The 56,949-nt window shown below is 62.0% G+C and carries 52 protein-coding genes and 1 tRNA gene (1 of these 53 only partly in view); 39 read left to right on the top strand and 14 right to left on the bottom strand.

Annotation, left to right across the window (positions count from 1 at the left end; all coding sequences use genetic code 11):
- Together M6D32_RS06420 and gltB are read right to left on the bottom strand one after the other, a co-directional pair.
- Positions 1-137, bottom strand: partial view of a glutamate synthase subunit beta gene (locus M6D32_RS06420; protein ID WP_298254502.1) — the 5' portion only. Its footprint begins 1,312 nt before the window's first position; 137 of the gene's 1,449 nt are visible here — the first part of the coding sequence; its start codon is at positions 135-137; its stop codon lies beyond the left edge, outside the window.
- 133 nt (positions 138-270) lie between these two features.
- A complete protein-coding gene (gene gltB / locus M6D32_RS06415) occupies positions 271-5,010 on the bottom strand; it encodes a glutamate synthase large subunit (RefSeq protein WP_298254500.1) in 4,740 nt (1,579 codons plus the stop codon).
- Positions 5,011-5,656: 646 nt separating this feature from the next.
- Here gltB and M6D32_RS06410 point away from each other — a divergent pair.
- Positions 5,657-6,415: a hypothetical protein gene (locus tag M6D32_RS06410; RefSeq protein ID WP_298254498.1), complete on the top strand. Its 759-nt coding sequence runs from the start codon at positions 5,657-5,659 to the stop codon at positions 6,413-6,415.
- A gap of 67 nt (positions 6,416-6,482) precedes the next feature.
- On the opposite strand, the gene M6D32_RS06405 is transcribed toward M6D32_RS06410, so the two are convergent.
- Positions 6,483-6,956, bottom strand: a complete 474-nt coding sequence (locus tag M6D32_RS06405) for an Hsp20 family protein (protein ID WP_298254496.1) — start codon at positions 6,954-6,956, stop codon at positions 6,483-6,485.
- 230 nt (positions 6,957-7,186) lie between these two features.
- Between M6D32_RS06405 and M6D32_RS06400 the strand changes: the two genes are divergently transcribed.
- A complete protein-coding gene (locus M6D32_RS06400; protein WP_298254494.1) occupies positions 7,187-8,134 on the top strand; it encodes an alpha/beta hydrolase in 948 nt (315 codons plus the stop codon).
- Between the two features lie 114 nt (positions 8,135-8,248).
- The gene (locus M6D32_RS06395; RefSeq protein WP_298254492.1) at positions 8,249-8,938 is read left to right on the top strand and encodes a LysE family translocator; all 690 of its coding nucleotides are present in this window, start codon (positions 8,249-8,251) and stop codon (positions 8,936-8,938) included.
- A 6-nt stretch (positions 8,939-8,944) separates the two neighbouring features.
- Here M6D32_RS06395 and M6D32_RS06390 read toward each other — a convergent pair whose 3' ends face one another.
- Entirely contained in the window at positions 8,945-9,700 is a 756-nt protein-coding gene (locus M6D32_RS06390; protein WP_298254490.1) for a sulfite exporter TauE/SafE family protein, read from the bottom strand.
- A 556-nt stretch (positions 9,701-10,256) separates the two neighbouring features.
- Between M6D32_RS06390 and M6D32_RS06385 the strand changes: the two genes are divergently transcribed.
- Complete coding sequence (locus M6D32_RS06385) at positions 10,257-11,147, top strand: LysR substrate-binding domain-containing protein (RefSeq protein ID WP_298254488.1); 891 nt, start codon at positions 10,257-10,259, stop codon at positions 11,145-11,147.
- 6 nt (positions 11,148-11,153) lie between these two features.
- On the opposite strand, the gene M6D32_RS06380 is transcribed toward M6D32_RS06385, so the two are convergent.
- The 3 genes from M6D32_RS06380 to M6D32_RS06370 all read right to left on the bottom strand — a co-directional run bounded on the left by M6D32_RS06380 (position 11,154) and on the right by M6D32_RS06370 (position 14,486).
- Positions 11,154-12,122, bottom strand: coding sequence for a tripartite tricarboxylate transporter substrate binding protein (locus M6D32_RS06380; protein WP_298254486.1), 969 nt, complete (start codon positions 12,120-12,122; stop codon positions 11,154-11,156).
- 174 nt (positions 12,123-12,296) lie between these two features.
- Positions 12,297-13,076 (bottom strand): histidinol-phosphatase, encoded by a 780-nt coding sequence (gene hisN, locus M6D32_RS06375; protein WP_298254483.1) that lies wholly within the window; start codon positions 13,074-13,076, stop codon positions 12,297-12,299.
- 522 nt (positions 13,077-13,598) lie between these two features.
- Positions 13,599-14,486: an N-formylglutamate amidohydrolase gene (locus M6D32_RS06370; protein ID WP_298254481.1), complete on the bottom strand. Its 888-nt coding sequence runs from the start codon at positions 14,484-14,486 to the stop codon at positions 13,599-13,601.
- Between the two features lie 462 nt (positions 14,487-14,948).
- On the opposite strand from M6D32_RS06370, the gene cpdR reads away from it, so the two are divergent.
- From cpdR to M6D32_RS06330, 8 genes are all read left to right on the top strand, one after another.
- Complete coding sequence (cpdR, locus tag M6D32_RS06365) at positions 14,949-15,308, top strand: cell cycle two-component system response regulator CpdR (RefSeq protein WP_072826226.1); 360 nt, start codon at positions 14,949-14,951, stop codon at positions 15,306-15,308.
- A 96-nt stretch (positions 15,309-15,404) separates the two neighbouring features.
- Positions 15,405-15,479: transfer RNA gene (locus M6D32_RS06360), tRNA-Val, on the top strand.
- Between the two features lie 908 nt (positions 15,480-16,387).
- On the top strand, positions 16,388-17,716 hold the full coding sequence (locus M6D32_RS06355) for a cytosine permease (protein WP_298254479.1): 1,329 nt from the start codon (positions 16,388-16,390) through the stop codon (positions 17,714-17,716).
- 324 nt (positions 17,717-18,040) lie between these two features.
- Positions 18,041-19,102, top strand: coding sequence for an amidohydrolase family protein (locus M6D32_RS06350; protein ID WP_298254477.1), 1,062 nt, complete (start codon positions 18,041-18,043; stop codon positions 19,100-19,102).
- Positions 19,103-19,200: 98 nt separating this feature from the next.
- The gene (locus tag M6D32_RS06345) at positions 19,201-20,313 is read left to right on the top strand and encodes an amidohydrolase family protein (protein WP_298254475.1); all 1,113 of its coding nucleotides are present in this window, start codon (positions 19,201-19,203) and stop codon (positions 20,311-20,313) included.
- A 22-nt stretch (positions 20,314-20,335) separates the two neighbouring features.
- Complete coding sequence (locus tag M6D32_RS06340; protein WP_298254473.1) at positions 20,336-20,749, top strand: Rieske (2Fe-2S) protein; 414 nt, start codon at positions 20,336-20,338, stop codon at positions 20,747-20,749.
- A gap of 67 nt (positions 20,750-20,816) precedes the next feature.
- Complete coding sequence (locus M6D32_RS06335) at positions 20,817-21,023, top strand: hypothetical protein (protein ID WP_298254471.1); 207 nt, start codon at positions 20,817-20,819, stop codon at positions 21,021-21,023.
- 204 nt (positions 21,024-21,227) lie between these two features.
- On the top strand, positions 21,228-21,710 hold the full coding sequence (locus M6D32_RS06330) for a GFA family protein (protein WP_298254469.1): 483 nt from the start codon (positions 21,228-21,230) through the stop codon (positions 21,708-21,710).
- On the opposite strand, the gene M6D32_RS06325 is transcribed toward M6D32_RS06330, so the two are convergent.
- Positions 21,707-22,135, bottom strand: coding sequence for a TfoX/Sxy family protein (locus M6D32_RS06325; protein ID WP_298254467.1), 429 nt, complete (start codon positions 22,133-22,135; stop codon positions 21,707-21,709). The two genes, M6D32_RS06330 and M6D32_RS06325, sit on opposite strands and share 4 nt — an antisense overlap.
- A gap of 151 nt (positions 22,136-22,286) precedes the next feature.
- Between M6D32_RS06325 and M6D32_RS06320 the strand changes: the two genes are divergently transcribed.
- Positions 22,287-23,948: a thiamine pyrophosphate-binding protein gene (locus M6D32_RS06320; RefSeq protein WP_298254465.1), complete on the top strand. Its 1,662-nt coding sequence runs from the start codon at positions 22,287-22,289 to the stop codon at positions 23,946-23,948.
- A 132-nt stretch (positions 23,949-24,080) separates the two neighbouring features.
- Here the strand turns inward: M6D32_RS06320 and M6D32_RS06315 are convergent, their stop codons facing one another.
- Positions 24,081-25,451 carry an LLM class flavin-dependent oxidoreductase gene (locus M6D32_RS06315; protein ID WP_298254463.1) on the bottom strand — a complete coding sequence of 457 codons (1,371 nt, stop codon included), beginning with the start codon at positions 25,449-25,451 and terminating at the stop codon, positions 24,081-24,083.
- Between the two features lie 198 nt (positions 25,452-25,649).
- Between M6D32_RS06315 and M6D32_RS06310 the strand changes: the two genes are divergently transcribed.
- The 12 genes from M6D32_RS06310 to M6D32_RS06255 all read left to right on the top strand — a co-directional run bounded on the left by M6D32_RS06310 (position 25,650) and on the right by M6D32_RS06255 (position 36,342).
- A complete protein-coding gene (locus M6D32_RS06310) occupies positions 25,650-27,032 on the top strand; it encodes a M20 family metallopeptidase (protein ID WP_298254461.1) in 1,383 nt (460 codons plus the stop codon).
- Positions 27,033-27,170: 138 nt separating this feature from the next.
- Entirely contained in the window at positions 27,171-27,587 is a 417-nt protein-coding gene (locus M6D32_RS06305) for a hypothetical protein (RefSeq protein WP_298254459.1), read from the top strand.
- On the top strand, positions 27,584-28,459 hold the full coding sequence (locus tag M6D32_RS06300; RefSeq protein ID WP_298254457.1) for an alpha/beta hydrolase: 876 nt from the start codon (positions 27,584-27,586) through the stop codon (positions 28,457-28,459). Before M6D32_RS06305 ends, M6D32_RS06300 begins: the two co-directional genes overlap by 4 nt.
- A 75-nt stretch (positions 28,460-28,534) precedes the next feature.
- Positions 28,535-29,392, top strand: a complete 858-nt coding sequence (locus M6D32_RS06295; RefSeq protein ID WP_298254514.1) for an amino acid ABC transporter substrate-binding protein — start codon at positions 28,535-28,537, stop codon at positions 29,390-29,392.
- 41 nt (positions 29,393-29,433) lie between these two features.
- On the top strand, positions 29,434-30,354 hold the full coding sequence (locus M6D32_RS06290) for an amino acid ABC transporter substrate-binding protein (RefSeq protein ID WP_298254512.1): 921 nt from the start codon (positions 29,434-29,436) through the stop codon (positions 30,352-30,354).
- A gap of 16 nt (positions 30,355-30,370) precedes the next feature.
- Positions 30,371-31,102 carry an amino acid ABC transporter permease gene (locus M6D32_RS06285; RefSeq protein ID WP_298254455.1) on the top strand — a complete coding sequence of 244 codons (732 nt, stop codon included), beginning with the start codon at positions 30,371-30,373 and terminating at the stop codon, positions 31,100-31,102.
- Positions 31,103-31,105: 3 nt separating this feature from the next.
- Entirely contained in the window at positions 31,106-31,798 is a 693-nt protein-coding gene (locus M6D32_RS06280) for an ABC transporter permease subunit (RefSeq protein ID WP_298254453.1), read from the top strand.
- A 66-nt stretch (positions 31,799-31,864) separates the two neighbouring features.
- On the top strand, positions 31,865-32,596 hold the full coding sequence (locus M6D32_RS06275) for an amino acid ABC transporter ATP-binding protein (protein WP_298254451.1): 732 nt from the start codon (positions 31,865-31,867) through the stop codon (positions 32,594-32,596).
- A 218-nt stretch (positions 32,597-32,814) separates the two neighbouring features.
- On the top strand, positions 32,815-33,675 hold the full coding sequence (locus tag M6D32_RS06270) for a D-amino-acid transaminase (protein ID WP_298254449.1): 861 nt from the start codon (positions 32,815-32,817) through the stop codon (positions 33,673-33,675).
- A gap of 154 nt (positions 33,676-33,829) precedes the next feature.
- The gene (locus tag M6D32_RS06265; RefSeq protein ID WP_298254447.1) at positions 33,830-34,819 is read left to right on the top strand and encodes a tripartite tricarboxylate transporter substrate binding protein; all 990 of its coding nucleotides are present in this window, start codon (positions 33,830-33,832) and stop codon (positions 34,817-34,819) included.
- A gap of 318 nt (positions 34,820-35,137) precedes the next feature.
- Positions 35,138-35,752, top strand: coding sequence for a hypothetical protein (locus M6D32_RS06260; protein ID WP_298254445.1), 615 nt, complete (start codon positions 35,138-35,140; stop codon positions 35,750-35,752).
- Between the two features lie 62 nt (positions 35,753-35,814).
- On the top strand, positions 35,815-36,342 hold the full coding sequence (locus tag M6D32_RS06255) for a heme-binding protein (RefSeq protein WP_298254443.1): 528 nt from the start codon (positions 35,815-35,817) through the stop codon (positions 36,340-36,342).
- A gap of 318 nt (positions 36,343-36,660) precedes the next feature.
- Here M6D32_RS06255 and M6D32_RS06250 read toward each other — a convergent pair whose 3' ends face one another.
- Positions 36,661-37,443, bottom strand: a complete 783-nt coding sequence (locus M6D32_RS06250; RefSeq protein ID WP_298254441.1) for a fumarylacetoacetate hydrolase family protein — start codon at positions 37,441-37,443, stop codon at positions 36,661-36,663.
- Between the two features lie 17 nt (positions 37,444-37,460).
- The gene (locus M6D32_RS06245) at positions 37,461-37,925 is read right to left on the bottom strand and encodes a cupin domain-containing protein (RefSeq protein ID WP_298254439.1); all 465 of its coding nucleotides are present in this window, start codon (positions 37,923-37,925) and stop codon (positions 37,461-37,463) included.
- A gap of 359 nt (positions 37,926-38,284) precedes the next feature.
- Here M6D32_RS06245 and M6D32_RS06240 point away from each other — a divergent pair, with 359 nt between their 5' ends.
- The 6 genes from M6D32_RS06240 to M6D32_RS06215 all read left to right on the top strand — a co-directional run bounded on the left by M6D32_RS06240 (position 38,285) and on the right by M6D32_RS06215 (position 44,086).
- Entirely contained in the window at positions 38,285-38,518 is a 234-nt protein-coding gene (locus M6D32_RS06240; RefSeq protein WP_298254437.1) for a hypothetical protein, read from the top strand.
- Between the two features lie 96 nt (positions 38,519-38,614).
- The gene (locus M6D32_RS06235) at positions 38,615-39,490 is read left to right on the top strand and encodes a dihydrodipicolinate synthase family protein (RefSeq protein WP_298254435.1); all 876 of its coding nucleotides are present in this window, start codon (positions 38,615-38,617) and stop codon (positions 39,488-39,490) included.
- A gap of 74 nt (positions 39,491-39,564) precedes the next feature.
- A complete protein-coding gene (locus M6D32_RS06230; RefSeq protein WP_298254433.1) occupies positions 39,565-41,892 on the top strand; it encodes a xanthine dehydrogenase family protein molybdopterin-binding subunit in 2,328 nt (775 codons plus the stop codon).
- Positions 41,893-42,054: 162 nt separating this feature from the next.
- Positions 42,055-42,657 carry a LemA family protein gene (locus M6D32_RS06225; RefSeq protein ID WP_298254431.1) on the top strand — a complete coding sequence of 201 codons (603 nt, stop codon included), beginning with the start codon at positions 42,055-42,057 and terminating at the stop codon, positions 42,655-42,657.
- A gap of 25 nt (positions 42,658-42,682) precedes the next feature.
- A complete protein-coding gene (locus M6D32_RS06220; protein WP_298254429.1) occupies positions 42,683-43,579 on the top strand; it encodes a YgcG family protein in 897 nt (298 codons plus the stop codon).
- 9 nt (positions 43,580-43,588) lie between these two features.
- Positions 43,589-44,086 carry a TPM domain-containing protein gene (locus M6D32_RS06215; RefSeq protein WP_298254427.1) on the top strand — a complete coding sequence of 166 codons (498 nt, stop codon included), beginning with the start codon at positions 43,589-43,591 and terminating at the stop codon, positions 44,084-44,086.
- A gap of 176 nt (positions 44,087-44,262) precedes the next feature.
- Here M6D32_RS06215 and M6D32_RS06210 read toward each other — a convergent pair whose 3' ends face one another.
- The 3 genes from M6D32_RS06210 to M6D32_RS06200 all read right to left on the bottom strand — a co-directional run bounded on the left by M6D32_RS06210 (position 44,263) and on the right by M6D32_RS06200 (position 46,182).
- Positions 44,263-44,913 carry a glutathione S-transferase family protein gene (locus M6D32_RS06210; protein ID WP_298254425.1) on the bottom strand — a complete coding sequence of 217 codons (651 nt, stop codon included), beginning with the start codon at positions 44,911-44,913 and terminating at the stop codon, positions 44,263-44,265.
- 85 nt (positions 44,914-44,998) lie between these two features.
- Positions 44,999-45,814: an MBL fold metallo-hydrolase gene (locus tag M6D32_RS06205; RefSeq protein WP_298254423.1), complete on the bottom strand. Its 816-nt coding sequence runs from the start codon at positions 45,812-45,814 to the stop codon at positions 44,999-45,001.
- Entirely contained in the window at positions 45,811-46,182 is a 372-nt protein-coding gene (locus tag M6D32_RS06200) for a cyclic nucleotide-binding domain-containing protein (protein WP_298254421.1), read from the bottom strand. Before M6D32_RS06200 ends, M6D32_RS06205 begins: the two co-directional genes overlap by 4 nt.
- A gap of 399 nt (positions 46,183-46,581) precedes the next feature.
- Here M6D32_RS06200 and M6D32_RS06195 point away from each other — a divergent pair, with 399 nt between their 5' ends.
- The 8 genes from M6D32_RS06195 (at position 46,582) to M6D32_RS06160 (ending at position 55,947) form a co-directional block, all read left to right on the top strand.
- A complete protein-coding gene (locus M6D32_RS06195; RefSeq protein ID WP_298254419.1) occupies positions 46,582-47,637 on the top strand; it encodes a hypothetical protein in 1,056 nt (351 codons plus the stop codon).
- A gap of 177 nt (positions 47,638-47,814) precedes the next feature.
- Positions 47,815-49,374 (top strand): hypothetical protein, encoded by a 1,560-nt coding sequence (locus M6D32_RS06190; RefSeq protein WP_298254417.1) that lies wholly within the window; start codon positions 47,815-47,817, stop codon positions 49,372-49,374.
- 276 nt (positions 49,375-49,650) lie between these two features.
- Positions 49,651-50,868, top strand: coding sequence for a flavin-dependent oxidoreductase (locus M6D32_RS06185; protein WP_298254415.1), 1,218 nt, complete (start codon positions 49,651-49,653; stop codon positions 50,866-50,868).
- Positions 50,869-50,985: 117 nt separating this feature from the next.
- On the top strand, positions 50,986-52,377 hold the full coding sequence (locus M6D32_RS06180) for an MFS transporter (protein WP_298254413.1): 1,392 nt from the start codon (positions 50,986-50,988) through the stop codon (positions 52,375-52,377).
- Positions 52,378-52,525: 148 nt separating this feature from the next.
- Positions 52,526-53,911, top strand: coding sequence for a M17 family metallopeptidase (locus tag M6D32_RS06175; RefSeq protein ID WP_298254411.1), 1,386 nt, complete (start codon positions 52,526-52,528; stop codon positions 53,909-53,911).
- A complete protein-coding gene (locus tag M6D32_RS06170; protein ID WP_298254409.1) occupies positions 53,904-54,752 on the top strand; it encodes an NlpC/P60 family protein in 849 nt (282 codons plus the stop codon). The genes M6D32_RS06175 and M6D32_RS06170 overlap by 8 nt, the downstream gene beginning before the upstream one ends.
- Positions 54,753-54,764: 12 nt before the next feature.
- Positions 54,765-55,094, top strand: coding sequence for an NAD(P)H-dependent oxidoreductase (locus tag M6D32_RS06165; protein ID WP_298254407.1), 330 nt, complete (start codon positions 54,765-54,767; stop codon positions 55,092-55,094).
- A 388-nt stretch (positions 55,095-55,482) separates the two neighbouring features.
- Positions 55,483-55,947, top strand: a complete 465-nt coding sequence (locus tag M6D32_RS06160) for a cupin domain-containing protein (RefSeq protein WP_298254405.1) — start codon at positions 55,483-55,485, stop codon at positions 55,945-55,947.
- The last annotated feature ends 1,002 nt before the right edge of the window (positions 55,948-56,949 follow it).

The following is a 56,949-nucleotide window of genomic DNA, read 5'->3' as shown; positions in this document are numbered from 1 at the left end:
CAGCGCGCGGCCTGGTCGCGCGTTTCTTTCTCCGACAGCGGGATGACGAATTCCTGAAAATTCTTCAGCCGTTCGGCCACGGGCGCATACTTGCGATCGTACCGTTCGATTTCGAGAAAACCCGTTACCTTGCCCATTAAACCCGAAGTCCCTGCATTTTCCTCGTCATTCCGGGATGCGGCGTAGCCGCAGACCCGGAATCTCGAAATTGTTTTTGCGAGATTCCGGGTTCGCAGCTGACGCTGCGCCCCGGAATGACGCCGTTGGTTTCTACGCCCCGATCGCGATTTTCGGTTCGGCGTCGGCGTTCGCCTTCAATTCCTTCAGCGCGCGGCGGTACTCCACCGGGATTACCTTGCGGAATTTCGGCAGCCACGCCTTCCAATTGCCGAGAATTTCGGCCGCGCGCTTCGAACCCGTCAACTTGGCGTGGCGGGTGATCAACACGTGCAGCCGTTCGACGTCGGAGTCGAGCAGGTTCTGGAACACGTCGACGCGGCCATGCGCCTCGAGATCACCTGACTGATGATAGGTGTTCTCGTTGATCATCTCTTCCGAGAGCACCGGCTCGAGATCGATCATCGCCATGTTGCAAAGCTTCTGGAAGTCGCCGGCCTCGTCCAGCACATAGGCGATGCCACCGGACATGCCGGCCGCGAAGTTGCGGCCGGTCTTGCCGAGCACTACGACGATGCCGCCGGTCATGTATTCGCAGCAGTGATCCCCCGCGCCTTCGACCACGGCGATAGCGCCGGAGTTGCGGACAGCGAAGCGCTCGCCGGCGATGCCGCGGAAGTAGCATTCGCCTTCGATCGCGCCATACATCACGGTGTTGCCGACGATGATCGACTCTTCCGGTACGATGCCGGAGTCGCGCGGCGGCTTGACGATGATGCGGCCGCCGGACAGCCCCTTGCCGACATAGTCGTTGGCGACGCCCTCGAGATCGAAAGTGACGCCGTTAGCCAGCCACGCGCCGAACGCCTGACCGGCCGTGCCCTTGAAGTTCACGGTAATCGTGTCGAGCGGCAGGCCGGTGTGGCCATAGATCCTGGCGAGGCTGCCCGACAGCATCGCGCCGGCCGAGCGGTCCGTATTGTTGATCTCGCTCGCGATCTTCACCGGCGCGCCACGGTCCAGCGACGCCTGTGCCTTTTCGATCAGCCGGCGGTCGAGCACGGCCTCCAGATGATGGTTCTGCGGCTCGGCGTGATAGATCTTCTGGCCCTTTTCTTCCTTTTGCCGCACGAACAGCTTCGAGAAGTCCAGTCCCTTGGCCTTCCAGTGCGCGACCAGCCGGGACTGATCGAGCATCTGGGTCTGGCCGACCATCTCGTTGAAGGAGCGATAGCCGAGGTTCGCCATGATCTCGCGCACTTCCTCGGCAACGAAGAAGAAGTAGTTGATGACGTGCTCGGGCTGCCCGGTGAAGCGCTTGCGCAGCACCGGGTCCTGCGTCGCGACGCCGACCGGGCAGGTGTTGAGATGGCACTTGCGCATCATGATGCAGCCCGCCGCAATCAGCGGCGCGGTGGCAAAACCGAATTCGTCGGCCCCTAGCAGCGCGCCGATCACGACGTCACGTCCGGTGCGGAAGCCGCCGTCGACCTGCACCGAGATGCGGCTGCGCAGCCGCTCGCGCACCAGCGTCTGGTGCGTTTCGGCAAGGCCGATTTCCCACGGCGAGCCAGCGTGCTTGATCGAGGTGAGGGGAGAAGCACCCGTGCCGCCTTCGAAGCCGGCGATGGTGACATGGTCGGCGCGCGCTTTCGCGACGCCGGCAGCCACCGTGCCGACACCGACCTCGGAGACGAGCTTCACCGAGACCTGACCCTCGGGATTGACGTTCTTCAGGTCATAGATCAACTGCGCCAAATCCTCGATCGAATAGATGTCGTGATGCGGCGGCGGCGAGATCAGGCCAACGCCGGGCGTCGAGTGCCGCACCTTGGCAATCGTCGCGTCCACCTTGTGGCCGGGCAGTTGTCCGCCTTCGCCGGGCTTGGCGCCCTGCGCCATCTTGATCTGCATCATGTCGGAATTGACGAGATATTCCGTCGTGACCCCGAAGCGGCCGGAGGCGACCTGCTTGATCGCCGAGCGCATGGAATCGCCGTTCGGCATCGGCTTGAAGCGATCGGCTTCCTCGCCGCCTTCGCCGGTGTTGGATTTGCCGCCGATCCGGTTCATCGCGATCGCCAGCGTCGTATGCGCCTCGCGCGAGATCGAGCCGAACGACATCGCGCCGGTGGAGAAACGCTTGACGATTTCCTTGGCCGGCTCGACCTGGTCGAGGGCGATGGGCTTGCGCTTCTCGTCCTCGGCAGCCTTGATCTTGAACAGGCCGCGCAGCGTCAACAGCCGCTCGGACTGCTCGTTGAGGATTTTCGCAAAGCCGCGGTAGCGCTCCAGCGAATTGCCGCGCACCGCGTGCTGCAGGTTGGAGACCGATTCGGCCGTCCAGGCGTGATCCTCGCCGCGGGTGCGGTAGGCATATTCGCCGCCGACATCGAGCGCGCTTTGATAGATCGGAGAGTCGCCGAATGCGTCGGCGTGGCGGCGCGCGGTTTCTTCGGCGATTTCGCCAAGGCCCACGCCCTCGATGCGGGTGTGGGTGCCCGCGAAATATTTCGCGACGAAATCGGCCTTCAGCCCGACGGCATCAAAGATCTGCGCGCCGCAATAGGACTGATAGGTCGAGATGCCCATCTTCGACATCACCTTCAGAAGGCCCTTGCCGATCGACTTGATGTAGCGCTTGACGATCTCATAGTCGTCGAGCGAACCGGGCAGCCGATCCTTCATCGCGATAATGGTCTCGAACGCCAGATACGGGTTGATCGCTTCCGCGCCGTAGCCGGCCAGGCACGCGAAGTGGTGCACCTCGCGCGGCTCGCCGGATTCGACGACGAGACCGACCGACGTCCGCAAGCCCGTGCGGATCAGGTGATGGTGGACGGCGGCGCAGGCGAGCAGCGAGGGAATCGGAATCCGGTCGGTGCCGGCCATGCGGTCGGACAGGATGACGATGTTGATGCCCTCGCGGACAGCAGCCTCCGCGCGTGCGCAAAGCTCGTCGAGCACCTGGTCGAGACCAGATGCGCCGAGGCCGGCGTGGAAAGTGGTATCGAGCGTGCGCGACTTGAAATGCGTATCCGCAATCTCGGAGATCGAGCGGATCTTCTCGAGGTCGGCGTCGGTCAGTATGGGCTGACGCACTTCGAGGCGCTTGCTGGCGGCAGCGCCTTCAAGGTCGAACAGGTTCGGCCGCGGCCCGATGATCGAGACGAGGCTCATCACGAGTTCTTCGCGGATCGGGTCGATCGGCGGGTTGGTGACCTGCGCAAAATTCTGCTTGAAGTAGGTGAACAGCGGCTTGGGCTTGTCCGATAGCGCCGAGATCGGCGTGTCGTTGCCCATCGAGCCATTCGCCTCTTCGCCGGTCGAGGCCATCGGCGCCATCAGGATGCTGATGTCTTCCTGGCTGTAACCGAACGCCTGTTGCCGATCCAAGAGCGGCAGGTTCGAGCGCATGCCCTTGGTCGGCGCTTGCGGCAATTCCTCCAGCACGATCTGCGAGCCGTCGAGCCACTCCTGATAGGGATGGCTCCGCGCCAACTCGGCCTTGATCTCGTCGTCCGGGATCAGCCGGCCCTGCGCGAGGTCGACCAGCAGCATCTTGCCGGGCTGCAGGCGCCACTTGGTGATGATCTGGTCTTCCGGAATCTTGAGCACGCCCATCTCGGAGGCCATGACGATGCGGTCGTCCCTGGTGACGAGATAGCGCGCCGGCCGCAGTCCGTTGCGGTCGAGTGTGGCGCCGATCTGGCGGCCGTCGGTGAACGCGATCGCGGCGGGGCCGTCCCACGGCTCCATCATCGCCGCGTGATATTCATAGAAAGCGCGGCGCTTGGCATCCATCAGCGGATTGCCGGCCCAGGCTTCCGGAATCATCATCATCACGGCGTGCGGCAGCGAGTAGCCGCCCTGCACCAGGAATTCGAGTGCGTTGTCGAAGCAGGCGGTGTCGCTTTGGCCTTCATAGGAGATTGGCCACAGCCGTGTGATTTCCTTGCCGTAGAGCTCCGAATGCACCGAAGCTTGCCGCGCCGCCATCCAGTTGGTGTTGCCGCGCAGCGTGTTGATCTCGCCGTTGTGAGCGATCATCCGGTAGGGATGCGCCAGCGACCAGGTCGGGAAGGTATTGGTCGAGAAGCGCTGGTGGACGAGCGCCAGCGCGCTTTCGAAATCGCCTTCGTGCAGATCCGGATAGTACTTGCCGAGCTGGTCGGCGAGGAACATGCCTTTGTAGATCACGGTCCGGCACGACATCGAGCAGGGATAATAGCCCGCCATGCCGCGGTCGCGGCGCTGATAGATCGCCTGCGAAATCGACTTGCGCAGAATGTAGAGGCGTCGCTCGAACTCGACCTCGTCCTTGATATTCGCGCCGCGGCCGATGAAGACCTGCATGTTGGCAGGCTCGGTCGGCTTCACGGTTTCACCAAGCGAGGAATTGTCGGTCGGCACCTCGCGCCAGCCGAGCAGGGTCAGCCCCTCCGCCTTGATCTGGTCGGCGATGATGCTCTGGATCACCTTGCGCCAGGCCTTCTCCCTCGGCATGAACAACGCGCCGACGGCATACGTGCCGGGCTCCGGCAGCTTGAAGCCCAACTCCTTGGCTTTGCGGGAAAAGAAAGCGTGCGGAATCTGCACCAGGATGCCGGCGCCGTCGCCGGCGCGCGGGTCGGCGCCGACCGCGCCGCGATGCTCGAGATTGCAGAGGATCTGAAGCGCATCAACAACGATCTGGTGCGACTTGTTGCCCTTGATGTTGGCGATGAAGCCGACGCCGCAGGAATCCTTCTCCAGCGCAGGATCGTACAGGCCTTCGGCCGGGGGACGGAACGTGTGTTTTTCGATTGTCTGCGAATGATCGGCCGGTTTCGAAGCTGCGACCGACAGCCCAGGGGCCACGATGTTTTCGCGCTCGAATTCGGACCGGCTCATTCTCTCACGTCCTCTCAACCAATCGACAAGGCTCGCGCCTCACCATCCGCGGCGCACCTTGGGCGTTTGCGGAACCCGCGAACCGGGCCACCGCTCGTCCTCCGCGAGCCGCAATGTCTAGATTCAGGCCTCGGCGATTCAGCGTTCCCCGACGAACGGCCTTGCCCTTAATCTTTAATCTTTTGGGCGTCTTGACGCCCCACTAGTGTGGTGGATTTGACATTCGCTTCAGTGTCGCAGCGAGTCCTCAGATGCGAATGTCAAATCCAAAACCACACTAGAAGCTTGTATTAGCTAGTGTCCCTTCGGTTCTGACGTTCGTAAACGAACCTTACGCGAAAGGATACGAATGTAATAACCGGGACACTAGCGCAGCAAGCCAATGCCGGGCTTGCGGCCGAAATTAAGACAGTACTCCTGTCCTAACTAGGACCATGCCAAATTTTTATCTATCACACAAGCATGTGAAAGTCGCCCGCCAAGCTGTTCTGCACAGGCCGCGAAGGACGGGGGCGGCGTGCGGTCCGGATTTTGCGGCAACCACGCCGCGATGTCGCCCAAGGTCCGCCGGAATCCGCGATGAAATTCGGCCTCCGGGATGAGGGCGGACCGGGCTCTCCAGGCGAGAGCATCACAGGAGCGGAAAATGAAGGCGTTGAGAGGGTGGACCATCTCGGTCGGGCTGTTGCTGGCCGCCACGGCCGCAAACGCACAAGGGGCACCGCAGAACGCGGGCAGCACCGGCTACACCGCTGCCTCCGATCTCAGCGGGCCTTACGCCGATGCGCCGCGACCCCCGCCACGCGCCATCTATGGCGCGCCGGACTATGGAAACGGCTACGGCTACGGATATGGCGGACCTGGCCCTTCGCTGCTGCCGCCACGCGAAGTTTATGCGGTTCTGCGCGAGAACGGCTTCTCCCCGCTCGGTGCGCCGCGCCTGCGTGGCTTTCTGTATTCGATCTCGGCGATCGACCGGCGCGGCGACGATGGCCATCTCGTCATCGACGCACGCGACGGGCGGATCGTGCGCTTCGTACCGGCCGATAGATTTAGCGGCTACGGCGGCGATCGTGACGGCTACTACGGAGCCCCGCCGCCCCGGCCTGCGTATGGGCCGCTGGAACCGATGACCCGTCTCGATGCCCGTCCGCCGGCCACGCCGAAGATGGCAAGCCGTACGCCGTCGTCGGTACCCATGCCGAAGGCTGCGCCATCGAGGCCCGCGGCCGAGCCGCCTGTGGCCGCGAAACCCACGCCACCGGCGCCTCCGCAACAGTCGGCCGCCGTGCAGATGAAGCCTGCGGAAACGCCGCCGGCTGCAGCGGCGCCGATAGCGGCCAAGCCGGCCGCGCCAGTCATTCAGGCGACCCAGCCGATGCCGAAGGTGCAGGATCTGGAGTGACCTCCTGAAGCAAAAAACGCCCCGGTTTCCCGGGGCGCTTTCATGTTGATCCGTCTTTCTGGTGGGCTTAGGCAGCCGCCTTGTTAGCCGAACCCTCGATCACCGGCGTACTCACGGCACCCGCGGCAATCGGAATGTTGCGGGGCTTCTTGGCCTCGGGAATCTCGCGGACGAGATCGACATGCAGCAGGCCGTTCTCGAGTGAAGCGTTCTTCACGATCACGAAATCGGCGAGCTGGAACACGCGCTCGAAAGCCCGTGCAGCGATGCCGCGATAGAGCACTTCGGATTTTTCCTTGACGTTTTCATTGGCGACTTTCTCGCCCTTGATCGTCAGGGTGTTTTCCTTCGCCACGATCGATAGCTCGGCCAGGGAGAAGCCGGAAACGGCTACGCTGATGCGATAGGCGTTGTCGCCGGTGCGCTCGATGTTGTAGGGCGGATAGCCGGGGCTGCCGTCGCTTGCCTGATCAAGCAGGGAAAAGAGGCGGTCAAAGCCGACGGTCGAACGGTAAAAGGGGGCAAGATCAAAGGTACGCATGAGTAGTCCTCCATTGAGCGACTGTTGAAGTGAACCCGCCCGCCATGGGGCCGGGCTTGTTGACGTGCAGCCTTCAGCGGCTTTTCCCGGGTTCTGACGGAAAATGCCTGATGCGGCCTGCACAAAACGAGATATGGGAGATGGATCGAACGCCTTCAAGTCGCCTGCGGCGAACGTTTTGACGCAGCGAAGCCTTGATTTTCAGCGCCTTTCGCCTATCGGTTCCTTCCATGACGCTTGTGTCGATTCCCGCCAATCCGGTGCCTGAGGACGTCGTTTCAGGCACGATCAAGACGCCGGACGGCGCTGAGCTGCGGTTCGCTCGCTGGGCGCCGCCGGCTGGCCGCAAAGGTACAGTCTGCGTTTTCACCGGTCGCAGCGAATACATCGAAAAGTACTTCGAGACCGTGCGGGACTTGCGCGACCGCGGCTTTGCGGTCGCCATGATCGACTGGCGCGGGCAGGGGCATTCGTCGCGGCGGCTGCGCGATCCGCGCCGGGGCTACGTTCGCGATTTCGCCGACTACGACATCGATGTCGAGACGTTCGTGCAGCAGGTGGTGCTGCCCGATTGCCCACCGCCGTTCTTCGCGCTTGCCCATTCGATGGGTGGCGCGGTGATGCTGCGCCTCGCGCATGCGGGAAAGCGCTGGTTCGACCGCATGGTGCTGACCGGGCCGATGATCGACCTGCCGGGCCGCCTGACCTCGTTTCCGGCGCGCGCGCTGTTGCGCACCATGCGCTTTGCCGGGCTGGGCGGCCGCTACGCTCCCGGCGGAAGCGATGCTCTCACCGGCACCGGATCGTTTATCAACAATCCACTCACCAGCGATCCCGTCCGCTATGCCCGCAACGCCGCGATCCTCGCCGAGGATCCGACGCTCGGCCTCGGTTCGCCGACGGTCGCCTGGGCCGATACGGCGTTCCGCGCGATGCACGGCTTTCGCGCCATGAACTACCCGTCGGACATTCGCCAGCCGATCCTCATGCTGGCGGCGAGCAACGATACCGTTGTGTCGACGCCCGCGATCGAGGAATTCGCCTATCATTTGCGGGCCGGCTCGCACCTCGTCATTGCCGGCTCCAAGCACGAAATCCTGCAAGAGCAGGATCGCTACCGCTCGCAATTCTGGGCAGCGTTCGATGCGTTCGTGCCGGGCACGCCGCTGTTCGGGTGAAGCGCGATGCTAGTGGTCCGATTCTAACATTCGCATCCCCTCCCAGCGGGCACTTCGCGAATGTTAGAATCAAAGGACCACTAGAAAATATATGTTTCTAGTGGAGTTTCGGATTTGACATTCGCTTTCGAGCTTGCGGCCGGGTGGGTAGCGAATGCCAAATCCACTCCACTAGGCATTCACGATTTCTGGCTCTTCATCATCTCCGGGCTGCTGCTCAACATCGCGCCCGGTCCCGATACCGCCTATATCGTCGGCCGCAGCATGCAGATGGGATGGCGTGGTGGGGTCGCGGCCACGCTCGGCATCAGCACAGGTTGTCTCTCCCACGTTTTTGCTGCGGCGCTTGGGCTGTCGGCCCTGCTGGTCGCCTCGGCGACAGCGTTTACCGCGGTGAAATGGGTTGGCGCCGCCTATCTCTGCTATGTCGGACTGACGATGCTGCTGTCGCGTCCGAAGAATCCGGACGCAAGCTATCAACGCCACCGTATGTCCGTTTCGCTCTCGCGTGTGTTCTGGCAGGGCGCGCTGACCAACGTGCTCAATCCGAAGGTCGCGATGTTCTTCCTTGCCTTCCTGCCGCAATTTGTCGAGGCCGATGCGCCGCACAAGGCGCTGGCATTTCTGACGCTCGGCCTGATCTTCATTTTCAACGGCACGCTGTGGTGCCTTGCCGTGGCCATTGCCGCCGCGCGGGCCGCGGGCCGCCTGCAAGGATCCAACCGCGCTATCGCCTGGGTCAATCGCGGTATTGGCGCGCTGTTCATCTATCTCGGCGGACGTATTGCGCTTGCCCAGCGATAGTGTCCATCAGGCGAAATGGATTTCGTAGCTCGCTACCACGGCCAGATAGATTCCGAGCAGGATCATCGCAATCAGAAACCAGTGGCGAAACGCCTCCGGCTCGAGCCGCGTGCGAATCGCCTGGCCGGTCGCCATGCCGGTGAATGAGGCCGCCAGCGCGATGACGCCCGGCACCGCGACCGATTCGTCGAGGATGCCCGCCGCCGAGAGGTTCAAGGCTTGCGCCAGCGTCGCCGCCGTGAAGAACACGCCGAGCGCCTGGATGAGTTCGTCCTTCTTCATGCCGAGTGCCTGCATGAAGGGCATCGATGGAACGACCTGTACACCGGTCGCAGCCGAGATCACCCCGGTCACAAGGCCAATGATGCCGCCGATCCACTTCTCGTCGCGCGGGCGGACGGTGATGGAAACCCGCCGCAGGCCGATGATCGCATAGATCACGAGCAGGACCCCGATCAGCACCGTGCCGTAGCGGGCATAGGGGCCGGTCATCATGTCGGCGTTCAGCCAGATGCCCACCACCAGTCCGAGCAACAGCGGCCACAGCCGTTTGACGATGGCAAGGAAATACGGGCCGGCGAAGGTCTGCCAGATATTGGTGAGAATGGCGGGTACGATGACGATCGCGAGCGCATGCGCCGGCGCCATCGCCACCGCGAGCAATCCCATCGATACCGTCGGCAGGCCAAGCCCGATCACGCCCTTGACGAAGCCAGCCAGAAGGAAAACCGCGGCAATGAAAATCAGGAGCAAGTGGGGCATGGTTAGTGGTCCGATTCTAACATTCGCATCCCTTCTCAGCGGCCACTTTTGCGAATGTGAGAATCAAAGGACCACTAGCAGATATTGGTTCTAGTGGAGTTCAGGATTTGGCATTCGCTTTCCTGGCTCGCGGCTGGGTGGGGAGCGAATGTCAAATCCACTCCACTAGTGTCCCGATTCCGAAGTTCGTCGCATTTTGCGGAGCCACGTTTCGAACTTCGGAATCGAAAGGACACTAGCCGACCTATTGTTCTAGTGTGGCACTGGTTCAGAAGTCCGCACCACGAACCCGCGGCACAAATGGATGCGGACTTCTGAACCGCCACACTTGCACATTGACCGATCCGCAACGGCGGCACAATCTGGAGCTTATTGAATAAGCCTTCGGCCGCGACGAAGGCAAAATGCTACACCGAACCCTCATCCTCAGGAGCGGCCGTTAGGCCGCGTCTCGAAGGATGCGCCGTCGGCCTCATGGTTCTCCCGGCGATACGAAGTATCGTCCGGAGACGCGCGAAGACGCGCTCCTCACCATGAGGAATTAGGAAATCCGCCAATGCGTTTCGATCTGGTCGATCTTCAGCTTTTCGTTGCGGTCGCCGATAGCGGCAGCATCACCCGCGGCGCGGAGCGCGCGCATCTTGCGCTCGCATCCGCGAGCGCCCGGATCAAGGGGCTGGAGACCGATCTTGGCGTGGCGCTGGTGCGGCGGCGCCGGCGCGGCATCGAACTCACGGCCGCCGGCGAAAGCCTGCGCGATCATGCCCGCATCATCATGCACAATGTCGCTGTCATGCAGGGCGACATCGCCGGCTTTTCGTCAGGGGTGAAGGCGAGCGTCCATCTTCTCGTCAATACCGTGGGCCTTTCGGAGCATCTCCCAAAGGCGCTGGCGGCGTTCTTGCGCGAATTTCCCGACATCAGCCTCGACGTCGAGGAGCGCGAGAGCAGCGATATTGTCGGCGCGATCCTCAGCGGTGCGGCCGATCTCGGTTTCGCCGCCGAACACGCTTTGCCGGAGCACCTCGAGCGGTTTGCCTTCGGCGAAGACCGGCTGATGCTGGTCGCCCCCAAACGAAGCGAATTTTCGGGCCGCCGCCAGATTGACTTTATCGAGGCGGGCGACCGCGACTTCGTCGGGCTGACGAATGCCACCGCGCTCGCCATTCACATCGGCAAGCACGCCGCGCGGCTTGGCATGCGTTTGCGCGTGCGGGCCCGCTTGCGCGATTTCGATGCGATCTGCCGCATGGTCGCCGCCGGCGTCGGCGTGGCGGTGGTGCCGGAAGCCGCCGCCCGCCGGTGCGCGCAATCCATGCCGCTGGCGCTGCTGGCGATCCGCGATTCCTGGGCCAACCGGCAGCTTGTGATCTGCTCCCGCAGCTTCAAGGGCCTGCCGAAGCCGGCCAGGCTTCTGGTCGAGCATTTGCGCAAGGCGGCGCGGTAGAAAGAGTCACTTCTCCGTCGGGACGCCGGCGTCCTGGATCACCGTCGCCCATCGCGTGATCTCGCTTTCCATGAAAGCGTGAAAGTGCTCCGGGCTGTCGCCGATTAGTTCGGCGCCCTGCACGGCGAGCTTCTCCTTCACGGCCGGGTCGCTCATCGCTTCCGTCGCGATCCGGTTCAGCTTGGCGACGATGGCGGGAGGCGTGCCGGCGGGTGCGACCATGCCGTACCAGTTCTCCGCCTGCAGATCCGGCATTCCGACTTCCGTCGTGGTTGGGACATCCTTGGCGGTCGGCGCGCGCTGCGGCGCCGCCAGCGCGATGGCGTGGAGGCTCCCGGCCCTGATCAGCGGCAGCAGGACCGGCAGGTCCAGAAACACCATCTGCACCTGCTGCCCGAGCAGATCGCTCACGGCCGGCGCCGCGCCACGGTAGGGCACATGCACGATATCGATCTTGGCGGTGAGCTTGAGCATTTCGCCGGCAAGATGCGGCAGGCTGCCGGGGCCGGAGGAAGCGAAATTCAGCCTTCCCGGTTTCGCCTTGGCGAGTGCAACCAGCTCGGCCATGTTCTTGGCCGGAACATCGGTCGCGACCACCAGCATCTCCGGCACCTTCGCCACCAGCGTGACGGCTTGCAGGTCCTTCAGCGGATCATAGGCGACCTTTTCCATCGTCGGACTGATGGCAAGCGCGCCGGCGCTCGAAATCGCGATCGTGTAGCCGTCGGGTGCGGCCTTCGCGAGTACTTCAGTGCCGAGCACGCCACCCTGGCCGCCTCTGTTATCGACGATGACCGGCTGCCTGGTGATCTCCGACATGCGCTGGCCGACCACCCGCGCGATGATGTCGTTGGGCCCGCCGGGCGGGAACGGCACGATCAGCCGAATCTGGTGCGCCGGAAAGTCCTCCGCGGCGGCGGAAGCGATCGGAAGCAGCAGCGACAAGCCGCTCAGAATGGCGCAGAGAATTCGCATGGAGATTTCCATAGTGGAGTGGATTTGACATTCGCACAGTAGTAGCAGCGAACTCACAAAGCGAATGTCAAATCCTAAACTCCACTACAAGCCTATATTTGCAAGGAGTCCTATAATTCCAGCATTCGCAAAAGCGCTTGCTGAGGGTGAGATGCGAATGTTGGAATTGGACGCCTAGCCGTTGAGCAGCTTGAGCGCCGCTTCGTGGATTCTTGGATCGCCGGCGGCGATGATGCGGCCGCCGTTTTGCGCAGGCTTGCCTTCCCAGGTCGTCACGATGCCGCCGGCGCCGGTAATGATCGGAATGAGGGCGGCAATGTCGTAAGGCTTGAGTTCGGTTTCGATGACGAGATCGAGATGGCCGGCCGCGAGCATGCAGTAGGAATAGCAATCGCCGCCATAACGGGTCAGCCGCGTGGTCTCTGCAATGCGTCCGAACGTGGCCCGGTCAGCCTCGTTCATCAACAGCGGGCTTGTCGTAAACAGCGTCGCATCCGATAGCGAGGCGCAGCGCCGTACCGCCAGGCGCCGCTGGCCGGCCGAACCGGAATAGTTCGCCGAGCCGTTGTCGCCGGAAAAGCGTTCGCCGACATAGGGCTGATGCATCATGCCGAACACCGGCATTTTCTCGTGCATCAGCGCGATCAGCGTGCCCCAGGTTGGAAAGCCCGAGATAAAGGATTTCGTGCCGTCGATCGGATCCAGCACCCAGACATATTCGGCATCCTCGCGTTCGTTGCCGAACTCCTCGCCGACAATGCCGTGCTGGGGGAAGTTGGCCTGGATCAGACGGCGCATCACGGCTTCGGCGGCCCGGTCGGCTTCTGTTACGGGGTCGAAATCGTGAGCGCCTTTGTTATCGACGCCCAGGGAGGTGCGGAAGAACGGCAGGATGGTTTCGCCGGAGGCGGTCGCAAGGCGGCCAATGAAGGCGGTGAAATCGATGACCGTCACGGGTGTTCCCTAGCCTACGCCAGTCGCAGAATGCGGGCGCCTTTGCCTAGCGCAATCCGGTGACTTCCGCATCGCCGACACAAGGTTAATTGGTGGGCGAGGCTCGTTTTGGGCCCGACGAATCAGTCTGCGACGAGAGGTAAATTTCCAATGAGTGCAAGGGATCACGAAACCGAGAGAAAATAATAAGCGGTGGACGACTCAGCGGCCAAAAGGCTGCGCTCCCGTTATAAGCTATTGATATTACGTGCTTAATTATGGGAATTGGCCTGCTGGGGATTTCAGGCCACAGCGGACGGATATGCACCGGAAATAATTCGAAAACCCTTGCATTTTGTGCACCGCGGCCGCATATTGGTGCGGTGCGGTAGCGCCTCGCGTTACCGCCTGCCCTCCTTGGGCGTTTCCTCCCTAGACTTGGGCCGCTTGTTCATTCAAGCGGCCCTTTTTTCTTGGAACTGTCATCTCTGCGAATTGTCGGAGTGCCGTCTGGCGCGATCGTTCCGCCCACGATGATGGCGCTCATTCCGCCGCGGTCTGGAACGGCTCAAGTCCGTCAAGCGGAATCGATGCGAGCACCTCGGCCAACACGGTGAAATCGTTCGCCAGCTGTGCAAACCGCTCGCCGCGCGTTCGCCGCCGCTCATCCATGTAGACGGCGCGGTTGAGCTCAAGCTGGATGGTGTGCAATCCGGAGGCCGGGTTGCCGTAATGTTCGGTGATGAAGCCTCCCGCGTAGGGCTTGTTCCGCCCGACCGAATAGCCGAGCCGCACCATGGTTTCCTCGACCTTGTCGGCGAGGATCGGCGCACAACTGGTGCCGTAGCGGTCGCCGATCACGACGTCCGGCCGCCGCGGTTCCTCGCGCGACACGCCGACCGAGGGCATCGAGTGGCAATCGACGACAACAACCGTGCCGAAGCTGCGATGGGCCTTGTTGATCAGGCGGCGAAGCGCGCGGTGATAGGGCTTGTAGAGCGTTTCGATCCTGGCCAGCGCATCGTCCACCGCAATGCGTTCGCCGTAGATTTCCTGCCCGTCGCCGACCACCCGCGGAATGGTGCCGAGCCCGCCGGCCACCCGCATCGAGCGCGTATTGGCAAAGCTCGGCAGCCGTCCGGAAAACATCCGCGGATCGAGTTCATAGGGCTCGCGGTTGACGTCGATATAGGAGCGCGGAAAGTTGACGCTCACGGTCGGAAAACCGAGACCGCTCAGGCCCGCGATCAGTTCGTCCATGAACGAGTCTTCCGAGCGGCGCAGTCCGATCAGATCGATCCGCGACATCTTCAGGAATTCGGCTGGGTAAACCGAGCCGGAATGCGGCGAATTGAAGATGATGGGCGCCCGCCAGGCAGCCGGTTCGACAATCTCGAACGGCGGCGGCAATTCTTCGTCAAGCTGGGTCATCGTACGGCGCCGTCCCTCGCTTCCGCGCTTTGGAAGAACCATTATTTTTGCCGGAAAGCGCGGCTTTGCAGGCCTCATTGTCGGTAATCGCAGCCGCTCTGCCAAGCGAAAAAACTCCAAATCCGTCTAAACGAAAGGCTTGCGGCGGCGACCAACGGCTTTGATTGATTCGCGACGCGATCCGGGCGAGAAATAGTGGTGTGAGACGGCGCCAGTGGAGCGGTTTTGGCATTCGCTGCTCAGTTTGCCGCGAATTCGTCCAGCGAATGCCAAAACCATACTCCACTGGAAAACCATAGTTGGCCGGTGTCCTCTGGTTCTGGCATTCGTAAACGAACCCTCTGCGACAAGATACGAATGTCAGAACCAGGACACCGGCCGCCGTTCTTTCACCCGAAATTTACTCTCTGTCGGGCTTAGTGGACTGACTGATCCTCCAATCGGGATTCGACGATTCCTGCCATGCACAAGATCCTGCTCGCCGAAGACGACAACGACATGCGCCGCTTTCTGGTCAAGGCGCTGGAAAACGCCGGTTTTCAGGTTTCGCCGCACGACAACGGCATGTCGGCCTATCAGCGGTTGCGGGAGGAGCCGTTCGAGATGCTGCTCACCGACATCGTGATGCCGGAAATGGACGGCATTGAGCTGGCGCGCCGCGCCTCGGAACTCGATCCCGACATCAAGATCATGTTCATCACCGGCTTTGCCGCGGTCGCGCTGAATGCGGACTCCGAGGCGCCCAAGAATGCCAAGGTGCTGTCGAAGCCGGTCCACCTGCGCGAACTGGTCAGCGAAGTTAACAAGATGCTGGCGGCCTGACCGGCCCCCTCGGAAGGGCTCGAAAACGCGGGCCTCTCACCTTGCCTGCCCGCGTGGGAGCCGATATACGGACCCGACCCGAGACTTAAGACCTTAGGGCACGTAGCTCAGCGGGAGAGCACTACCTTGACATGGTAGGGGTCACAGGTTCGATCCCTGTCGTGCCCACCATTCCTTTCAATGGCTTAGTCCGTTTCATTCGTTCTCCTTATTTTCTCGCGCCCAAGCTTCGCCCAGAGAATCCCGTTCGTGCAGCGTTCAGGTGATCAGGCGAATGATGACCATACGTGTCGCGAACGACCTTCTCTGACGTGCCGACGAAGCCCGCGAGATCGGTACGCCGTTCTGAAGCAACTACGTGATGCAGGTGTGCTTGAGAGTGTGCGGCGTGACTTCGTCACCAAGACCGGCGAGTTCGCGCGCCCGATCCCATCCCTTGCGCTCTCGCTGTCGAGGATCGCGACAATGGCGGCCCGGTGTTGAAAGTGCAATTCACGTTCGAAACTCACCAACTGCAATAAAGGGAGACTCGGCTCCATTCAGCCGGTCGGTAGCGGACAAGGCCTCGCTGCATATGCGGCGTCATCACGCACTGCTTGAACCTCCGCGCGCGCCATCGCGCGTTGGAGCATCGCAAATCGCAATTTGGCGAGCTGATCGACATACCTGAAGGAGCATTGGCTGCGCATCAGAGAAGAACCGTTGGGAGGCCGCTACCAACCGCGGCCGGTACGCGGAGTGAGATTCCCAAGCCCGGCGGAGGGAGGGGCCAAGCAGGGCATCAAGGTGGTGCCGCGCGGACGGCACCAGCCATTGCTTGCCTCATTACCCTGCGATACAGACTAGAGCTCCGATTCCGAAGTTCGCAAGCTATTGCGGCCCCTCCGATGCGAACTTCGGAATCAAAGGAGCTCTAGCAACTTATTGATTCTAGTGCGGCTTTGAATTTGAAGTTCCTATGATGAGGTTACCGCGAAACTGATAGGAACTTCAAATTCGCCGCACTAGATCATGTCGCTTGGTACGTAGACCGGATCGTCCCCATTAAGCGGGTCCCTTGGTGTCTAGGGAAGATAATAATGAGCAGAGCGCAGAACCTTACTGAATATCCCAACGCGCGCGGGGCAGTCGCTGCAACCGAAGATCATGCCAATGTTGAGCTGCCGAAACAGGAACAACGATCGACGCTAAGCGTGACGATTGTGCGGATGGGCTTTACGGTCTCCGCTACTGATTTGCTGTTTGGCATGTCGCTTGGTCTGTTTTTTCATTTCTGGACGGCGGTGGCCGTCTCGGCGATTTCGTCCATCATCATTAGTGTGACCTCAATCCTCGTCGGACTGATTGGCCAGCGCGAGGGGCTCACGACGCCGCTGGCCACGCTCATGGTCTTCGGCCGCGAGGGCTGCCGCGTCCCGTCGTTGGTTCTCGGCGTCGTCTGGACGGGGTTTGTCGGTTACAGCACGGCCATCACGGCAGACGTATTGCCCGGTCACACCCCCGGATGGTGGCTTTTTTACGTCGTCGTGTTGAGCGCAATTTATGCGTATCTCAACGCGAGTGGATTTGCGAAAGGCCTTTTATGGGTCTCGAGGATCAGCGTGCCGGTGATGCTCGTCGCCGTGCTCATCGCCGTCGTCGCGGCGGTCAACCACGCCGGCGGCCTCAGTAATATCATCAATGGAACGCCGGTGGAACTCGGCAAGGCCGGGTTTGCCACGATGGTTGGCTTGGGAGCCGCGAAGTGGCTCACCGGTGCAACCACGTCACCTGACATCACCCGCTTTGCGAAGAGTTCGGCCGCCGTCTACACCACCACGATTGCCGAATTTATCGTTGGTAACCTCGGCTTCAACTTGCTTGGAATTATCATAGGAGCCGCCGTCGGTACGGCGCAGATGGCGCATGCGTTCAGCACGATCGGCCTCGCATCGCTGGGCGCCCTGGCGATCTTCGTGCAGGGTTTCCCGCACGAAGTGAACGGCGGCTACAGCGCCAGCGTCGGCATCCGCACAGCGCTCAGCATTCCGCGCCTCTATGCCTGCATCATTGTCGCCGTGGGCGCCGCGATCCTTGCCTATTATGGCCTTACAGAAGGGGTTCTAAAGAGTTTTCTGCATTTTCTCGGATATATCGCCTATGCCATTCCGCTCATTCCCGGAATCATGATCGGCGACTACTTCCTGCTTCATCGGGGACATTACGAAGGGCGAGTTGCCGATGCACAGGCGGTTAACTGGCGTGCCATGTGGGCTTTCATCATCGGGCTGGTCATCAGCGTCTACCTCGGGGTGGTGCTCCACGACGTCCTCTGGCGCTCGCTGCCGGTTATCGGATTTGTCGTCTATCTGATATTGTCGTGGAAGCAGCTCGTTGCCGCTTGGACCAAGCCGACATCGTCACCTTGATAGGCGAAAACCGGCACGCGATTTGTCCGACATCTTCCGAAGGCATAACTGGTGCGCCTTCGCCAGTGTCGTCCAGCCGGTATCAACGGCGTGATAGGTGCTTCACTCGCTCCCCCGAGCGTTCAAGCCCTTTCAGCGGCATGGCGGCAAAGGCGGACCGCGCGATCGCAAAGCTTCGACCCCAAGGGCATTCTCAATCGCGGCCGGATGACACGGGGATAGTGCGGTGGATTTGACATTCACGAAGGCCGTGCCCAAATTGCACTTGATCGCAAATCGCGGGCCAGTCGCGCCGGCCCGCAAAACGCGGTCAAGGGACGGAACATGGCGGCGACGCGGATCGACTGCGATATCCATCCAGCCATAGGCGGGACGCGCACCACGCTGTTGCCCTATCTCGACGATCACTGGAAAGAGCAGGTGGTGAGCCGGGCGATCGACGGGCTCGATCTCAACAGCTATCCGCCGCATATGCCGCTCTCCGGCCGCTCCGACTGGCGGCCTGCGAAAGGCAAGCCCGGCAGCGATCTGGCGATGGTTCAGCGCGGCGCGTTCGACCAACTTGGCTCGAGCCACGCCATCTGCAATGTGCTCTATGGCGCGCAGGCCGTTTACGATCCCTACATGGCGTCTGCCTTCTGCAAGGCGATCAACGACTGGATCGCAGCCGAGTGGCTGGATCGCGATTCCCGCCTGCGCGCCTCGATCGTGATTCCGTGGCAGGCGCCGGACCTTGCGATCGAGGAGATCGAACGCCGCGCGCCCGACAAGCGATTCGTTTCGGTTCTGGTGCTGGCGCAGGGCGAGAGCCTGCTCGGCCGGCGGCATTATTGGCCGGTGTGGCAGGCCGCCGAGAGGCATCATCTGCCGCTCGCCATCCATGCCGGCAGCGCCTACCGGCAGGCGCCGAGCTCGGTCGGCTGGCCCTCGTACCGCTACGAATATTACCTCGCCGAAGCGCAGGCGTTTCAGTCCCAGGTGCTCAGCCTGATCTATGAGGGCGTGTTCCTGAAATTTCCAAAGCTCAAGGTCGTGCTGATGGAATCCGGCGTCACCTGGCTGCCGGCTTTCATGTGGCGCGCCAACAAGACCTGGCGAGGCGTTCGCGTCGAGGTGCCGTGGGTCGATCGCGAGCCGGCCGCGATCATGCGCGACCATGTTCGCCTCACCATTCAGCCGTTCGATGCGCCGCCCGATGCGGCCGGTGTCGCCGACATCATCGAGATGATCGGATCCGACAAGATGTTCCTGTTTGCGTCCGACTATCCGCACTGGCAATTCGACGGTGATGACGCCATCCCGCCGCATCTGCCGCCCGGTATCGTCTCGCGCATGTGCGCGGAAAATCCGCTTGAAACCTTTCCGCGGCTTTCGCTCGCCGCTTAAGTCACATCATGATCCGGACCCGGAGGGCCGCGTTAGCGCAAAGTCGGAACCGGTTTTCCGATAAGATCATGATCCAGAAATAGACGATGGAGGATCGCATGAGTGATGTCATCGACCGCCCGCTGCTCGATCAGGAAAAGCCCGCGAAAACCAGGCTGCGCATCATCGACTGCGACGTGCATCCGAGCCTGCATGCAAGGAGCGACCTCAATCCGTACCTCGCCAGGCGCTGGCAGGAGCACATGAAGACCTACGGTGACCATTTGCTGACGCCGTATATGGGCACCACGCCTTATCCGCGCTCCTCGCCGTTGATCGCGCGCCGCGATGCCTGGCCGCCGACCGGCGGACCTCCGGGCTCGGATCTCGATTTCATGCGCAAGCAATATCTCGATCCGCTCGATGTCGAGTTCGGCCTGCTGCAGGTGCTCGACATGTTCATCTTCTCGCAGCAGAACCTCGAATTCGGCGCCGCGATCCAGCGCGCCATCAACGAATGGCAATTGGCGCACTGGACCAGCAGGGATCCGCGGCTGAAGGCGGCGATCCTGGTCGGACAGGACGGCGCGGATTTAGCTGTCGCCGAGATCGATCGCTGCGCCAAGGTCGGCCAGTATGTGCAGATCAACATCTCGCCGCGGGCAAACGAGCCGATCGGTCGCCGCCGTTATTGGCCGATCTATGCGCGTGCGGAGGAACTGGGCCTGCCGGTCGGCATCCATGTCGGCGGCTACGGCGGTCACGCGCCGGCCGGCGGTGGCTGGCCGTCTTATTATGCGGAAGAGCACCAGTCGAATGCGCACACCATGGCGGCGACCCTGACGAGCCTCGTGCTCGAAGGCGTGCCGGAGCGCTTCCCGCGGCTGAAGATCGTGTTCATCGAGGGCGGGTTCGGCTGGATCTCATCGACGATGTGGCGGATGGATCAGCATTTCGAACGATTCCGTGACGAGGTGCCCCATCTCAAGCGGCGTCCGTCGGAATATGTGCGGGAGCATTTCTGGTTCACCACCCAACCGATCGACGAGCCGGATGAAGCCAGGCATCTGCGCTCGCTGATCGAATGGGTCGGCGTCGATCGGCTGCTGTTTTCGTCGGATTATCCGCATTGGGATTTCGACGATCCGCGGTTCGCGTTCAAGACACCGCTCAGCGAGGCGGAACGGGTCAAGATCTTCAACACCAATGCCCGCGCCGTCTACAAACTCTGATCGCAAATTTCGAATAGTTGGCATGACACGTCACATTGTCGCCCGCACGTCAGAGATCCCGCCCGGCGGCAACAAGGTGGTCACGCTCGATGGCCGCGGCGTGGTCGTGTTCCATGCCAATGGCGAGTTCTTCGCGTTGCTCAATCGCTGTCCCCACGCCGGCGCGCCACTCGATCAGGCGGCCTGCGTGGCGCGGCTGACCTCGCCGGAACCCGGGGTCTATCAGCGCTCGCGCGTCGGCGAATTGCTCCGCTGTGCCTGGCATGGCTGGGAATTCGATATGCGCAACGGCCAATCCTGGTTCGATCCCCAGCGCGTCAAGGTCAGAACCTATCCGGTTGTCATTGAAGATGGCGAAACGCTCGCCAAGGGGCCGTACGTCGCCGAGACCTTTCAGGTTCACGTCGAAGACAATTACGTGATCGTGGAGACCTGACTTTTTGCATTCAGACAGAGTTGTCGTGCTATAAGCCGGCATCGTTGGTGAGGACGGGTGCGGGCCGGTGTCGAAACAGTCAATGCGCGAAGAGGCCGAACGCCTGATCCGCGAGGCGATGGCGCGCAAGCCACTGGTCGTCAAGGAAGGCAATACCCGCATCGAGGCGATTTGCGGAAAATGCGGCGCGCCGAACCGCGTCTCCGCCGAACGCGGGGTCACGCGGGCGAAATTCACCTGCAAGCAATGCGGCCACAAGCAGGAGACGCTGTAAGGCCCCGCGTCAGCCATCTTTCAGGAATTCACAAACGCGACCGCATCATCCGGAAGCGAGCGAGAGGTATGGGAGGACTTCCCATCAGGCTATCGCGCGGCCGGCTCGACTTTGATCCTCATGGCGAGGAGCCGCGGCGTCTCGAACCATGAAGCCGTTCAGTCGATAACGGAGATGATATTCCTGACGGGAGAGGGAAGTTCAATGGCAAAGCCAACACAAGCCGTCGGTATCGCCAGGGGCCGATGCCTCTGCGGCAGTGTGACGTTCGAGATCGATGCGCCGGCGCGCTGGGCCTGGCACGATCACTCCTCCGCCAGCCGGCGCGCGCATGGCGCGGCCTATGCGACCTATGTCGGGAGCTGGCGCAAGCGCTTTCGCATCACCGCGGGCGAAGATGAAATCTCGCACTTCGAGGATTCTGCGACCAAGACCCGGCGCTCGTTCTGCAAGCGGTGCGGCACGCCTTTGATCTACGAGCGGCCGCGCTCGCCGCATATGGTGAACATTCCGCGCGCGCTGTTCTCCGACCGCACCGGCCGGCAGCCGCTCTATCACATCGCGATCGAAGAGTTGCAGGAATGGACCTATACCGGCGAGCCGTTGGTGCCGTTGAACGGGTTCCCCGGCGTGGTCTGGCATCGCGGCAAAATGAAACCGCGCAACCATCGCGAGGGAATGTTCTAGCTCCCGGCGGACTTTCGTCTCGCTTGCGTCGGTGCCTTTGCGGGCTTCTTGGCGCGCGTTGCCTTCGCCGCAGGACGTTTGGCTTTCTTCGCTGTTTTCCCTGGGAGCGTGGCTGCGAATTCGACCCCGCGCGCCAGCCATTTTTTCAGCATGCCTTCGGTGCGGTATCCGTCGGGCGCGACCCGCACATAGCCCTTCATGATGCGACCACCCATCTCCATCGGACCGCTATGGGGTTCATGCACCATCTGCGCATGCGCCTCGGGCCCGACCCGAACCAGAAGGCCACCGCGTCCGGAGACCGCGCAGCACATGTTGCCGTTCACCATGAAGCAGATGCCGCCCATCAGCGGTTGCTCGGTCACATTTCTTCGGCCGCGAAGCAGCCGGCGTATGTGTTCGGTGGTTTTCTCATCATAAGCCATCGATTCCTCCCCTGATGCGCTTGACTATAGCAGCCCCGCTTTGAAAGGAGATTGCGCAATGCAGCCATGACCGCACTTCCTTGCATCGCAAACTCAGGTTTGCTCATGATGCACATTGATCGGAAACACAAGAACACAGGCCAGAGGAAACATGAAAAATCGCATCACCGGGCGCTCGGCGTTCCTGGCCTTGCTCAAGGACGAAGGCATCACGCATCTGTTCGGCAATCCCGGCACCACCGAATTGCCGATCATGCATGCGCTGAAGGATCATCCCGACCTCACCTATGTGATGGCGATGCAGGAGAGCCTCGTCGTGGCGATCGCCGACGGCTATAGCCGCGCTTCGGGTCGCCTCGTTGCCTGCAACGTTCACGTCGCGCCGGGGCTCGGGAACGCGATGGGCTCGCTCTACAACGCGCAATTCACCGGCACGCCGATGATCTTGACCGCCGGCCAGCAGGAGCAGGGCCATGGATTGATGGAGCCGCTGCTCTATGGCCCGCTGGTGCGATTGGCCGAGCCGTTGGTGAAATGGGCGGTGGAGGTGACGCGGCTGGAAGATCTGCCGCGTATCGTGCGGCGCGCCGCCAAGATCGCCACGACGCCGCCGACCGGCCCGGTTTTCATCTCGTTGCCCGGCGACATTCTCAATTCGGAGGCCGGCATCGAGCTCGGCCGCGCGACCCGCGTCGATACGCGCGTGAAACCGTCCGATGAGTCGTTGCAGATGCTGGTCTCGCGCATCCTCAAGGCCGAGCGCCCGGTTATCGTCGCTGGCGACGAGATCGTAAAAAGCGATGCGTTGCAGGAAGCGGCTCAACTGGCAGAAACACTCGGCTGTCCGGCGTATCAGCAATCGGTCCCATACGGCGCGCACTTCCTGTCGGAAAGCCCGTGCTTCGTCGGCGCGCTGTCGCGCTCGCAGCCGCAGGTGCGCGACGTTCTTGCGCCGTTTGATCTCCTGATCGCGCTCGGCGCCGATCCCTTGCGCATGTCGGTCCACAGCGAGACCGATCCGTTGCCGGAGGGACTGTCGATCGTGCAGGTCGGTCTCGTCGAGTGGGACCTTGCCAAGAATTACGGCGCGGAGATCGCGCTGAAGGCCGACGTGAGGGAGACGTTGCGGGCACTGGTTCCGGCGCTGAAAGCGAAAGGCGGCGCGGCGCTGGAGGCCAAGGCCAGGAAAGGCATTGCTGCGCTGTCGTCGAACAACTGGACGGCGCGCCGCGCCATACTGGTCGAACAACTGGCTAAACGCTTCGATCGCGCGCCGATCGATCCGGATCATCTGACCTTGCAGGTGGTCGAGGCGTTGCCGGACCACGCCATCGTCGTTGACGAGGGCCTGACCTCCTCGCGGCAGATGCTGTCGCTGCGGCCGCACCGCGATCGCTACGGCTACCATGCGTTGGCGTCAGGTGGCATCGGCTGGGGATTGCCGGCATCCGTCGGTGTCAGCCTCGCCAATCCGGATCGGCCGGTCGTGTGTTTCTCCGGCGACGGCAGCGCGATGTATTCGATCCAGTCGCTGTGGACGGCGGCGCATCACAAGCTGCCGCTGAATGTCGTGATCGCCAACAATGGCGGCTATCGCATCATCAAGCAGCGGCTGCTCGCCTTCCATGGCGACGACCACTATGTCGGCATGGACTTTGCCGATCCCAAGGTTGATTTTGCCGGTATGGCCAGATCACTCGGGTGTGAAGCGATACGGATCAGCGACCCCGGGGAATTGAGGGCGACGCTGACCTCCGCGTTCAAGCGGCCCGGCACCAAGCTGATCGAGGTGATGGTGGACGGGACGGTGTAGCTGCGCTGTCATTCCGGGACGCGCGTGAGCGCGGGCCCGGAATCCATCGCGCCGCAGAGTTTGTTGAGGAATGGATTCCGGGTCCGGTCCTTCGGACCATCCCGGAATGACGTCAGGTTGATGGTGCGCGGGTCACTTCGGCCTATGCCGCACCGCCGGGTGCGGCGTATCGAGCCGTGCGCGGCCCGCGCCGAACAGCTTTTCCCGCAACGTGCCTTCGCTGTAGGCCGTCTTGTAGCGGCCGCGCCGTGTCAGTTCCGGCACCAGCAGGTCCGAGATATCAGCGAAATCGCCGGGCGACACCGCAAAGGGCATGTTCAGCCCGTCGACGTCGGTCTGATCGAACCAGGCTTCGATCGCATCGGCCGCCTTTTCGGGCGTGCCGATGACCACGGGTCCGATGCCGCCGATGCCGACATGCTGGGCGACTTCGCGCACGGTCCAGACGCGACCGGGATCGGCGCGGGTGATGTTGTCCATTGCCGAGCGACCGGCGTCGTTCTCGACATGCCGCACCTGCTGGTCGAGGTCGTAAGCCGAGAAATCGACGCCGGTCCAGCCGGACATCAGCACCAGCGCGCCCTCCGGATTCACATGGCTGCGGTAGTCTTCATACTTTGCCTTGGCTTCCGCGTCGGTGCGGCCGAGGATCACGGTGAACATCGAGAACATCAAAATCCCGGCCGGATTGCGCCCCGCTTTCGCGGCGAGTTCGCGAATGCCGGCCACGCGCGGCGCGATGATCTTCGCTGAAGGGCCCGACATGAACACGCATTCGGCGTGTTGAGCCGCGAACTGACGTCCGCGCGGCGACGTCCCTGCCTGATACAGCACGGGCGTGCGCTGGGGCGAGGGCTCGCAGAGGTGGATGGCATCGAGGCGGAAGTTCTTTCCCTGATGCTGGACGCAATGCACCTTTTTTGGGTCGGCAAAGATGCTGCGCGCGCGGTCGCGTATCGCAGCGTCGTGCTCCCAGCTGCCTTCCCAGAGCTTGTAAACTACCTCCATATATTCGTCCGCGATCTCATAGCGGTCGTCGTGCCCGGTCTGCTTGTCCTTGCCCGCGCCTTTTGCAGCGCTGTCGAGATAGCCGGTGACAACGTTCCAGCCGACCCGTCCCTCGGTGAGATGATCGAGCGTCGACATTCTTCGCGCGAACGTATAGGGCGGTTCGTAGGACAGGTTGGAGGTCACGCCAAAGCCGAGGTTTTTGGTCACCGCGGCCATCGCCGGGATCACCAGCATCGGATCGTTGACCGGCGTCTGGGCCGCATTGCGCACTGCCGCCTCATGACTGTTCCCGAACACGTCATAGACGCCGAGCACGTCGGCGAGAAAGAGGCCATCGAACCGTCCGCGCTCCAGCGTTCTGGCGAGATCAAGCCAGTAGGGCAGGCGATTGTAGTCGGCCGTGCGGTCGCGCGGATGCGTCCACAGCCCGGGCGATTGATGCGCGACACAATTCATCGCAAAGGCGTTGAGCCGGATTTCTTTTTTCTTCATGCGAACTGCTTTCGATCACCTCGCGCCCGCGCCGCAATGGCCCCGGGCGATAGATTACTCGCCGGATCTTATGCCGGACCGTTACTCGAATTGTCGCATCCCGTATGATTTTAGCAAAGGCCTCAAGACTTCCGGCCGCCGCCGTATCCCGCTAACGTGACCCTTCCCCGGGACGGGAATAAACGACGAACAAAAGCCATGACCAGAACTGACGCCATCACTCGCGCCCATCAGATGATCCATTCCGGCGAATTTCTCGCCGAACTCGATCGCCGGGTCGCCTATCAGACCGAAAGCCAGAACCCCGAAAAGCGCGATGCGCTGGCCGCCTATCTGACCGACGATCTTCAACCGGCCTTCTGGGAAATGGACTTCTCGACCCGGTTGATCGAGTCCCCGGCCGGAAAAGGCCCCTATCTCCTGGCGGAATACCGCGAGAGCGCGTCCGCGCCGACCGTCCTGGTCTATGGCCACGGCGACGTGGTCGACGGCATGGTGGGCGAGTGGCGGGACAATCTCGATCCCTGGCGCACGACGCAAGTCGGCAACCGCGTCTATGGCCGCGGCACGGCCGACAACAAGGGCCAGCACTGCATCAACATGGCAGCGCTCCGCGCGGTTCGGCAGACTCGCGGCGGCAAGCTCGGTTTCAATGTGAAATTCATCATCGAAACCGGGGAGGAGATCGGCTCGCCGGATCTGCCGCAGGTCTGCGAAAGGCTTCGCGAGGACCTGAAGGCCGACCTGTTGCTCGCTTCCGATGGTCCGCGGCTGTCGGCCGAACGTCCGACGCTGTTTCTCGGCTGCCGCGGTGGTATCCGGATTCATCTCGATGTCGCCTTGCGCGAAGGAGGCCATCATTCCGGCAATTGGGGCGGCGTGCTGGCAAATCCCGCGACGATCCTGGCAAATGCCATCGCATCTCTCGTAGATAGAAGCGGGCGATTGCAGCTCGAAGCGTTAAAGCCGCCGCCATTGTCGAACCGCATTCGTGCCGCGCTCGCCGATGTCGAGGTCGAGCCGATGGCGGACGAACCGGCGCTGTCGGAGAACTGGGGCGAGGATGGAATGTCGGCGGCCGAGCGGCTCTATGCCTGGAACACGCTTGAAGTGCTGGCGATGTCGTCGGGCAACATCGAAAAGCCGGCCAACGCCATACCCGGCCATGCGTCGGCGGTGCTGCAGCTGCGCTTTGTGGTCGGCACCCGGGTCGACAACATCGCGGATGTCATCCGCGCGCACCTGCACGCGCGCGGTTTTGCGATGGTCGCGGTTTCCGCAACACAGCGGTTCGCCGCCTCGCGCACCGATCTGGACAGCCCCTGGATCAACTGGACGGCAGAATCGATCCGCAAGACGACCGGAAAGGCACCGGCCGTGCTGCCGAATTTCGGCGGCTCGCTGCCCAACGATGTCTTCACCGATATTCTTAAACTGCCGACCGTGTGGGTGCCGCATTCCTATCCCGGCTGTTCGCAGCATGCGCCCGACGAACATATCCTGCTGTCGGTGACAGAAGAAGCGCTCGGCATCATGGCCGGCCTGTTCTGGGACCTTGGCGAATTGAAAGCACCGCTTTGAGCTGAAGAGGATTGCATGGCCGTTTCGGGGTCAGCTTGGGGGCTTCGCCATGGTCGGAGCTCTTGCCGTGACGGAGTGGCGCAGGCGCGCCTTCAGGCCCAAAGGTTGGCTTGCGACGGCCTGACGTTCGGACCATAAATGCGTATGACGGTATCCAGTGCGAGCGATATTGCCGTGGCCGAGACGTTTGCGGGCATTCCCGCCATGCTAGGTCGGGCGCCGGATCTCGTTGTTCGTGGCCGAATGCTCAGCTGCGAATGCCTGTTGGGGCCGATCGATCATCCGTTTCATGTCTCGATCCGCGACGGCGTCATCGTCGACATGACGCCGGCGCCCGTGTTGATGCGTTCCTGGCGTTTTGCGTTTCGCGCTTCATCTGCCGCCTGGATGGAATACTGGCAGCCGATGCCGCGGCCGGGCTGGCACGATCTTCTGGCGCTGACCAAGCGCAAGGAAGCCATCCTCGAAGGCGACCTGCATCCCTTCATGACGCATTTGCAGTATTTCAAGGATCTGCTGGCGCTCCCGCGTTCGCACCGGGGGGAGGCGGCATGAACGGTGCGATCGAGCCGATCGTCGGCCGCTACGTCCATGCCGGCATCGGCGGCGAAAACCACAGGATCTATTTCGAGGAGAACGGCGCGGGCATTCCGCTGGTCTGTCTGCACACCGCCGGCTCTGATGGAAGGCAGTGGCGGCACCTGCTAACCGACGAGGAACTGGCAAGGCATTTCCGCATCATCGCTTTCGACATGCCCTGGCATGGCAAGTCAAACCCACCGGAGAGCTGGGACGGCGCGGAATATCGCCTCACCACGGCGCGCTATGCCGAGACGATCCTGGCGTTCTGCCGGGCGCTGAAACTCGACAAGCCGGTGGTGATGGGCTGCTCCATCGGCGGTCGTATCGTGCTTAACCTTGCGATCGAACAGCCCAGACAATTCCGCGCGCTGATCGGGCTCGAAGCCGCCGATTTTCAGGCGCCGTGGTATGATACCAGCTGGCTCAACCGGCCCGACGTTCACGGCGGCGAAGTCTGCGCCGCGCTGGTGTCCGGCCTGATCGCCCCGCAAAGCCCGCAAGCCGCGCGGGCGGAGACGCTATGGTGCTACAAGCAGGGCGGACCCGGCGTGTTCAAGGGCGATCTTTACTTCTACCGGGTCGATGGCGACCTGCGCGGGCGCGTCGAGGGGATCGACACCGCCGCCTGTCCGATTTATCTGCTTACCGGAGAGTACGATTTTTCCTGCACGCCGGAGGACACGGTCCGCACGGCGGCAGCCATCAAGGGCGCTCATGTCACGGTCATGGAGCAACTCGGTCATTTTCCGATGAGCGAAAACCCGGCACAGTTTCGCCGTTACATCGCGCCCGTCCTCGACCAGATTCGAAATCATTCCAAATCGGATAAGCAGAAAGTCGGATAAACAGGGAGTCCATTCATGAAACGAACGCTTATTGCAGGCGCAGCCTTCGCCGTTGCGCTCTCGGCAGGTCCGGCGATGGCGCAGGAATTGACGGGAACGCTGAAGAACATCAAGGAGACCGGCACGATCACTCTCGCCTATCGTGATAGCTCGATTCCCTTCTCCTATCTCGACGACAACCAGAAGCCCGTCGGCTACGCCATGGACATCTGCTACAAGATCGTCGATGCCGTGAAGAAGGAGCTCAAGCTCGACAAGCTCGAGGTCAAGCTCAATCCGGTCACGTCCGCCACGCGTATCCCGTTGATGGCAAACGGCACCGTCGATCTCGAATGCGGATCGACCACCAATAACGCCGAGCGGGAGAAGCAGGTCTGGTTCACCAACACCCACTTCCTCACGGCGAGCCGCTTCGTCTCGAAGAAGGCGAATCACCTCAACTCGATCAACGATCTCAAGGGCAAGTCGGTGGTCTCGACGTCCGGCACCACCAACATCAAGCAGCTCAACGAGGCCAATGCCGCACGCAATCTCGGCGTCAACATCATTCCGGCGAAGGATCACGCCGAGGCCTTTCTGATGGTGGAGAGCGACCGCGCGGTGGCCTTCGTGATGGACGACATTCTGCTCGCAAGCTTTATCGCGAGCTCCAAGGATCCGGACGCTTACGTCATCTCGACCGATGCGTTCTCCAAGCCGGAGCCCTACGGCATCATGCTGCGCAAGGACGATGTGGCCTTCAAGAAGGTGGTCGATGCGGCGACCGCGGCGCTTTACAAGAGCGGCGAGGGCGAAAAGATCTACGACAAGTGGTTCCAGTCGAAGATTCCGCCGAAGGGCCTCAATCTCAAGGTGCCGCTCGGACCGGAGCTGAAGTATGAGTTCGCTCATCCCTCGGATTCGCCCGATCCGGACTCCTACAAGACGATGTGAGGCGCGAAGACGGGGAAACGCCAATGCGACGCGTAAGCGGGATGGGCCTTGCTGTTGTTGTGGCTTGGTTCGCCGCGCAAGCGCCGCTTGGCGAGGCTCCCGCGCGGGCGGACGAGCTTTCGGGCACGCTGAAGAAGATCAGGGAGACCGGGTCGATCGCGCTCGGCTTTCGCGACTCTTCGATTCCCTTTTCCTATCTCGACAACAACCAGAAGCCCATCGGCTACGCCTTGGATATCTGTTACGCGGTCGTCGATGCCGTGAAAAAGGAGCTCAAGCTCGACAAGCTCGCGGTCGAGCTGGTCCCGGTGTCGTCATCGACCCGCATTCCCCTGCTGGCCAACGGGACCATCGACCTTGAATGCGGCTCGACCACCAACAACCCAGAGCGGCAGCGCCAGGTTGCCTTCGGCCATACCCATTTTCTCACCGCGACTCGCTTCATCTCGAAGAAAACCAACAGGCTCGACACGATCGAGGACCTCAGGGGCAAGCCGGTGGTCGCGACGTCCGGCACCAGCAACATCAAGCAGCTGATCGAGACCAATGCGGCACGCCACCTCGGCATCAACGTCATCCATGCCAAGGACCACGCTGAAGCCTTCCTGATGGTCGAAAACGACCGCGCCGTCGCCTTCGTGATGGATGACATTCTGCTGGCAGCGTTCGCGGTCGGCTCCAAGAATCCGGACGCTTACGTCATTTCGTCCGACTCCTTCTCGAAACCGGAGCCTTGCGGCATCATGCTGCGCAGGGACGATCCGGCCTTCAAGAAGGTGGTGGACGAAGCGACCTCGGCGCTCTACCGGAGCCCGGAGGGGCCAAAGCTCTACGATAAATGGTTCATGCAGAAGATCCCGCCGAGGGGACTTGACCTGAACGTGCCGATGGGAGCGGAGCTGAAACACGAATTCGCCAACCCGTCGGACTCCTCCGATCCGGATGCTTACAAGGTGATGTAGCAGTGGGACGACGGCCGTGAACTACCACTGGAACTGGCACATCTTCTTCGAGCCGTCCCCGAACGGGACCGGCACCTATCTCGACATGCTGCTGTCCGGGCTGATGGTGACGATCGTCACCTCGCTCGCCGCCTGGGTGATCGCACTTGCAACTGGCGCCATCGTCGGCGTGATGCGCACGCTGCCATCAAAGGTCGCCAATTTTTTCGGCTTTTGCTACGTCGAATTCTTCCGCAACATGCCGCTTCTGGTACAGCTGTTCCTGTGGTTCTTTGTCCTGCCGGAACTGCTGCCGCACGCCTGGGGTCTCTGGCTCAAGCAACTGCCGAACGCGCCATTCTATACGGCGGCGATCGGCACCGGCCTGTTCATGTCGGCGCGCGTGGCCGAGCAAACGCGGGCCGGCATCAATTCGCTACCGCGCGGCCAGAAGATGGCGGCGACCGCGCTGGGGTTGCGGACCGCGCAGGTCTACCGCTACGTCCTGCTGCCGATCTCGTTCCGCATCATCCTGCCGCCGCTGACGTCGGAATTTCTCTCCACCATCAAGAACACTTCCGTTGCGCTCACCATCGGCCTGATCGAGCTGACCGCCGAAGCGCGCGCGATGCAGGAATTCTCGTTTCAGGTGTTCGAGGCGTTCACGGCCGCGACCGTGCTCTACCTCCTGATCAACATCGTCGTCGTCATCGCCATGCATTTCGTGGAACGCCGTGTGGCGATTCCCGGCTATATCAGCGGGAAGTAGCCGATGATCGCCAATTTCGATTTTGACGTCATCCGCCGCTCGCTGGGCTACCTGTTTCTCGACGGCATGACGTTCACGCTGATGCTGACGGGGCTGGCGACGTTCGGCGGCATTATCTGGGGCACCCTGATCGCGATGATGCGTCTATCTGGCGTGTGGGTGCTGTCGCGCATTGCTCAGCTCTATGTCGATCTGATGCGCTCGCTGCCGCTGGTTCTGGTTATCTTCTGGTTCTACTTTCTCGTCCCCTATATCGGGCAATGGCTGACCGGCGCGTCGCGGCCCATACGTGTCGGTGCCTTTGAGTCCTCGCTCCTCACCTTCACGCTGTTCGAGGCGGCTTACTACGCCGAGATCATGCGCGCGGGTATCCAGTCCATCTCGAAGGGCCAGCCGGCGGCAGCTTCCGCCCTCGGCCTGACCTACTGGCAAACCATGCGTTACGTCGTGTTGCCGCAGGCCTTCCGCAACATGCTGCCGGTGCTGCTGACGCAGACCATCGTGCTGTTCCAGGACACCTCGCTTGTCTACGTGCTGTCGATCACCGATTTTCTCGGCGCGGCCAGCAAGGTGGCGCAACGCGACGGCCGGCTGGTCGAAATGTACCTGTTCGCAGCCCTCGTCTACTTCGTCATTTCCAGTATCGCGTCATTCGGCGTGCGGCGCCTGCAGGCGCGCATCGCCATCGTTCGTTAGTGCATGATCCGGAAAAATGGAAACCGGCTTTCCGAACAAGATTGTGCCGAGATAGTTGAGGTTGTCATGATCGAGATCAGCCACGTCGATAAATGGTACGGCACGACCTTCCAGGCGCTGAAGGATTGCACCACCAGCGTCGCCAAGGGCGAGGTGGTCGTCGTTTGCGGCCCATCGGGATCGGGCAAGTCGACGCTGATCAAATGCGTCAACGTGCTCGAACCGTTCCAGAAGGGAACAATTACGGTCGACGGCGTCTCGGTCGGCGATCCCCGTACGAACTTGCCGAAACTGCGTGCGCGCGTCGGCATGGTGTTCCAGCATTTCGAGCTGTTTCCGCATTTGCGTATCATCGACAATCTCTGTCTCGCGCAGGAAAAGGTGCTGGGCCGCCCGCACGCCGATGCGATCGCGAAAGCCTCGAAATTGCTCGATCGCGTCGGCCTGAAGGATCACGCAGAGAAATATCCGGCGCAACTGTCCGGAGGTCAGCAACAGCGCGTTGCAATTGCCCGTGCGCTGGCGATGGACCCGATCGCCATGCTGTTCGACGAGCCGACCTCGGCGCTCGATCCCGAAATGATCAGCGAGGTGCTCGATGTCATGGTCGATCTCGCGCGCGACGGCATGACCATGATGGTCGTTACCCACGAAATGGGGTTTGCCAGCAAGGTCGCCAACCGGGTCATCTTCATGGATCAGGGCGAAGTCGTGGAGGACGCGATCAAGACCGATTTCTTCGACAAGCCGCGCAGCGAGCGCGCGCAGAAGTTCTTGTCGAAGATATTGTCGCATTAAAGCGTCATAGCGAGCGATAGCGAAGCATCCAGAGGAAAATGAAGGACTGGATTGCTTCGTCGCGCTGCTCCCTTGCGCAAACGCGTAGCGTTTGTCGCAGGCAATGACGAGAGTGGCAGCTTTTCGCACTTTAGAACGGCATTTGCGAGGGTTTATCGGGCGTCGTATTTCGCCTATATGTCTTGAAATATCGCCTCACTGTCGCCGGGAGAATAACCTTGGATTCCATCGCTTACGTCAACGGTGACTTTGTGTTGCTCTCCGAGGCCAAGGTCTCGGTCCTGGACCGCGGCTTTCTGTTCGCCGACGGGATTTACGAAGTCTCCGCGGTGCTCGGTGGCAAGCTGATCGACAATGACTCGCACCTTGCCCGGCTCGAACGTTCCGTCGGCGAGATCAAGCTGCCGCTGCCCGAAACCGTCGCGCGCATCAAGGAGATCCAGCACGAGCTGATCTCGCGCAACCAGCTCAAGGACGGCCTGGTTTATATCCAGGTCACCCGCGGCGCCGACGTGGGGCGCGACTTCGCCTTTCCGAAAGGCGTCAAGCCGACGCTGATGATGTTCACCTCGGTGAAAGATATCGTGAACGCGGCTTCCGCCAAGACCGGCATCGGTGTCATCACCGTGCCGGATATCCGCTGGACGCGGCGCGACATCAAGAGCGTGGCGCTGCTCGCGCAAGTGCTGGCCAAGCAGGCCGCGGCCGAAGCCGGCGCCGGCGAAGCCTGGATGATCGAAGACGGCGGCAAGGTGACCGAGGGCGGATCGTCTTCCGCCTTCATCCTCACCAAGGACGACGTGTTGGTGACGCGCGAGAATTCATCGGCGATCTTGCCGGGCTGCACGCGCAAGGCGGTGGTGAAGCTCGCCGAAGAGCGTCAGCTGCGCGTCGAGGAGCGGGCCTTTACGATCGAAGAGGCGCTGCGGGCCAAGGAAGCCTTCATCACCAGCGCTTCGTCCTTCGTGCAGCCGGTGGTGAAGATTGACGGCGAGCTGGTTGCCGACGGCAAGCCCGGGCCGGTTGCCCTGCGCTTGCGCGAAATCTACATCGAATTCGCCCGCGCCACGGGGACGTGACGCGAGGGACAAGGGAGAGCGATCGCGCTCTCTTCGCGTCCACATGGGCGCGGGTACTCTCTCCTCATAACGACACGTCGTTCCGCGCATGGCACCGTGCGCAGACTTGAAATCTGCTATAAGGCGCTCAAAACCGAAGGCCGGGAGGGCGCCGATGCTCATTGCTGACAGCAAAACGAAACGGTTCGCGCTCGCGTTGGCCTCGTTCTGTCTCGCTGTTTTCGCAGGCGCCCCTGCTGTGGCCGCGCCCTACCCCGAGAGGCCGATCAGGCTTGTCGTGCCGTTTGCGCCAGGTGGTGGTACCGATGCCGTCGCACGCATCCTTGCGCAGGAGATGGCGAAGGACCTCGGCACCTCCGTCTTCGTCGAGAACCGGCCCGGGGCAGGAACCATCATCGGAACGCAGGCCGTCGCGGTGCGCCAGCCGGACGGTTATACGCTTCTGATGGGAACGTTCTCGCACGCGGTCAATTCGACGTTGAACGCGAGGCTGCCTTACGACCCGCACAAGGATTTCGCGCCCGTCGCGCTGATCGCGCGCTCCTTCAATCTCGTCGTCGTCAATCCGAAATCATCGGTTCGATCGATCGCCGACCTCGTCGCGGCGGCGAAAGCCAATCCCGGCAAGATGACATTCGGGACTTACGGCGTCGGCACCTCGGCGCACCTCGCGGGCGAGTTGTTCAACGACCTCGCCAAGGTCAAGCTGATCGCCGTACCCTATAAAGGCGCCGCGCCTGCCATCACCGATCTGATCAGCGGTCAAATCGATGTGATGTTCACCACGGTCGCGAGCGCTGCCTCGCTGGTCGAAAGCGGCCAGTTGCGCGCGATCGCGGTGACCTCGGCGGAGCGGTCGCCCGCCTTTCCGCAAATTCCAACCGTGGCCGAGGCCGGAGTCCCCCGTTATGCCGCCGAAAGCTGGTACGGGCTGTTCGCGCCGGCGGGCACGCCCAGGAACGTGATCGACCGCCTCAATAAATCGGCGGCCACAGCCGTCCAGTCCGACGCCTTCAGGAAGCTCGGCGTCAATGAAGGGCTGGTGACGGTTGCACTGCCGCCTGAGGCGCTCGAGCGATATGTTCAGGCCGAGGAAGAGCGCTGGCGGCGAGTCATTCGTGAGGCAGGGATTACAATTGAATAAGGTGAAATCCTGTTGCGGTGCGGTGACTATTGTTCGGGCGGGCCGTTAAGGAATATTCCACGGCGGCAGGGGTTGCAGAGGACACCTGTTTCAGGCACTTGGCCAACACGGCCTTCTAGTGTCCCGGTCCTGACATTCGTATTCTGTCGCGGCGAGTGCTTTTACGAATGTCAGGACCAAAGGGACACTAGCAACGATATGATTCTAGTGTGGCTTTGACACTGACGTTCCTTCGAAGCGGTCGCTGCAAAACTGTAAGGAACGTCAGTGTCGCCACACTAGTGTTCTGCCCCCATTTCAGACCCACGGAGGATCCCCATGTCCAGTACGTTCCAGCGCACGCTTGCGGCTGCGATGTTTGTCATGACCTGCTTCGCGTTGCCGGCATCTGCGCAAGAAAAGCTGCGCATCCGCGGCACGATCGAGAGCGTCGACGGTGCGGTTTACGTCGTGAAGAACCGTGACGGTGCCGAGGTGAAACTCACCGTCACCGATCCCCACCTGTACGTCGCGATCGTCAAGGCGTCGATGGCCGACATCAAGCCGGGCCAGTTCGTCGGCGCCACCGGCGTGACGCAGGCTGACGGTAGCCAGAAGGCGATCGAGGTTCACATCTTCCCGGAATCGATGCGCGGGACGGGTGAAGGCCATTACGATTGGGACCTCAAGCCCAACACCAAGATGACCAATGCCAATGTCGAGCAGACCGTTGCCGGCGTCGATGGGCCGGTGCTGACCGTGAAATACAAGGACGGCGAGAAGAAGGTCGTGGTGACGCCGGAGACCAAGGTTGTCACCTACGTGATGGGCGACAAGGCCGATCTCAAGCCGGGCATCAAGATCTTCGTCGGCGCCGCCAAGAAGGCAACGGACGGAACCTGGACGACACCCCGCGTTACTTACGGCAAGGATGGCTTGACGCCGCCGATGTGAGGGGGCGTTGGAGGACGACCAAAGAAACCAACAAAACAACCAACGACAACAGGGAGAATAAGATGCGTTTGATGACTTCATTGGCGTTGGCGGCCTGCGCCGCCGTTGCGTTCTCTTCGCAGGCGCTGGCACAGTCGCCGGCGCCGGCCGCTCCAGCAGCTGTGCCCGAGAAAATGCCATTCGACATTCCCTACGGCATCTCGATCGGCCTCGATCACGCCAAGCAGCTGGTGGCAGCCGCGGAAGCCGAAGCCAAGAAGCACAATTGGAAAATGAACATCGCGGTGGTCGACACCAACGGTGAACCGGTGCTGTTCGAGCGGATGGAGGATGCGCAGATCGCCTCCGGTTCGATTTCGATCGGTAAGGCCCGCACCGCTGCTCGTTTCCGCCGCGAAAGCCGGCTTTTCTTCAACGCCTATGAAAGCGGCCATACCTATGTTTCCACCCTTGATCCGACGCTGGTCGCGAGTCCCGGCGGCTTTCCGCTGGTCCAAGGTGGCAAGTTGATCGGTGCGATCGGCTGCAGCGGCGGCACCGGCGAACAGGATGCCGTGACCTGCAAGGCTGCCGCCGATTTGCTGAAGTAGTTTTTTCCAGCGTCTGTTGGCGCTGGTCCTTGACGCGTGTTGAGCGACGCCGCGGCGGTCCATCCTCCGCGGCGTCGCTGCGTTCGCCATGCCCTTGTTCAAATCATCGCAGTACGGCAAAGCAATCGCCGAACGGATTGACGATCCGATCGTTAGATAGCAGCCATCCGGTGGTCCGATTCCGACATTCGCATCCCTTCCCGGCTCACGCACGCCAGACGAAATGCGCTGGCGCTGGGATCGGCGCTCGCCGCATTCATGTATCCGCACACGCTGACCGGCGTCTTCGCGTCGAAATCCGCCGGCACGATTTCAAGGCTATTTCTCGGCGACGAATCGGTTGCGCAGCATGCCGATGCCGGTGATCTCGATCTCCACCGTGTCGCCATCCCTGATGTTGGGCGACGCGCCGTCGGTGCCCATCCAGATCACGTCGCCCGGCCACAGCGTGAAGTATTTCGTCATCTCGACGATGAATTCCTTCACGCCGAAGATCATGTCGCCGGTCCGGAAACGGTTGGTTTCCTTGCCGTTGACGCGCACGACGGTTTCCATCTTGTCGAGATAGGCCGAGGTTTCGATCCAGGGGCCCATCGGCTTGAAGGTGTCGGCGTTCTTGGAGCGCCACAGACCGCGGTCGGCCTTCTGCCAGGTGCGCTCGCTGACGTCGTTGCCGATCGTGTAGCCGAACACGCACTCCATCGCGTTGTGCTCGTCGAGGTGTTTGGCCTCCTTGCCGATCACGACGACGAGCTCGCCCTCGTAGTGAATCTGTTCGGTGGCGTTGGCTGGAATGACGACGTTCTCGTCATGGGCGATCAGCGCGTTCTGCGCGCGGTAACCGACCTCGGGCCGGTCGGGCACGTTCGGCACCTCGCCGCGCTTGTTGGCGGCTTCCTTGAGATGCCTGAGATAGTTCAGCCCCACGCAATAGAAGGTGCGCGGGACGACGGGCAGTTCGATCTTGACGCCAGCGAGCGCGTGCGTCCGCGGCGTGCGCTGCCATTCTCCAAAGGGATCGCCGTCGACCGCGATGACGCGGTCGCCTTCGACGATTCCCCAGGATGAAGTCTTGTCTGCGGTGAATTGAAGCCAGCGCATGGGTTGTGGCGATCCGGTTAGTTTTCTTCCTTCACGAGCGTCGAGGTCGCCGGACCTTCGCCCATGATCAGGAGCACGGCGTCCTCGTCCTTGGCGCCGTCCCAATGCACCTGCTTGCCGAAATGGGTGACGAAGCTGCCGGCGGGCAGGGGCTTCGCGTTGGCGGGATCCCACTTCGGTCCGGTGCCGACCCACCAGGTGCCTTGCAGCACCACGATGTAGCGGTCGTTGGGATGGAAGTGCGGATGGCTGAAATGGTTGCCCTTGGTCCACTTGTTATAGACCATGTAGAAGCCGGGCTTACTGGGATCGCCGACCACGACGGCCGATTGCCCGCCGCGCGCGTCGACCTTGCTCCAGGGAATCTGGTCAGGCAATTTGTAAATCAGGGCGGCAGGATTGGGCTCGGCCGCCGAACTCACGCTCAACGTGCCGGCGAACGCCAGCGGTATCAGCAACGTGCGCCAGTGCGCGATCTTCATGCTTTTCCTCCCGTGAAAAGTCTCGAGCGTTGTTGAGGGAATCCTAGCCGGTCCCGTTCTTGCCGGAAAGAGGCGGGGGGCGCATGCGTGCCAGCTGCAAATTTGCGTGAGCGTTGCGGGCTGTGGCCTGAACGTCGGGAATTTTTGTTGAGAGGCGTGTGGCCCGCTATGCCGAGCATGTTGATGAACGGCGCTAGGGCTTGAAGCTTCGGCGTCACGACCCTCGACCTTCATGATCGACTACGGAGCGGCCCATCAATATTTCAAAAACCATGCATCTCGTTTACCTAAGCCGATAAGCAATTGAAAACCCGAAAGCGCCCAAAGTCGCCTCCATCAATTCGCTTGGGAGTGGGGCCATGAACGGGAAAGCAATTCTGGAAAACGTCCGCCGGTATCGCGCGATTGCGTCGCTGTATCGCCAAACGGCCGCGTTTCGCCCGCATCAGCGGCTGTCCCTGCTGGAGCAGGCCCGTGACTGGGAACAGCGCGCGCTCGCCGAACTTGAAAGCCATTTCAGTCTGGACGAATCCAGAATGATGCAGGCCTGGATGATACAGACGGCCACGCGGCCGATGCTTAACGCGGCGTAACGCGGCCGATCATTCGAGGCGGGCGCGCGACGATCGCCCGTTAAGAACTCATTTAGCGTATCTTTACCGTGCCTGGGATTTTTGCAACATGTCGCCATGCCCGATTTCCATGGCGTCTTTCCCTATCTCGTTTCGCCGGTCGATCCCGACGGCACCGTTCGCAGCCGTGTGCTGGCGCGGCTGTGCGACGATCTCATCGTTTCCGGCGTGCACGGGCTGACGCCGCTCGGCTCGACCGGCGAGTTTGCGTACCTCAACAACGCGCAACGCCTGGCGATCGTGGAGACCACGATCGAAGCCGCGCGGGGCCGCGTGCCTGTGGTCGCGGGCGTCGCTTCGACTTCGACGCTGGACGCGGTGGCGCAGGCGAAAGCGTATCAGAAGTGCGGGGCCGACGGCATTCTGGCGATCCTGGAGGCGTATTTCCCGCTCTCCGATGCGCAGGTCGAATCCTATTTTCTTGGCATCGCGGATGCGGTCGATATCCCCGTCGTGATCTATACCAATCCGCAATTCCAGCGTTCGGATCTCTCGCTCGATTGCATCGCGCGCCTCTCGAGCCATCCGCGCATCCGGTACATCAAGGACGCCTCGACCAATACCGGGCGGCTGCTGTCGATCATGAATCGCTGCGGCGACGCGATCGGAGTCTTTTCGGCCTCCGCCCATATCCCGGCCGCGGTCATGCTGATCGGCGGCGTTGGCTGGATGGCGGGGCCTGCCTGCATCATTCCACGGCAGAGCGTGGCGCTTTATGATCACTGCAAGGCGGCGCGCTGGGACGAGGCGCTGACGCTCCAGCGCAAGCTTTGGCGGGTCAATGAGGCCTTTGCCCGCTATACTCTCGCCGCCTGCATCAAGGCTGCGCTGGCAATCCAGGGCTATGATGTCGGCGATCCCGTGGCGCCTCAAAGGGCCTTGACGGCCGAGGAGCGCAAGGCGGTCGAGGCGGTGCTGCGCGACGTCGCCTGAGGCGATCGGAGGGCTTGGCCTGCTCGTTGCCTGTCGGCTACATTGCCCGCCTGACAAAACCTGAGGAAAGCGCGATGAACATTCTTCCCGGCAATATGCGTTTCGGTGCTGGCAAATCGGTCAAGCGCCTGGAGGACCAGCGGCTGTTGACCGGCAAGGGCCAGTTCATCGACGACAAGCCGGAAGAAGGCACGCTGTGGCTCTATATGCTGCGCTCGCCGCACGCGCACGCCAGGATCGTCTCGATCGATACCAGGGCCGCCCGCGAAATGCCGGGCGTGGAAGCCGTCTATACCGGCGCCGACCTTGTCGCCGATGATATCGGCACGCTGCCGACGCTGCTGGTTTTCCCGCGGCCCGACGGCTCGCCCATGACGGTGCCGCCGCGGCGGCTGTTGGCGCATGAACTCGTGCGTTATGTCGGCGAGACGGTTGCTGCGGTCGTCGCGACCTCGCTCCTTGCCGCGCAGAGCGCCACTGAGGCGATCGTGGTGCAATATCAGGAGTTGCCGTCGGTGGTCGATCCGCTTGCGGCGGTCAAGCCAGGGGCGCCGGTCGTGTGGTCTGAAGTGCCCGACAACATCGTGGCCCGGATGAGCTACGGCGATGCGGCAGCCGTCGAAGCCGTCTTCGCCAAGGCCGACCATGTCGTTTCGCTCGATCTCATCAACCAGCGCCTCGTGCCCTGCGCTATGGAGCCGCGCTCGGCGATTGCCGAAGTCGAGAAAAAGACCGGCCGCCTGATCCTGCACGTGCAATCGCAGACGCCGGGCTCGACCCGCGACATTCTCGCCGAAGCCGTACTGAAGCGGCCGAAGGAAAGCATCCAGGTGCTGGTCGGCGATATTGGCGGCGGCTTTGGCCACAAGACCAACCTCTATCCGGAAGACGGCATGGTGGCTTACGCGGCGACCAAGCTGAACCAGAAGGTGCGCTGGCGCGGCGAGCGGTCCGATGACTTCCTGGGTGGCACCCACGGCCGTGACCTCACCTCGACCGCTGAATTCGCGCTCGATGCCAAGGGCCGCGTGCAGGCATTTCGCGTGCGCTCGCTTGGCGGCACCGGCGCCTATATCGCGGGCCCCGGCGCGCTGATCCCGCTGATCCTCGGACCCTTCGTGCAGAGCGGCGTCTATGACCTGCCGCTCGTGCATTACGACGTGAAGGCGGTCTTGACCCACACGGCGCCGGTTTCCGCCTATCGCGGTGCGGGCCGCCCCGAGGCGGTGTTCGTCGTCGAGCGTCTGATGGATGCTGCCGCGCGGCAGCTCAAGATGGATCCGCGCGCCATTCGCAAGGTGAACTACGTCAAGCCCGCGCAGATGCCCTACACGAATGCGGTCGGGCAGGTGTACGATTCCGGCGCGTTCGCGCACATGCTGGAGCGCGCAACTAAGCTGGCCGACTGGGACGGCTTCAATGCACGCAAGCGAGCCGCAAAGAAAAAAGGCCTGCTCTATGGTCGCGGGCTGACCAGCTACATCGAATGGACCGGTGGCACCGTGCACAACGAAGCCGTCAGCCTGCACGCGACCGCGGAGGGGCGCATTGTGCTCCACGCCGGCACCCAGGCGATGGGGCAGGGGTTGCAGACCTCGTTCGCGCAGATGATCGCGGATGCGCTCGGCGTTTCCATCGACAAGATCGATGTCGTGCAGGGCAACACCGATCTCGCGATCGGCTTCGGCAGCGTCGGCTCACGCTCTTTGTTCGTCGGCGGCACCGCGGCGGTGGTGTCGGCGGCCGATCTGATCACGAAAGCCCGCGAAAAGGCCTCGCAAATGCTGGAGGCTTCCGTGGAGGACATCGAGTATCGCGACGGCTCGCTCACGGTCGTCGGTACCGACAAGCATGTCAGCCTGTTCGACATCGCCAGGAAGGAAGAAGGCGCCAAGCTCAGCGTCAACAGCGAAGGCCAGACCGATGGGCCAAGCTGGCCGAATGGCACCCATATCTGCGAGGTCGAGATCGACCCGGAGACCGGCGTCACACGCGTCGTGCGTTACACGACGGTGGACGATGTCGGTGTCGCCATCAATCCGATGCTGGTGAGCGGGCAGGTGCATGGCGGCGTCGCGCAGGGCATCGGTCAGGCCCTCTATGAGGGTGTGAGCTACAGTGGCGACGGCCAACTGATCACCGCAAGCTATCAGGATTATTGCATCCCGCGCGCCGACGACGTGCCGCCGATCGAGGTGACGCTGGACGGTTCGGCGCCCTGCCGCACCAATCCGCTTGGCGCCAAGGGTTGCGGCGAGTCCGGCGCGATCGGCGGTCCGCCCTGCATCGCCAACGGCGTGATGGATGCTCTTGCCGATCTCGGCATCACGTCGATCCAGACCCCGATCTCGCCGATGAAGGTCTGGGAAGCGATCCAGATCGCCAAAATCAAGGCGGCGTGAGCGGCTAGCGAAAATCCATCCGCCGTCATTCCGGGATGGTGCGCCAGCACCAGGCCCGGAATCTCGAGATTCCGGGTTCGATGCTGCGCATCGTCCCGGAATGACTTGGTTCCCATCATATCCTTCTGCTAGCCTCCACCGTAGTAGGCACGGGAGATTTTGATGCGCAAATTATTGACGGTACTCGCGGCGCTGACGACGCTGAGCCTCACCAATTGCGGCTACAACGCGATTCAGAGCAATGACGAGCAGGTCAAGTCGGCCTGGTCGGAGGTGATCAACCAGTATCAGCGCCGCGCCGATCTCGTCCCCAATCTCGTCAATTCCGTGAAGGGCTTTGCGCAGCAGGAAAAGGACGTGCTGCTCGGCGTCACCAATGCACGCGCCAAGGTCGGCAGCATTCAGGCAACGCCCGAACTCGTCAACGATCCCGGCGCCTTTGCGAAATTCCAGGCCGCCCAGGGCGAGCTCACCGGCGCATTGTCGAAGCTCCTGGTGGTGACCGAGAATTACCCGCAGCTCAAGTCGGATGCGCTGTTTCGCGATCTGATGGCGCAGCTCGAAGGCACCGAGAACCGCATCACGGTGGCGCGTAACCGCTATATCAAGGCGGTGCAGGACTACAACGTCGGCATCCGCACATTCCCGAATAATCTGACGGCGATGGCGTTCGGCTACAAGGAAAAGGCAAATTTCACGGTCGACAACGAGAAGGAAATCTCGACCGCGCCGAAGGTCGATTTCAACCCGGCGCCGGCGAAGTAGCTCTGCGCCACCGGATTCGTTCGAGATGATCGTGAGGGCTCTCCTTTTCGTGTTGGTGCTGTGCTGGCCGTTCGTCGCTACAGCGGACGTCGCCGTGCCCGCGTTGTCGGGGCGCGTGGTCGATCAGACCGGCACGCTGTCGTCCGGCGATATCGATACGCTGACGCAGAAGCTGAAAGATCTCGAGAAGCGCAAGGGCAGCCAGGTCGCGGTCTTGATCGTTCCGACCACGCAGCCGGAGACGATCGAGCAATTCTCGGTCCGCGTCGCCGAGGCCTGGAAGATCGGACGCAGGAAGATCGATGACGGCGCGTTGCTTGTGGTCGCCAAGAACGACCACAAGCTGCGAATTGAAGTCGGCTATGGGCTCGAAGGCGCGCTCACCGATATCACCGCGCGGCGGGTCATCGACGAAATCATCGTGCCGCGTTTCCGGACCGGCGATTTTTCCGGCGGAATTTCGGCGGGTGTTGACCGTATCATTCGCGTGATCGACGGCGAACCGTTGCCGAAGCCGCAGCCCGAAGTATCGCACAACAACGCGCCGGACTTCTTGTTCAACGTCATTTTCAGTCCCTTTGGTTTCCTCGGCTATGTCGCGGTCGCCGCCATCATGCGCGGCCTTCTGGGCCGATTGCTTGGCTCGGGGGTGACCGCCGGCCTGGTCGGCGCCGTGGTCTGGTTTATCCTGGGCTCGATTGCACTCTCCGCGATCCTGGGCGTCATCGCCTTTTTTCTCACCATGTTTGGCGATGGCGCGCTTCAACTAAGCCAGCAGGCCTCCCGTAGCGGCCGCGGCAGCTACGGCGGTGGCTGGTCGACGGGCTCATCCGGCGGTTCGTGGTCGAGCGGCTCCAGTGACGGCGGATTTTCCGGCGGCGGCGGCGGTTTTGGCGGCGGCGGCGCCTCGGGGAGCTGGTAGGCCAGGATCATGGGCATCGCGCGCATCGGCAAACATCTTCTCGAACATCGCTGGCGGGTCCGGCGTATTTTTCCGTCGCAGGCACTTGGCCTGATGGAACAGGCCATCAAGGCGGGCGAGGCGACGCATTCCGGGCAGGTGCGCTTCGTGGTCGAGGGCGCGCTGGACGGCAAGCCGCTGTTCTCGGGCCAATCCGCGCGTGCTCGCGCGCTCGATATTTTCTCGCATTTGCGGATCTGGGACACCGCGCACAATAACGGCGTGCTGATTTATCTTTTGCTCGCCGACCGCAAGGTCGAGATCGTCGCCGACCGCGGCATCGACGCGAAGGTTGGCGCAGCCGGCTGGCAAAAAATTTGCGCGGCCATGGAGACCGAATTCCGCGGCGGTAATTTCACAGGCGGCGTGATCAAGGGAATTCAAGCCGTATCGCGCGAGCTCGCGATATATTTCCCGAAGCAGGGCGCGGGACCGAACGAACTGCCGGACGCGCCGGTGGTGATGTAGGGCGCAATTCTCGTTCCCCGGACGCTGCGCAGCGCATTGGCGATGCGCTGCTGATCGTTCACAGGCATAGGTCCCGGCTCTGCGTCGCACCGCCATAGTGCGTCGAAGACGCGCGTGGACGCGCTTTTGAGGCGCTGCGGCGCGTCCGGGACACGATGCCGCCTTGTCGCGTGCGTTTACGCGCGCTTGGCCACGGAAGGAGGGTTGACGGGATCGGCCTTGATTGACGGCCGCTGCGCGACGCGCTCGAACCACGCCTTGATGTGGGTATTCGCGGGATCGACCGTCTGGCCGACCAGGGCGCCAAAGTCGAGCCAGCAAAACAGCAGAATGTCGGCGAGCGTAAAGCGTTTGCCGCAGAGATATTCCCGCCCGTCGGCCATCTGGCCGTCGAGCCAGGCAAGGCGATTGGCGGCGATCATCTTCAGGCCCACTGAGGCTTCCGGGACAACCGGAATGCGCTTCTCGAAAAACCGGAGCGCTTCGCCGAAGCGATAACCGTTCGCCAGGGGCTCGCAGATGTTGAGATCGACGCGGCGCGTCCACATCCGGCATTCGGCGCGCTCCTTCGGCGTCGACCCGATCATCGCGGGCGCGGGCTTGATCTCCTCGAGATATTCGCAGATCGCGGTAATTTCGGAGAGGTAGCTGCCGTCATCGAACTCGAGCGTCGGCATCTGGCCATGCGGGTTGCGCTTGAGATGGTCAGCCTGGCGGTTCTCGCCACCGCGCAGATCGACGGTCTGCTTCGGCATCTCGATGCCTTTTTCCGCGATGAAGATACGGACGATGCGCGGGTTGGGCCCGATCGAGTCGTAAAGCTTCATGGCGTGCTCTCCTTTTGTTTTCCGCAACAGGATGCATTGCAGACCCGCAGGCGGTTTGTCAAACGTCAGGCAACCGGCTCAAGCCCTATCCGTCGTCGAGCTTGTTGAGGTCGCGCACCGATTGCATGATCGGCTCGAAATTCGATCGCGCATCGAGCGCATCGAACAGTTGCGCGGTGTCGGCCAACAGCGCATGCGAACGGGCAAGCGCGATCCGCACGTCGTCCTGCGGCGTGTCGGATAGCCGGCCATGGCCGGACAGCAGGATCTTCGAATTGAGCCCTTTGAGGCGCTCCAGCGACTGGATGTAGTCGCTGATGCTGCCGGAGCCGAACACGCCGCCCATCACCCCGCCGGGCATCAGTGTGTCGGCGGCGAACAATAGTCCCTTTTCCTGGTCGAACAGGCTGATGCAGGCCGAGGTGTGGCCCGGCGTGTACATCACGTTCAGCCGGAAATCGCCGAGGTCGAGCAGGTTGCCTTCCTCGAGCCAGATGTCGACGTCGATCGGCATGTTCGGCTCGTTGAACATCTTGCGCAGCATCGAGAAGTCGTCGCGCAGCATGATCTTGTTGGCGGCTAGCCGGTGCGCGGCAATGATGGTGCGGCTTTCGTTGAAATGCCAAGCCGCGCCGATGTGATCGAGATGCTCGTGGCTCAGGATCACCATGTCGATCTTTTCCGGCGGACAGCCGAGATGATTCAGGCATTCCACCAGCGCGGGGTAATTCGAGGTCAGTCCGACGTCGATCATGATGGTGCGAGACTTGCCGCGCACCACATAGGCGTTGGCGGCGCGGTTCTTGAAGCGGACCTGATAGACGTTCTCGTCGGCCTGAATCAGCGAGCAGACGTCGTTGTTGAGCAGGACTGGAAACGGGCTCGGCTTGCGGTCGCTCATGGGCTGCTTGCCCGGAACGTAACGGCATTGGAGGCGCGCAGGCGCTTGCTCAGCGCGTCCATTACCATCAGTGCGAAAGCCGGCTGCTGACTGACGAGATAGACGAAGCGGGCATGGTTGATCCGCATCACGCGGGTCTTTGGCGTTGCCGCGATGGCCGTGGCTGAACGCGACGAACCGTCAATGACCGCCATCTCGCCGAAGAATTCGCCCTTGCCGAGCGTGACGATCACGGTCTTGGCGGCGCCGTTCAGCTTGGCGATCTCGACCGCGCCGTCGAGCACGACGAAGAGTTCGCGCCCGGTCGAGCCTTCCTCGAAAATGACCTCGCCGACGTCAAATTCGTTGATGCATTTTTCGATGGCCATGGCTCCCCTCCACCCACCTAGTGGAGTGGATTTGACATTCGCTACCCACCTGGCCGCGGGTTCGTCAAGCGAATGTCAAATCCAAAACTCCACTAGAAACCTATATTTGCTAGTGGTCCTTCTAATTCTAACATTCGCAAAAACGGGCGCTGAGGAGGGATGCGAATGTTAGAATTGGACCACTAGTGGCGCCATGTTAGTCGGGAAAGCAGGCGGTGGAAACCGGCCGCTGGTCTGGGGCCTGGTTCAGCGAGAGCGAGGGGCGGCGAGGGGCGGGAAGGTCGCTTGCAGCGCACGCGGCCGCGGCAATTCCTAAATTTTTGCTAAGTCCTCGGCCAGGTAAGGATTTGGCAAGATATGAAAGTTACCAAATGGTCAATCTTTTAGGGAGATTTGACCATGAGCGAACAGGCAGCCGGGCCGGCCAGCGGTGAACAGGGTTCCCTCAATGAGGGAATCTCGCATTCTGCGGAAACAGCGAACCAGCCGGTGAGCGCTTCCGCGACTGAGACTGCCGCGGCCGTCGAGGCGCCGGTGTCCGAACCGGTCATGTCCGAGCCGTCGATGTCGGAGCCTTCATTGCCCGGTCCGGCGGTTTCCGAGACGCCCAAAGCCGAGGCCGTGAAGGCGGAGGCCAGCGCCACGGCGCCCGAAAGCGAGGCCGCAAAGGACAAGGTTTCGCATGTTCCCGGCAAGGTCATTGTGATGTCGCGCGGTGAGCGCGCCTGGACGGACCATGGCAGCCATTCCGAGCCCGGGGCAAAAGAGCCGCAGAGTGCCTTTGGCAAACGCCGGATCGCGGCGATTGCCGCCGTGCTGGCGCTCGCGACGACCGCCGGCGCGGTTGGTGGCGCGCTCGCAACCGCCTCGCTGATGCACGGCACCAGCAATGTCGCTGCCGCCGCCCCCAGCCAGCCCCCTACGCTGACCGCATCGCTGTCGCGGATCGATAGCGACATCCAGGCGCTGAAGGCCGGCCTCGATCGCACGTCCAAGCTCGGCTCGAATCAGTTCAACAAGACCAGCGAGCGTCTCGACAAGCTCGAGCGCGCCCAGGTCGAGCCGGCCAAGCTCGCCAAGCTCAGCGAAGCCATCGACAAGCTGCACGCTTTGCCGGTTCCATCGCCAGTCGTTGCGGCCGCAACGCCCGCCGGATCCGCTGCCTCGAAGGACATAACCGGTTCCATCGCATCCGCGCCCCCCCAGCAGCAGGCGGCGGCATCGGCTGCACCCAGGAACGACATGAAGGCCGAACTCGGCCGGTTGCCGACGGTGGAAGGCTGGGTGCTGCGCGATGTCGCCTATGGCGGCGCCTTGATCGACGGCCGCCGCCGCGGCGTCTACGAAGTCTATGCCGGCGACATGGTGCCGGGCCTTGGCCGTATCGATGCCGTCCGCCGCCAGGATGGACATTGGGTGGTTGTCACCAGCCGAGGCCTGATCGTCTCGCGCTAGAGCATGATCCGGAAAAGTGTGTAGCGGTTTTCTCTCGCGACAAACGCGGAACGCGTTTGCGCGGAGATCATGCTCAAATAGATAGAGCGACAATCCGCCGCGCTTTCGGCTACTTCCTGAACCAAACCACGCGGAGGCTCCCTGGAATGGGCGCCTCCGCGTGGTGTTTGTCAGGACATGGCTTCGTTGCGTTCTTCCCTCCTTGCCCTCGCGCTTTTGTGTCTGTCGCCGCTCGGCCCGGCGCGTGGCGCGCCGTTGCTGGAACGCGGCACGGCCGTCACCGATCCCGGCGCGTTGCGTGAGCTCGACCATGGCCCCCTTGGCCTCGCGCGAATGCTGGGCGCGCCGCCGAGCAGGCCACTCACGGATGACGTCTTGTTTGTGTTGCCTGCGATGGCGCCGATCCGAAAAGCGCTCGACGCCGAGTTCGAGCGATACATGCAAAAACACAAGACTGAGCTGCCGAGCCAGACCATCGGCGTCGGATCGCAGTTCGATTTTGAGCTGTTCGATCGCGGCCAACTCTATTCCGATGCGACGCGCTTTGTGCTCTCCGGTGTCATCAACCGGATGGACCGCGCTTACGTCGACCCGGAAAGTTGCGGCGAGATCCGCCTGATCTATCGGCTGGCACAAATCGATGCTCCGCCGGTCGGCGATCACGGCGCCTCGGCGCGTCTGCCGATGACGCTCAATCTGATCCTGAAGGCGAAAGCCGACGGAAGCACTGCATCGCTCACTTGCGGGACGATCGCCCGCCACTGGCTCGAAACGGCTGACTGGACGCTGACGGGCCCTGCGCTTGCGGAAAAGCTGACTTCAGATAGCGGGCCGCTTTCTCTGATCGGACCGGCCAATATCGAACGCATTGAAACCAACATTCAGATTGCCCATGTTGCGCAAACGCCGGCGCATGATTTTCGCACGGACTATCTCCTGAAGGTCTTCGACTACGACCGCGAAACGAAGGCGTTCGGGGAAGCGACGCTGGAAGACCAGATCGACCGCGAACGCCTGTTGTCGGATGAAAAGCTCAAGCGCGATTTCAGGGACTGGCTGCTCGATCCCGCGCATTTGAGCGAATTCGATCGCGGCACGGTGCTGATCCCGAAACAGTTTCTGGCGACGCGGGCGATTGCGCCGACGCCGATCGGCTTTTCATCTTCGCCGCTACAGCCGGCCTTCGGGATGGTGCAAGGCGAGGGCGACAATCCCGTCTTCTCGACCGACGATGTGGTGACGGCGCTGCGAAGGGCGGCGGCAGGCGGGATTGCCCTGCAAAACATCCGCTCGGTTGCGGGCTTCGAGCGCCGTCTCAACGACATCACTTGCGCCGGATGCCATCAGACCCGCGGCATCGGCGGCTTTCATTTTCCGGGCGTCGACTGGATGGCCGAACATCCGTCCAATACTCTGATCGTGCCGGCTTCGCCGCATTTCTTCGGCGACCAGGTTCGCCGCCGCGATATTCTCGTTGCAATCCGCGACGGCAAGCCGGTCGATTACTCCCGCGGCTTTTCCGAACGGCCGCAGCTGCGTGGCAGCCGCGAACTGGCGGGAACCGAATATGACGACGGCTGGGGCGCGCATTGCTACGGCCTACAGGCCAAAGTTGGTAACAAGGCCGCCGACAACGACGGCAGCTTCACGTCATGGGGTTGCGCCAAGGGACTGGCCTGTCAGGTCATGAGCGAGACCTCGCGCATGGGCATGTGTTTCGTCGGCGCGAACCATTAAGAATCCACGTGGCCCGCTCTTCATCCCTCCCCCGCGAATGCGTGGGGAGGGTCGGTCGACCGCAGGGAGACCGGGGTGGGGGCCGCGCTTGTCGCTTGCCAAGATTTACCCCCACCCGGCACGTGCTCGCTTCGCTCGCGACGCGCCACCCTCCCCACAAGGGTGAGGGATAATCGCGCCGGCGTAACAAGCCAACCGTCGGGGATCGCCTAGATTGACAGTAAGCTCACTAATCGTGTTTCATCACAGCAACCGCAAGTGATGCGGGGAGGGAACATGGACGACATCTTGATTGTCGGTGGCGGCATCGGCGGCCTGACGCTGGGCCTTTCGTTGCATGCGGCTAACATTACCTGCCGCATCTTCGAATCCGCAGCCGAGATCCGTGCCGTTGGCGTCGGCATCAACCTCCTGCCGCATGCGACCAAGGAGTTCGCCGCACTCGGCCTCGAGGCCGACCTGGCGCGGGTCGCGATCAAGACCAAGGACGCCTCCTTCTTCAACCGCTTTGGGCAGTTGATCTATCAGGAGCCACTCGGCCGCGCGGCTGGCTACGAACATCCGCAATTGTCCATTCATCGCGGCGACCTGCACATGGTGCTGCTGGACGCTTTCAAGGGGCGTGCCGGCACTGATCGAATTCTCACCGGTAACCATTGCGTCAGCGTCGAGCAGGATGAAGCCGGTGTCACCTTGAATTTCGCATCTGGCCAGCGCGTGCGCGGCCGCGCGGCGATTGCCTGCGACGGGATCAATTCAGCGATCCGCAAGCAGTTTTTCCCAAACGAGGGCGAGCCGCGGTATTCCGGCGTCAACATGTGGCGCGGCGTGACGCGCTGGAAGCCGATCCTGTCCGGCGCCAGCATGACGCGCGCGGGCTGGCTGTCGCATGGCAAGATGGTGATCTACCCGATCCGCGAGGCGGACAGCGATGGCCTGCAGCTCATCAACTGGGTCGCCGAGATCGAAACTCCGAACTATCGCCGGCGCGACTGGAATAGAGCAGGCTCGCTCGACGATTTCATCGGCGCCTTTTCCGATTGGCACTTCGACTGGCTCGACGTCCCCGCCTTCATCCGCGCCGCCGACAGCGTGCTGGAGTTTCCGATGGTCGATCAGGACCCACTGCCGCGCTGGAGTTTTGGCCGCATTACGCTTTTGGGCGATGCGGCTCACCCGATGGTGCCGCGCGGATCCAACGGAGCGGGGCAAGCGATCCTCGATGCGCGGGCGATGACGTCGGCGCTATCAGCCGCTAGCGATCCCGTGGCGGCCTTTGGGTCTTATGAAAAGGAGCGGCTGGAGAAAACCACCCGCATCGTTCTCACCAACCGCACCAATCCGCCCGACGCGATCCTGCGCGAGGTCTATCAGCGCACCAACGACAAGCCATTCAAGGCGATCGGCGACGTCATCAGCCATGACGAGCTGGTTGCCTTCTCCGACAGCTACAAGCAGATTGCGGGCTTCTCCAAAGAGGCGTTGCGCACGTAGTCGCTGGTGTCATTGCGAGCGCCAGCGAAGAAATCCAGGCCTGATTGAAGGAAATATGGATTGCTGCGTCGCTGACGCTCCTCGCAATGACGAAGGCTCAAAAAGGGACTTGGGATTATGTCGGCGACGCCAGCAAAAGACGCATCGGCCGTCGATGTCGCGGCCTTCATCGATGCGCAGCCGGTCGGCCCGTTTCAGATCAAACTGTTGTTGGCCTGCGCGACCGTTCTGCTTCTCGACGGCTTCGACACCACGGCGATCGGCTATGTCGCGCCGTCGCTTGCGAAGGAATGGCATATCGGCAAGGCGGCGCTCGGCCCGGTGCTCAGCGCCGGCCTGTTCGGGCTGATGATCGGCGCGCTGCTGTTCGGTCCGCTGGCCGACCGCATCGGGCGCAAGAAGATTATCATCCTCTCCACGTTGGCCTTCGGTCTCGGCACGCTCATCACCTCTCTCGTCAATGACGTGAATGCGCTGGTCGTGGTCCGGGTTCTGACCGGCCTCGGCCTCGGGGGCGCGATGCCGAACACGGTGGCGCTTACCTCCGAGTTCAGCCCGCACCGCCGCCGCGCCACCATGGTGATGGTGATGTTCGTCGGCTTCTCGATCGGGGCTGCGCTCGGCGGCTTTCTCGCGGCGGCCTTGATCCCACATCTTGGCTGGCGATCGGTATTCGTGGTCGGCGGTGCGGCTCCGCTTTTGCTGGCGCCCATTCTCGCGCTGCGCTTGCCGGAGTCGGTGCGGTTCCTGGCGTTGACCGGCCGCGCCAATGGGCGTGTCGCCGAATTGCTGTCCCGCATCAACCCGAATGTCAGTCTTGCGGGTAGCGCGCGCTTTGTCGTGGATGAGCCGGCGTTGAAGGGCATTCCGGTCCAGCATCTGTTCACGGACGATCGAACGCTGGCCACGCTGCTTCTGTGGGTCGTGTTCTTCATGAGCCTGCTCGACCTGTATTTCCTGTCGAACTGGCTGCCGACGGTGCTGAACGATCTCGGAGCCTCGATTTCAACGGCCGCCATGATCGGCTCGATGTTCCAGGTCGGCGGCATCGTTGGCACCGTCGTGCTTGGCCGCATCATCGACCGCTTCTCGTTTCGCGCGCTGGCGCTGGTCTATTTCATCGCGGTGTTTGCGGTCGGAGCGATCGGTCAGCTCGGGCACTCCACCGTCCCCGTGACGATCGCGATCTTCGCCGCCGGGTTCTGCATCGTCGGCGGACAGATCGCCGCCAACGCGCTGGCGGCCGGATTCTATCCCACATCTGTCCGGGCGACCGGTGTCGGCTGGGCGCTCGGGGTGGGTCGGGTCGGCTCGATCGTCGGCCCGCTCGTCGGCGGCGTGCTGCTCAGCCTGAAATGGAGTACGGGCGAAGTATTTGTGGTGGCGGCAACCGCTGCGCTATGTGCGGCGGTGGCGGCGTTCTCGCTGGGACGACTAGTGCTCCGATTCCGAAGTTCGTATCATATTGCGGCTCCACGTTTACGAACTTCGGAATCAAAGGAGCACTAGCCAATTATATGATTCTAGTGCGGTTTAGAATTTGAAGTTCCTATGACGAGGTTACCGCGAAACTGATAGGAACTTCACCGCACTAGTTTGACGCCATGTGCCATTGTAGAATCTTGCGAAACCAGCGACGTCGAAGACCGAGAGAAGCATGCAATCAGCGTTCGAGACCGCACCCGCGACGCCGGCTATTCCGATTACGTTTGCAACCAAGGCGACATGGGATGCGATCTCCGCCGGTCTTCCCGAAGCGTCCCGGCAATTCGCCCGCGCCAGCGGATTTAGCGCCAAGCCGGGTGCCTGGCTCGCGCTGCCCAATGCCGGCGGCGAGATCGCGCAGGTGCTATTCGCCCTGGAGGATGAGACCGCCAAATTCCGCGACCCGTTCAGGACGGGTCAATTGCCGGGGCTGCTGCCGCCGGGCATCTATCGTTTCGCCAATGTCGCTGCGCAACAGGCCCATCTTGCGACGCTCGCTTTTGCGCTCGGCTGCTATCGCTTTGGCCGGTACCGAGAATCAGAGCCCCCTGAAGTCAAGCTGGTGCCGCCAAACGGCGTCGACATCGCCGACATCACGCGGATCGCGGATGCGGCAACGCTTGCCCGCGATCTCATCAACACGCCGTCCAATGACATGGGACCGGAGGAACTTGCGCAGGCTGCGCAAGCGCTCGCGCAACGCTTCGATGCCAGTCTCACCTGCGTGGTCGGCGAGGATCTGACGCGACAAAACTTTCCCTTGATTCATGCTGTCGGCATGGCCTCGCCGCGCGCGCCGCGCCTGATCGATTTCACCTGGGGCGATCCATCCCATCCCAAGGTGACGCTGGTCGGCAAGGGTGTCTGCTTCGATACCGGCGGACTCGACTTGAAACCGTCCTCGAGCATGCTGATCATGAAGAAGGACATGGGCGGCGCCGCCAACGTGCTCGCTCTGGCGCAGATGGTGATGGGTGCCGGGCTCAAAGTGCGGCTGCGGGTTCTGATTCCGGCGGTCGAGAATGCGGTAGCCGGCAATGCCTTTCGCCCGCTCGATATCTTCACGTCGCGCAAGGGTCTGACGGTCGAGATCGGCAACACCGACGCGGAAGGTCGGCTGGTGCTGGCCGATGCGCTCGCGCTCGCCGACGAGGAAACGCCGGAGCTGTTGATCGATCTCGGCACGCTGACGGGCGCGGCGCGGGTCGCGCTTGGACCCGATCTGCCGCCGTTTTACACCAATGACGAGCGGCTCGCCGAGGCGCTCTCGGCTTGTGCCAGACAAGAGAACGATCCGTTGTGGCGGCTGCCATTGTGGCCGCCTTATGACAGCTGGCTCGATTCGAAAGTGGCCAATATCAACAACGCACCGTCGGGCGGCTTTGCCGGCTCGATCACCTGCGCGCTGTTTCTGCAGCGGTTTGTCGAAACGGCCAAAAGCTGGCTGCATGTCGACATTTTCGGATGGACGCCGAGCGCCAAGCCGGCGCGCCCGGAAGGCGGCGAATGCCAGGCCGCGCGCGCCATCTATCGGCTGCTGAGTGCCCGATATGGATGACGATCCACGTCTCACGCCGGCAAGAAGCGACCTCGCCGCGAAATATCTCGAAGGCATGGTCAAGGCTGCGCGCTTTGTCACCGGCGAGGAATTCGAGATCGCCGAGCCGCTGACGCCGCTTCGGCGCGCTCCCTCCTCTGACGCGGAGCTGATGACGCAGGCGCTCAAAGGCGAGCGGGTCACGATCTATGACCGCAACGGAGAAGGATGGGCCTGGGGCCAGCTTGGCAGCGACGGCTATGTCGGCTGGTTTCCGGATGGCGCGCTGATGAAGCCCGCGACACCGCCGACGCACAAGGTCACGGCTTTGCGAACTTTTGCCTTTCCGGGTCCATCGATCAAGCTGCCGCCGGTCGAGACGTTGGCAATGGGTGCACGGCTGACGGTGCTGCGCGAGGAAGGCCTGTTCGGCGTGACGCGCGAAGGCTGGTACCTGCCCTGGCAACATCTCGGTTCGATCGATAGCCATGTGGCGGACTTTGTCGGAGTGGCCGAGCAGTTCGTCGGCACGCCGTATTTGTGGGGTGGCAAGAGCAGCCTCGGGATCGACTGCTCGGGCCTCGTCCAGATAGCGCTCACCGCCGCCGGTACCAGCTGTCCGCGCGACAGCGACATGCAGCAGGATGGGCTCGGCCGCGAGCTCAACCCGCAAGGAGCGAAGAAGCTCAGGCGCGGCGACCTGATTTTCTGGAAAGGCCATGTGGCGATCGCCCGCGACGCCGAGACCATCGTTCACGCCAACGCGCACCATATGGCGACAACAATCGAAGACACCAGCGAAGCGATCGCGCGCATTGCCGCCACCGGCAGTGAGACCACCGCCATTAAGCGGCTCACCTAACGGCGATAGGCGATGAGGCTCCTTGCAATTTCCGGCAGCCTTCGCGCCGCATCTTACAACAAGGCGGTGCTTGTCGCGGCAAAGCGCCTTGCGCCTGCGGGCGTCGACATCGATCCGTTCGACGGAATTGGCAAACTCCCCTACTTCAATTCCGATTTCGAAACGCCCGAACATCTGCCCGAGGCCGTTTCAGCATTCCGCCAGATCATCGGCGCGACGGACGGCCTTCTGATCTCCAGCCCCGAATACGCCCGCGGCGTTTCCGGCGTGATGAAGAATGCGCTCGACTGGCTGGTCGGCGGAGGAGTGAGGTCATTGCCTGGCTTTTCGCCACTGGCATGACGGGTTTCCAATCGCGAGCAAGGCGCGCCAGCGTGGCGCGCGGTGATTGCGGCGTCGCTGCTCAGCGCCGTGCACGGCGACCTGCTGTCGATTCGTTCGGAAATAAAGTTACTGCCGACATCATATGTTAGCAACGGAGGCGTGACTGCCGTCATTTTGGAACAAGGCAGGGATTCAATCGCGGGTTCCCAAAATGACTTTGATCGTTCCGCTTGTCCTCGCAATCGAGGCCTCCCCTGTCTTTCGGCGCCGGAATCTTTCCCGGTATCCCTCCCGGCTACACAGTCAGCATTCGACGCGCTACGCGCGGCTATAGGAACGAGTTCGACATCAATTCGTTTGGGTGCAGTTCGTTCCCTCGTCCCCGCTTTGCCAAAGGAGGAGTCACGTGCCAAAGGCCATCGAAGCTGCCAATCTGCGAGTGAAGCTCTTCTCGTCGCCTATCGAACCGTCGTGGGTGATTGAAGGCAATCCGCAAGCCAGGTCTTGCTTGCTGTCCAGAAGCGCCGATGAATTGGGTTGGACTGCAGTCTGGGAGTGCACTGAAGGCAAATTCAATTGGTATTACCATTTAGATGAAACAATCCTCATCCTCGAAGGATCAATCATTCTCGAAAGCGGCACCTTGCCTCCCACCCGCTATGGCGTTGGTGATGTGATCTTATTCCGCGAGGGAGCGCAAGCGCGATGGCACGTCGAGAACTACGTCAAGAAGCTGGCTTTCGGTCACCGTAGTATTGCATCGGGCCCCGTTGGCTTCGGCGTCCGCGCGCTCCGATCCTGCAAGACCAAACTGTCGTCATTGGCACAGCAGCGCAACAACCCTCTACCGCATGGACTAGACTCGCTTTGATAGCCGCGCTTTTCCGATCTGATGAGTTTGAAACGCGATACCGATAGAATAGGGCATGCACAAACAAGGAGTTCACTAGATGGCTCAACGCACGAAACCCACATCGCCAATTGTCGATCCGCCGAAAAGGATTCTTGGCGGTGACGAACTCTTCAGGTTAATGTCAGAACTGGTTTCGCTGCGGGAAAAAGTGGCTCAAGCCGAACTCGCAAACCCACATTCCAGGTCACCTTCGGCGGCAAACAGCGCTGGCAACAGGAAGAGGCCGCCAATTCACCGTCATCATGCGGAGTAGATGTTCGCTGGGCCCGAATGTAACCGGATCGTACTGCAAGTACGAGTCGATTGATTTCCTCTTGAGATGAGGCCCCGGCCACCGAACAGGAGGCATTCGAGGCCACGTTCTTCGGTCGCGACGATCGCGCGATGGCCGTGTTGCTCGCCACGCCGGGAAGGATAACCGGCTTCGAACGCTGGGCGTCATCTCCAACCGTCGCATGTACGACGACGCCCCGGCCTCGCCGAGGCATCGTGCTCGTCGCGTCGGCGCATGTCCCCACCTCGTTCCAACATCAAAGCTGGAAACAGATGAGACACGGGCACCGTTCCTTGGCTCGCCCAAACGCACAGCCAATAACGCAGCAGCCCCACAAGGGGAGAGAGAGAGAGAGAGAGAGAGAGAGAGAACATCCAGTCCTTGCCAGCTCTTTCGCCTCTCCGGTGCTGTCCAGCTCCCCCACTGTGCACCACGTCGCTCCAGTCAGCGACCTCTGCTCGAGCAGCAACAAAAAAAAGGAATTGTCCCGCTTCACTGCTGTGTGTGTGTGGCGCGTTTATTCCTCGGTGAGGACGATTTTCGGCTTGACACCTCGGTGCTTGGGCAGCACATAGTCGAGCGACTCGGCGATGCGCTTGTCCGTGGAGTTCACGGCCCAGCTAGGGAAGGGCTTGGAGGCATCGTACCACTCAGGCCAGGCGCCGTCCCACGAAGGAGAAATGTCC

Origin of the sequence: Bradyrhizobium sp., assembly GCF_027307225.1 — a bacterium.
In the GTDB taxonomy this organism is placed as follows: domain Bacteria; phylum Pseudomonadota; class Alphaproteobacteria; order Rhizobiales; family Xanthobacteraceae; genus Bradyrhizobium.
This window is presented reverse-complemented; position numbering and strand designations above follow the sequence as displayed.

What these genes read in the sequence shown, in the direction of transcription:
- gltB (WP_298254500.1), bottom strand. Translation starts at nt 5,010, where the DNA reads ATGAGCCGGTCCGAATTCGAGCGCGAAAACATCGTGGCCCCTGGGCTG.
- M6D32_RS06410 (WP_298254498.1), top strand. Translation starts at nt 5,657, where the DNA reads ATGAAGGCGTTGAGAGGGTGGACCATCTCGGTCGGGCTGTTGCTGGCC.
- M6D32_RS06405 (WP_298254496.1), bottom strand. Translation starts at nt 6,956, where the DNA reads ATGCGTACCTTTGATCTTGCCCCCTTTTACCGTTCGACCGTCGGCTTT.
- M6D32_RS06400 (WP_298254494.1), top strand. Translation starts at nt 7,187, where the DNA reads ATGACGCTTGTGTCGATTCCCGCCAATCCGGTGCCTGAGGACGTCGTT.
- M6D32_RS06390 (WP_298254490.1), bottom strand. Translation starts at nt 9,700, where the DNA reads ATGCCCCACTTGCTCCTGATTTTCATTGCCGCGGTTTTCCTTCTGGCT.
- M6D32_RS06385 (WP_298254488.1), top strand. Translation starts at nt 10,257, where the DNA reads ATGCGTTTCGATCTGGTCGATCTTCAGCTTTTCGTTGCGGTCGCCGAT.
- M6D32_RS06380 (WP_298254486.1), bottom strand. Translation starts at nt 12,122, where the DNA reads ATGCGAATTCTCTGCGCCATTCTGAGCGGCTTGTCGCTGCTGCTTCCG.
- M6D32_RS06370 (WP_298254481.1), bottom strand. Translation starts at nt 14,486, where the DNA reads ATGACCCAGCTTGACGAAGAATTGCCGCCGCCGTTCGAGATTGTCGAA.
- cpdR (WP_072826226.1), top strand. Translation starts at nt 14,949, where the DNA reads ATGCACAAGATCCTGCTCGCCGAAGACGACAACGACATGCGCCGCTTT.
- M6D32_RS06355 (WP_298254479.1), top strand. Translation starts at nt 16,388, where the DNA reads ATGAGCAGAGCGCAGAACCTTACTGAATATCCCAACGCGCGCGGGGCA.
- M6D32_RS06350 (WP_298254477.1), top strand. Translation starts at nt 18,041, where the DNA reads ATGGCGGCGACGCGGATCGACTGCGATATCCATCCAGCCATAGGCGGG.
- M6D32_RS06345 (WP_298254475.1), top strand. Translation starts at nt 19,201, where the DNA reads ATGAGTGATGTCATCGACCGCCCGCTGCTCGATCAGGAAAAGCCCGCG.
- M6D32_RS06340 (WP_298254473.1), top strand. Translation starts at nt 20,336, where the DNA reads ATGACACGTCACATTGTCGCCCGCACGTCAGAGATCCCGCCCGGCGGC.
- M6D32_RS06330 (WP_298254469.1), top strand. Translation starts at nt 21,228, where the DNA reads ATGGCAAAGCCAACACAAGCCGTCGGTATCGCCAGGGGCCGATGCCTC.
- M6D32_RS06325 (WP_298254467.1), bottom strand. Translation starts at nt 22,135, where the DNA reads ATGGCTTATGATGAGAAAACCACCGAACACATACGCCGGCTGCTTCGC.
- M6D32_RS06320 (WP_298254465.1), top strand. Translation starts at nt 22,287, where the DNA reads ATGAAAAATCGCATCACCGGGCGCTCGGCGTTCCTGGCCTTGCTCAAG.
- M6D32_RS06315 (WP_298254463.1), bottom strand. Translation starts at nt 25,451, where the DNA reads ATGAAGAAAAAAGAAATCCGGCTCAACGCCTTTGCGATGAATTGTGTC.
- M6D32_RS06310 (WP_298254461.1), top strand. Translation starts at nt 25,650, where the DNA reads ATGACCAGAACTGACGCCATCACTCGCGCCCATCAGATGATCCATTCC.
- M6D32_RS06305 (WP_298254459.1), top strand. Translation starts at nt 27,171, where the DNA reads ATGCGTATGACGGTATCCAGTGCGAGCGATATTGCCGTGGCCGAGACG.
- M6D32_RS06300 (WP_298254457.1), top strand. Translation starts at nt 27,584, where the DNA reads ATGAACGGTGCGATCGAGCCGATCGTCGGCCGCTACGTCCATGCCGGC.
- M6D32_RS06295 (WP_298254514.1), top strand. Translation starts at nt 28,535, where the DNA reads ATGGCGCAGGAATTGACGGGAACGCTGAAGAACATCAAGGAGACCGGC.
- M6D32_RS06290 (WP_298254512.1), top strand. Translation starts at nt 29,434, where the DNA reads ATGGGCCTTGCTGTTGTTGTGGCTTGGTTCGCCGCGCAAGCGCCGCTT.
- M6D32_RS06280 (WP_298254453.1), top strand. Translation starts at nt 31,106, where the DNA reads ATGATCGCCAATTTCGATTTTGACGTCATCCGCCGCTCGCTGGGCTAC.
- M6D32_RS06275 (WP_298254451.1), top strand. Translation starts at nt 31,865, where the DNA reads ATGATCGAGATCAGCCACGTCGATAAATGGTACGGCACGACCTTCCAG.
- M6D32_RS06265 (WP_298254447.1), top strand. Translation starts at nt 33,830, where the DNA reads ATGCTCATTGCTGACAGCAAAACGAAACGGTTCGCGCTCGCGTTGGCC.
- M6D32_RS06260 (WP_298254445.1), top strand. Translation starts at nt 35,138, where the DNA reads ATGTCCAGTACGTTCCAGCGCACGCTTGCGGCTGCGATGTTTGTCATG.
- M6D32_RS06255 (WP_298254443.1), top strand. Translation starts at nt 35,815, where the DNA reads ATGCGTTTGATGACTTCATTGGCGTTGGCGGCCTGCGCCGCCGTTGCG.
- M6D32_RS06250 (WP_298254441.1), bottom strand. Translation starts at nt 37,443, where the DNA reads ATGCGCTGGCTTCAATTCACCGCAGACAAGACTTCATCCTGGGGAATC.
- M6D32_RS06245 (WP_298254439.1), bottom strand. Translation starts at nt 37,925, where the DNA reads ATGAAGATCGCGCACTGGCGCACGTTGCTGATACCGCTGGCGTTCGCC.
- M6D32_RS06240 (WP_298254437.1), top strand. Translation starts at nt 38,285, where the DNA reads ATGAACGGGAAAGCAATTCTGGAAAACGTCCGCCGGTATCGCGCGATT.
- M6D32_RS06235 (WP_298254435.1), top strand. Translation starts at nt 38,615, where the DNA reads ATGCCCGATTTCCATGGCGTCTTTCCCTATCTCGTTTCGCCGGTCGAT.
- M6D32_RS06230 (WP_298254433.1), top strand. Translation starts at nt 39,565, where the DNA reads ATGAACATTCTTCCCGGCAATATGCGTTTCGGTGCTGGCAAATCGGTC.
- M6D32_RS06225 (WP_298254431.1), top strand. Translation starts at nt 42,055, where the DNA reads ATGCGCAAATTATTGACGGTACTCGCGGCGCTGACGACGCTGAGCCTC.
- M6D32_RS06220 (WP_298254429.1), top strand. Translation starts at nt 42,683, where the DNA reads ATGATCGTGAGGGCTCTCCTTTTCGTGTTGGTGCTGTGCTGGCCGTTC.
- M6D32_RS06215 (WP_298254427.1), top strand. Translation starts at nt 43,589, where the DNA reads ATGGGCATCGCGCGCATCGGCAAACATCTTCTCGAACATCGCTGGCGG.
- M6D32_RS06210 (WP_298254425.1), bottom strand. Translation starts at nt 44,913, where the DNA reads ATGAAGCTTTACGACTCGATCGGGCCCAACCCGCGCATCGTCCGTATC.
- M6D32_RS06205 (WP_298254423.1), bottom strand. Translation starts at nt 45,814, where the DNA reads ATGAGCGACCGCAAGCCGAGCCCGTTTCCAGTCCTGCTCAACAACGAC.
- M6D32_RS06200 (WP_298254421.1), bottom strand. Translation starts at nt 46,182, where the DNA reads ATGGCCATCGAAAAATGCATCAACGAATTTGACGTCGGCGAGGTCATT.
- M6D32_RS06195 (WP_298254419.1), top strand. Translation starts at nt 46,582, where the DNA reads ATGAGCGAACAGGCAGCCGGGCCGGCCAGCGGTGAACAGGGTTCCCTC.
- M6D32_RS06190 (WP_298254417.1), top strand. Translation starts at nt 47,815, where the DNA reads ATGGCTTCGTTGCGTTCTTCCCTCCTTGCCCTCGCGCTTTTGTGTCTG.
- M6D32_RS06185 (WP_298254415.1), top strand. Translation starts at nt 49,651, where the DNA reads ATGGACGACATCTTGATTGTCGGTGGCGGCATCGGCGGCCTGACGCTG.
- M6D32_RS06180 (WP_298254413.1), top strand. Translation starts at nt 50,986, where the DNA reads ATGTCGGCGACGCCAGCAAAAGACGCATCGGCCGTCGATGTCGCGGCC.
- M6D32_RS06175 (WP_298254411.1), top strand. Translation starts at nt 52,526, where the DNA reads ATGCAATCAGCGTTCGAGACCGCACCCGCGACGCCGGCTATTCCGATT.
- M6D32_RS06170 (WP_298254409.1), top strand. Translation starts at nt 53,904, where the DNA reads ATGGATGACGATCCACGTCTCACGCCGGCAAGAAGCGACCTCGCCGCG.
- M6D32_RS06165 (WP_298254407.1), top strand. Translation starts at nt 54,765, where the DNA reads ATGAGGCTCCTTGCAATTTCCGGCAGCCTTCGCGCCGCATCTTACAAC.